Source organism: Acinetobacter sp. UBA3461 (assembly GCF_002381195.1).
GTDB lineage: Bacteria > Pseudomonadota > Gammaproteobacteria > Pseudomonadales > Moraxellaceae > Acinetobacter > Acinetobacter schindleri.
The window spans coordinates 57,672-99,433 of record NZ_DFRO01000048.1; the positions used below are offsets into that span (position 1 = coordinate 57,672).

Here is a 41,762-nt window from a genome sequence, read left to right on the forward strand (position 1 = left end):
GAAAAATTCCAATTAAAGGAGATTGCTGAATTATTGGAAATTGATCATCTATTGCAGCGTCGGGTTCAGCAATTATCGGGTGGGGAAGCACAGCGTATTTCGATCGGGCGGGCGCTGTTGTCCAGTCCTGAATTACTGCTCTTGGATGAGCCATTGACTGGCCTGGATACCAAACTGAAACAGCAGATCCTGCCATTTTTTACTCGCATCCGCGATGAAATACAGGTGCCGATGATTTATGTGACCCATCATCATGAAGAGCTGGAACAGCTGGATGCAGAAATTATTGAATTACAGGATCATCAGCTAAGCAATTCGCCGAGATAACTTTTTTTAAGAATACTTATAAAGAGAAAATAAAATAAATTTCAAGTAATTTGGCTTGGCGTATAATCTTCAGCCATTACCGGATACTACATGGATGAATATGACGGATATTGCACAGACCGAAGTAACGCGGTCTGCCTCAAAAATGGTTTTACCCATTGTCTTTGCTGTTGCCCTTGCACATTTCTTAAATGACCTGATTCAAGCCTGTTTACCAGCCATCTATCCCTTATTGAAAACTAATTATAACCTGAGTTTTGGTCAGATCGGCTTAATCTCTCTCGTGTATCAATTGACGGCGTCTTTATTACAACCTTGGGTGGGCTTCTATACTGACAAATATCCAAAGCCTTATCTTTTACCGATCGGTATGGGCTTTACCCTGTTTGGGATTCTGCTGTTAGCTCTATCTCAGAGTTTTGTAATGCTATTGGTTTCCGCTGCAATTATCGGGATCGGTTCTTCGACTTTTCATCCGGAAGCATCGCGCGTAGCGCGTATAGCTTCTGGTGGCAAGCTCGGTACTGCACAATCAGCCTTTCAGGTTGGTGGCAATAGTGGCTCTGCAGTAGGACCGTTACTGGCTGCACTGATTATTATTCCGAATGGGCAGGCGTCTTCAGCATGGCTGATGCTGTTTGCTGCTTTTGGTATATTTGTATTATTTAAGGTTAGCCGCTGGACCATCACGAATAGCCAGACACAACTGAAAAAGATGGGTACTACAGCAGCGTCCAAACTGCATGGAGTCACTTTAATCCGTGCACTTGGTGTCATTGGTATCCTGATGATCGCCAAATTTACTTATACCGTGAGCATCAGTAATTATTTTACTTTTTACCTGATTGATAAATTTGGTATCTCAATTCGAGATGCGCAGCTCTATCTATTTGCCTTTTTGGGCGCCGTCGCTTTGGGTACTTTCTTTGGCGGGCCGATCGGCGACCGGATCGGCCGTAATGCAGTGATCTGGTTTTCATTTTTAGGTATGGCACCATTTGCCTTACTCATGCCGTATGCCAATTTATTCTGGACTTGTATCTTTTCAATTTTCGCTGGCCTGATTTTATCATCAGCATTTTCAGCGATGGTGGTGTATGCTCAGGAAGCAGTACCAGGCCGTGTGGGTACGATTGCCGGTTTGATGTTTGGCGTAATGTTTGGCATCAGTGGGATCGCAGCAGCAGGATTAGGTTATGTGGCAGATCATACCAGCATTGCCTGGGTATTCCAGTTATGTTCATACCTGCCATTATTGGGCATACTGAGTTTCTTCCTGCCTAAAACTCAAAAATAAAAACAGGATCAAGACCTACGTTCAAAACAGAATATTGCCTATCTTAAAACCTCAAAGATGAAGCATTTTTGAGGTTTTCTTTATATTTCATCTGAACTTTATAAAGGGAAGATTAGGTAAAAATATGTGATTGATATTACATTGCTTTATTTAGTAAATATTATGTTAGATTATAATGAATAAAATATATCCAATTTAAGAATTGGAATAATAATTGCTTAATCTAAAACAAAGAAAAATCAATTCAGTAACTACAAATTTGGAGGGGAAGCGATGAAAGTAAGAATAATATTTACTCTCGCATTATTAGGCGGCATGTGTATGTTTACGACCATCACTATGGCAGGTGAGGGTGGTTTGCATTTTGCAGAAAAAAATATTGCTAAGGCAGCAGAATATCTTGAGAAAAAGAAAATAACGGTAGCAGATAGCGAAGTCTTACATGCCAAAACAGTCGAAGCTAAAATTCAAAAATAAGTATTTAAGCTATCCAGAATAAAGCTCACGCCATCATGAGATAGGTGAGCTGTTCTGCAAGTTATCAAGTTATATAGATCCACTACTGAAATATAATTTGCATAGATTCATAAACAGCATTTCTGTAGAGATAAATTTTTACTCCTACAAAAGATGCCTAAATTGCTGCTACTCCAGTTTCGCTGGTTCTGATTCGCACGACCTGCTCTAAGGGCGTGACAAAAATTTTGCCATCACCAATTTTATCGGTACATGCCGCTTTAATAATACCTTCAATGACCTGATCCACCTTTTCATCCGGGACGGCAACTTCTACTTTTACTTTCGGAAGGAATTCAGCACTATACTCAGCACCATGATACATTTCAGAGTGACCTTTCTGGCGCCCGGCACCTTTTACCTCAGTGACTGTCAAACCATGAACACCCTGATGAGAAAGTTCAGCACGTACATCATCGAGTCTGAATGGTTTAATAATTGCTGTTATTAATTTCATCTCGATCTCCTTGGCTTATCTTAATTCTTTAAAAATAGAAGCCATTGAAGAGAGATACAATTTAAATATGTATTTACTGTTTCAAATTCACTTCATAGACACGAAATCCGCCTGAATGATTTTTCAGATTGCTTTTGTATGAATAAAAGGGAGGATTAAGTTAGAAATGAGTACTGTTACTTTTTTTAATCTTATTTCTTTGCTTTAATTCTGCTTATCCTGATTTAACCTTAACCAATCCTCATTTTTAATATAAAAATAATTAATTCAGAAGCTTAGTTTAAAAAATTATTTTCTAAGTGATTAGCAATGAAATAGTGACCAAACATTTATTAAATACAGCTTCACAATTCAAAAGAATTCCGCTAAAACTACAATCAAATGTTAATAAAATGTAATTTTTTGTATGAAAAATTTATTTTCAGCACTCATTGCTGTTGGGGCTCTAACGGGTTGTATCAATACCACTCATATGGGACACGGAGCTGACCGTAAACAACTCATGTTGTTATCTCAAGATCAGGTCGTTGAACAGGCGAAGCGTAAATTTACCCAAAAAACGGGACTTATCGAAAAAGAATATTTAAGTGAAGCTGAAATACGTTGCGCTAAAATTATGAACAGGATAATTCCTTATACGGATCATTACATTTCAGCAGATCGAACAATTAAATGGGGCGTTCATCTTTATCATTCAGACAAATCCAATGCAGGTGCCTTGGCTAATGGGATGATTTTCATGAGCTACAAGATGGTAAATCGTGCGATGCTGGATGATGAAGCGCTGGCGTACATTCTGGCGCATGAAATGGCACATGTTATTCGTGAGCACCAGCGTGAAACACAGAGCTGGAAATATATTGTAAGTCCACTTTTAGTGGGAACTGCCTGGGCAACAGCAGGAACTTCAGCACTGATTACGGGCATATTACATGATGGGTATGGTAGTACCTATCAGCGCCGCATGGAGAAAGAAGCAGATTTGTTGGGACTCGAACTCATGGCAAGAGCAGGATATAACCCTAAACAGGGAATTGCAGTATTCGCTCAGTTCTATCCGACTTTTCTGAAAGAATACCCGATACAAAGCAAATTACCTGCATTTATGCAACGGCATCCATCTTTAAAGCAGCGTTTAAAATATGCTGAAGAAAATCTGGATAGCCCGATGGCGCTTTATGATAAAAGCACTACGGAACAGTTGAGCTCTAAAAATCTGATTGAAATCAAACAAGATCCGAATACGAGGTTACTGATTAATGGTCAACTGGTACGTAATATTGATATTGAGTCGATCACCAAGGATGCAGAAGGTAAGCTCCATTATGTACTCAAATCGAATGTGCAAACCAGCGTCACCAGTCAAAGTCCAGTGAGTCAACCCAAAGACGCCTTGAGCACAGTGAAAAGGGTGCTATAACTTGATAAACATGGATTTACCAGACTTCAACAGCATATGATTTATAGTGTTTTAAACTGAAATCAATTGTTTGATGATGCGTTGAAATGAATGAGAGTAAATACCAAGAAATTAACCGCTAAATTGCTCACGGCCCATTGGACACGTGAGCAGGACATTATACTGATTGAAAATAATAATTTACCTATTGAACAACTCAGTGAAATGCTGAAATGCAGTCAAGAAGATATTATGGCCCGCCGAAAAGTCTTAGGGCTGGTGACGCGCAATAAACAGTTAAGACGGCTTTTATAATGATTGAATTAACCTTGCATGATGCCATTTACGCCCGTGACAATCATATCAATCGCAATTGTCCCAATCAGCAGTGCAGCAACACGACCAACAATATCGACATATAAATCGATATAGTTGGAGTATTTATGCTGTAAATGATCATGTAAATATTTCATCAGAATTAACAGGCTACAGGTCAGAAACAGGGTAGAGAAAATCACCAGAATGGTTTGCCATAAACTGAGCTGAATGCCGGTAATCACGGATGCCGAAATGGTTCCTGGACCAATCATAAAGGGCATGGCAATGGTGCCCGCCAGATGACTGGGTGCACCACGCATGACCCCAATCGTATCGGCACCTTCAAATACATAACGATAGCCAATCACCAGAAAGATAATACCGCCAAAAATCTGAAAGGATTCAAAGCGGACATGCAGCACTTCCTGAAAGAAGGCTTCACCAGTTTTTGCAAAAATGATGAACACAATAAAGCTGATCAGACTGCCCTGAATCAATGCCATGTTGAATACTTTAGCCTCGGAATTACGGATAATTCCGAGCATGTAAATACTCATCAAAAAAGGATTGAGCAGGGAGAAAAATAGGGCAAAGGCATTTAAAGTTTCTGACATTATTCAATCCTTTTTAATGGGTCTTATCCTAAGATTCGCGATCCGGAAACAGTGGGCGTTTACCCGGACTAATCCGGTTGATATGCAGATACATCATATGACGTTCATATTTATCCAGAATGTCATTGATCACCTGTTCTTTGCTATAACCCACCAGATCATTGCCCTGAGAACCTTCAAATAGGTAACTTTCCAGACGGTAGTAATAGCGTTTGGTACGTTTCCCGCGGGCACTGAAGTTTGGCGTGTCATAACGTACTGGCCAAATGGCATAGACAAAGTTTTCTTCTTCATCCAGCTGAATGACTAAATCCAGATGATAAAGTTCAGGTTCATGATCAACCGGTTTTTCCTGTACATCAACGTGTATCCCTTTGCTGATTAGCTCGCTGGCTACAGCCTGAATTGCCGGTTTACACACGTCATCCAGCATGTTTCGGGTTTGGTTCAAGCTGGGATGCAGCATGACCCGACTCAGGCGTTTCTTCCAGTTAAAAATATCGACATTGCCGACCACAGGCGCTGCATTCAGACTGGTACTGGCTTGACGGAAATCTTCAAGTCGCAAAGATTTATATAAACCTGCCATCACAAAGAAGATCACGAAACTAAAGGGCAGGCCCATAATAATCGTGGTGTTCTGTAATGCTGTCACGCCATTGGCCATCAGCATCGCCAAGGTCAGCAAGCCAATCGCAATCGCCCAGAAAATACTGAGCCAGCGTGGAGAGTCATGCTCGATATTGCTAAATTTAGTGGTGAAATTGCCTAATACCAATGCTCCAGAATCTGCCGAGGTCACATAGAATAATAAACCGGTAATCGTGGCCACGCCTGCGGTAAACATAAAGCCGGGATATTGGGCTAACAGATCATAAAAACCGTGGGCCGGGTTATCGAGAACAGTCGCTGCTAACTGAGTATTACCATCAAAAATAACGCTATATAAGGCGCTGTTACCAAAAATAGATAACCAGGTCAGGGTAAATAACAATGGAATAACCAAAGTCCCAGTGACAAATTCACGAATGGTACGACCACGTGAAATCCGTGCCAAGAACAGCCCCACAAAAGGTGACCAGGCGATCCACCAGGCCCAGAAGAACAAGGTCCAGCTATTCATCCATTCTTTCGGCTGCTCAAAAGGAAAACTGGTCAAAGACAGTTGAGGAAACTGGCTGATGTAGTCGCCAAAGTTCTGGATCAAGGCACCCAGTAAAAACTCGGTATTGCCGACAAATAGAATGAACAGCAGTAATCCGATCGATACGTAAATATTGATCTCTGAAAGAATGCGAATACCTTTGTTGACCCCCGCAGCGACAGAAAAAATCGTAATAATCACGGCCACCAGAATTAAAGCGGTCTGGACCCAGAGATTTTCCGGTAAACCAAACAGCACATGCAGACCATAATTTAATTGTACGACGCCAATACCGCAGGTGGTGGCAATACCAAAAATCGTCCCGAGTACCGCAGCAGTATCTACTGTATGTCCAATTGGACCATTAATTTTTTTACCGAAGATGGGATAGAGTGCCGAACGGATGGTCAGTGGCAGGTTATAACGATAACTGAAATAGCCCAGTGCGACCCCAATCAGTGCGTACATACTCCAGCCGGTTAAACCATAGTGAAACAGCGTCCAGACCATGGACTGACGTGCAGCCTCAAAGGTTTCGCCTTCACCCACCGGTGGATGCATATAATGGGAAAGCGGTTCTGCCACCGAGAAAAACATCAGGTCAATCCCGATTCCGGCAGAAAATAGCATCGCCGACCAACTCAGTAGACTAAATTCTGGCTTGGAATGTTTAGGACCCAATTTAATTTCGCCATAACGTGAGCAGGCGATAAAAAGGATAAAGACCAGATACAGTGTTGCCGCCAACAGGTAGTACCAGCTAAAGGTCGCACTGACCCAGTTTAAAATATTGGTAATAACCTGATTGGCCTGTTCATTAAATAAAATGGTGATAATAGAAAACAGCAGAATAAGCGTTGCCGAAAAATAAAAGACCACTTTATTCAGACTATCTTGCACCTCTTCGTTTTTCTTTTGCATAAATCCATGACCATCGTTTTGTTGCCGGATGATCTACAGTGCAGTGTGATTTGAAAGCAAGAGCCTGCGGTAAAGCTGCCTTGTTTTTGTGAATTACAAACTTTTGCAAATCCAAAACAAACTGCGCTGTACATCAAGGGTGAGCTGGCACTATAATTTTTATTAATTGAACGTTCAATTAAAAAAGCGTTTATGAATTGTTACATCACTCTGCTATTGATCTAGCAGAATGGTTTTCTATTGTTATATTCGTTATTCAGGTTAGTCTTATGCCAAAAGTTGGTATGCAGCCGATCCGTCGCCAGCAATTAATCGATGCCACCTTAGCTGCCGTGAATGAATTGGGTTTTGCCGAAAGCTCAATCAGTCAGATTGCCCAGCGCGCCGGAGTATCAACCGGCATCATAAGTCATTATTTTGGCGGTAAAAATGGGCTCATTGAAGCAACGATGCGTTATTTATTGCAGCAGTTAGGTAAGTCTGTTGCAGAAATGCAGTCCCAAGTGGATAGCACACCTGAACAACGTTTACTGGCCATTGTGCGAGGCAACTTTGCTGCCCCACAAACAGATAAAGCGGCCATGAAAGTCTGGCTGGCATTTTGGGCCAGCAGTCTGCATCAACCTGATTTACACCGTTTACAGCAGGTCAACCATTACCGGCTGCATTCCAATATCAAGCATGAATTCATGAAAGTGCTGCCTAAGGCACAAGCTGAAAAAGCCGCTCAAGGACTGGCTGCGCTGATTGATGGCTTCTGGTTAAGGGGTGCACTGATTAATGAAGAACTTGACCCTGAAATGCCGATAGAACTTTGTAGTGACTATATCCGACAGCAACTCAAGAATGACTCAACTGCGAGGGAATCCCATTGACACACTTTAATCTGCAACGTCCTTATATCCACGGACAATTTGTCGATGCTATATCCAACAGCACATTTGAAACAATTAATCCGGCGACCGGCGAAGTTCTGGCGGAAGTCCAGATTTGCAGCAAAGACGATATCGACCGTGCAGTAAAATCTGCTCAGCAAGGGCAAAAAGTCTGGGCAGAAATGACGGCGATTCAACGTTCCCGTATTTTGAACAAGGCAGTTGCTATCCTCCGTGAACGTAATGACGAGCTGGCACGTTTAGAAAGCCTCGACAGTGGTAAAGCATTCAGTGAAACATCCACCGTCGATATTGCGACAGGTGCAGATGTACTCGAATACTATGCGGGCATTTTGCCAGCATTAGAAGGCCAGCAAATCCCGCTCAGAAGCAGTTCTTTTGTTTATACCCGCCGTGAACCTTTGGGTGTGGTTGCCGGAATTGGTGCGTGGAATTACCCGATTCAAATTGCCTTATGGAAATCTGCTCCTGCACTGGCAGCGGGCAATGCCATGATCTTTAAGGCGAGTGAAGTAACGCCTTTAACTGCATTAAAACTGGCAGAAATTTATACTGAAGCAGGTGTACCGCATGGTGTATTTAATGTGGTGACCGGTAGTGGTGAAATTGGTGGCTATCTGACTTCACATCCGGACATAGCCAAAGTTTCATTTACCGGTGGTGTCGCGACCGGCAAAAAAGTCATGGCCCAAGCTGCGAATTCCAGCCTGAAAGAAGTGACTATGGAGCTGGGCGGAAAATCCCCGCTGATTATCTGCGAAGATGCCGATCTGGATCTGGCAGCAGATATAGCCATGATGGCCAACTTCTACAGTTCCGGTCAGGTCTGTACCAATGGTACCCGCGTATTTGTACCTTTAGCCTTAAAAGCAGAATTCGAAGAAAAGATTCTGCAGCGCATTCCTTATATCTGTATGGGGGATCCACTTGATCCTGACACCAATTTTGGTCCAGTGTCCAGCTTCTCTCATATGGAAAAAGTGCTGGATTATATCGAACAGGGCAAAAAAGAAGGCGCTCGTTTACTTTGTGGTGGTGGCCGTGCCGAAGATGAGCAATTTGCCCAAGGCGCTTATGTGCTACCCACGGTATTTACCGATTGCCGTGACGACATGACAATTGTCCGTGATGAAATTTTTGGACCGGTCATGAGTATCCTCAGTTATGACTATGAAGAAGAAGTGATTCAACGTGCCAATGCCACAGAATATGGTCTGGCCGCTGGTGTAGTCACGCCTAATTTGTCGCGCGCCCATCGGATCATTCATCAGATCGAAGCCGGTATTTGCTGGATCAATACCTGGGGCGAATCACCGGCAGAAATGCCAGTGGGTGGCTATAAACATTCAGGTGTAGGTCGCGAAAACGGTATTGTCACACTACAGCAATATACCCAGACCAAATCAGTTCAGGTGGAATTGAGTCCTTTCCAATCCGTGTTTAACGCATAAGGGGAGGATGAATGAATTACGACTATATTATTATTGGTGCAGGTTCTGCGGGTAATGTACTGGCTGCGCGTTTAACGGAAGATCCAGAGATCAAAGTCTTGTTGCTGGAAGCGGGTGGTCCGGATCATCGGTTGGATTTTAGAACCCAGATGCCAGCCGCTTTAGCTTATCCCTTGCAGGGACGCCGTTATAACTGGGCCTACCTGACCGACCCCGAACCACATATGAATAACCGTCGGATGGAATGCGGTCGTGGTAAAGGCTTGGGTGGTTCTTCGTTAATTAACGGCATGTGCTACATTCGCGGTAATGCCATGGATCTGGAACAGTGGGCCAGCCTGAAGGGGCTTGAACACTGGAGCTATGCCGAATGTCTGCCATATTATAAAAAAGCGGAAAGCCGTGATATTGGTGGCAATGATTATCATGGCGATTCTGGACCGGTTTCGGTGGCAACGCCTAAACAGGGCAATAATGAACTGTTTCATGCCATGATCGAAGCGGGTGTACAGGCCGGTTATCCACGTACCGATGATCTGAACGGTTACCAGCAGGAAGGCTTCGGTCCTATGGATCGAACTGTGACGCCGCAAGGCCGTCGTTCCAGTACAGCACGTGGTTATCTCGATATGGCCAAAGGTCGCGACAACCTGACGATTATTACCCACGCCATGACCAACCGGATTCTGTTTAATCGTAATCAGGCAATTGGTGTGGAATATTTCGAAGGACAAAATACCTTACAGCCGATTCAGGTGTTTGCCGATCGTGAAGTGCTACTTTGTGCTGGTGCAATTGCCTCACCGCAAATCCTGCAACGCTCCGGTGTGGGTCCGGCTGAACTGTTAAAAATTCTGGATATTCCTGTGGTTCAGGATTTGCCAGGCGTGGGTGAAAACCTGCAAGACCATCTGGAAATGTACCTGCAATATAAGTGCAAAAAACCTGTCAGCTTATATCCAGCACTCAAGTGGTATAACCAGCCGATGATTGGCGCTGAATGGTTATTTTTAGGTAAAGGTATTGGGGCCAGTAACCAGTTTGAAGCCGGTGGTTTTATCCGCTCTTCAGACGAATTTGACTGGCCCAATATCCAGTATCATTTCCTGCCTGTAGCAATTAATTATAATGGTACCAATGCCATTCATGAACATGGTTTTCAGGCTCATGTGGGCTCTATGCGTTCACCGTCACGTGGCCGTGTTCGTCTGCAATCCAAAGACCCGTTTGAGCATCCAAGTATTCTGTTCAACTATATGAGTACCGAGCAGGACTGGCGTGAATTCCGCGATGCCATCCGCATTACCCGGGAAATCATGCATCAGCCGGCATTAGATCCCTATCGTGGTGAAGAAATCAGTCCAGGAAAACATCTACAAACAGATGCTGAAATTGATGAATTTGTTCGTAATCATGCAGAAACCGCGTATCATCCATCGTGTAGCTGTAAAATGGGTGAGGATGACATGGCGGTTGTCGATGGTTATGGACGCGTACATGAAATGCAGGGGCTGCGTGTGATTGACGCCTCCATTATGCCTTTGATCATTACCGGCAATCTCAATGCAACTACGATTATGATCGCTGAAAAACTGGCAGACCATATTCGTGGCAAACCTGCTCTTGCGCCTTCATCGGCACCTTTTTACAAGGCGCTTCGCGCTTAAATCATAGTTTTATTCCTGTCATCTGGCAAAGCAGGAGTAAAACGAATTTCAATTTTTTCCCAAAAACGGAGATAAAACCTCGACTGCTGTCGTTTTATCTCCGGCTTTGCTTAATACAATTTATATTTTATGAAAATATTCAATCAAACAGTGCTGTTTGGCTGTGCTGCTGTTTCAAGTTTTTACTGTTATGCCGATGATGCGGAAGTAAAACAAATAGAAGCAAGTGGAAACTTGAGTGTGGTATCCAAATATATCTCCCGCGGTTTGACCAATGTACCTGAAAATGATGACGTTGCTGTACAGGCTGCATTGAATCTGGCTTATGGCAATTTTTATGTTGGATATTGGGGATCTACGCTTGGATACTCTTATGCAGAAGTGCAGGGGCGTCCGGGACATCGTTCAGACAAATTCGAGCATGACTTTCTAGTGGGTTATACCCATAGCAGCGAAAATTATGACTGGGATTTATGGAACGCAACCTATTATTATCCGGGCGGCAAGCATACTACCGGAAATGAGCTGGGTTTAAATGTAAGTCGTGCGTTGAATGATCAGACCAGTATCGGGGCCAGCATATCGACCTATCTGTATGATGTGGCTTATGCCAATCAGGGCGATACTTTTTATACACTTAACCTGAGCCACCAGTTGAATGATCGCCTGAATGCCAGCGTTACGGCAGCAGGGAGCTATTTTAACGATGAAGGCAAATATGAGGGCGGTGAACTGGGCGATACCGAAAAGCAGTTTGCCTTTCGTTATGCTTCTGCCGGACTCAGTTATGCGCTTTTACCGCAGTTGAGTGTGTCGGGTGAATATATCTTTGGCGGTTATGACCGCTATGCTGACAAGCAGCGTAATCTTGCAGTATTTGCCCTAAGTTATGATTTCTAAGATTATCTCAGACTAGGCAGGTGAAAATCTGCCTCATCCGCAACCTTGATTGATCATATAATTCATGACTTGAAGTAGATTCATGCTCCTGTAGCTCAGGAAAGACTGAGGGCCTAGTTTAATCTGCCAGAATTTCAGACAAATATTATCAATTTCATAAAATAATTCTATAATAGCGGCCATTCTCGGCAGCGTTATCCAGACACTTCGTCAAATGGCATAACCTGACCATTTTCTATTTTTCATTCAAGTTCTCCTCCGTGAACCGGCTTGTATATTCAGATTCAGCATCTTATCTGTCTGTGACGGCACATAAGAATATTTAGGTATCCACATGGAAATTAAGGTCAATTATCTCGATAATCTACGCCAGGAAGCCAAGTTCGATGACTTCACGGTGATTGCCGATCAGCCGATCCGCTATAAAGGCGATGGTTCGGCACCTGGCCCATTCGATTATTTTCTGGCGTCGTCGGCACTTTGTGCGGCTTATTTTGTCAAAGTCTATTGCGCAGCACGTGACATTCCAACCGATAATATCCGCCTTTCGCAAAACAATATTGTTGATCCTGAAAACCGCTATAAACAGATTTTTAAAATCCAGGTTGAACTGCCGGCTGATATTTCTGAAAAAGATCGCCAAGGAATTTTACGTTCGATAGACCGTTGTACCGTCAAGAAAGTAATTCAAACCGGTCCTGAATTTGTCATTGAAGAAGTGGAAAGTATTGATGCGGATGCTCAAGCCTTGTTAATGCCAAGTCTAGCTTCTGAAAACAGTACGTTTATTCCAGGTAAAGACCTTCCGCTGGAAGAAACGATTGCCAATATGTCTGCCATTCTAGCAGGGCTTGGCATGAAAATTGAAATTGCCTCTTGGCGTAATATCGTGCCGAATGTGTGGTCGCTACATATCCGTGATGCGCAGTCGCCAATGTGTTTTACCAATGGTAAAGGTTCAACCAAAGAAAGTGCGCTGGCATCTGCCTTGGGTGAATTTATTGAACGCCTGAACTGCAACTTCTTCTATAATGATCAGTTCTGGGGTGAAGATATTGCCAATGCAGAATTTGTGCATTATCCAGATGAAAAATGGTTCCAGCCAGGTCCGAATGGCGAACTACCTGCAGAAGTTTTAGATGAACATACCCGTGAAATTTATGATCCTGAAGATGAGTTATTGGGTACCCATCTTTATGACACCAACTCGGGTAATAAGGCTCGTGGCATCTGTTCATTGCCATTTGTACGTCAATCTGATGGTGAAACCGTTTATTTTCCGTCGAATCTGATTGAAAACTTATACCTGAGCAATGGTATGAGCGCCGGGAATACGCTGGCTGAAGCGCAAGTACAATGTCTGTCTGAAATTTTTGAGCGTGCAGTTAAACGCGAAATTCTGGAAGGTGAACTGGCACTTCCGGATGTGCCTGAACATGTTCTGGCAAAATATCCAAAAATTGTTGAAGGCATTAAAGGTCTGGAAGAACAGGGCTTTCCGGTTCTGGTCAAAGATGCGTCATTAGGCGGCCAGTTCCCGGTGATGTGTGTCACCTTGATGAACCCGCGTACCGGCGGTGTATTTGCCTCATTCGGTGCCCATCCTAACTTTGAAGTGGCCTTAGAGCGTAGTTTGACTGAATTGCTGCAAGGTCGTAGTTTTGAAGGTCTGAATGATCTGCCAAAACCAACCTTTAGCAGCAATGCAGTGACTGAACCGAATAACTTTGTTGAGCACTTTATTGATTCTAGTGGTGTAGTGTCTTGGCGTTTCTTCAGCGCGAAATCAGATTATGATTTTGTCGAGTGGGATTTCACCAATAATGGTCAAAACTCGAATGCGGATGAAGCTCAGGAATTATTCACGATTCTTGAAGACATGGGCCATGAAGTTTATATGGCGGTGTATCAGCATTTGGGTGCCACCGCTTGCCGTATTCTGGTACCGGGCTATTCGGAAATCTATCTGGTAGAAGATCTGGTTTGGGACAATACCAACAAGGCTTTGTTATATCGTGAAGATATCCTGAATCTGCATCGACTGGATGATGAACAACTGCAAGCATTGGTTGAGCGTCTGGAAGAAGCAGATGAGGATGACTATACCGAGATCAAAACCTTGATCGGTATCGAGTTCGATGAAAATACTGAATGGGGCCAGCTCACTATTCTTGAACTGAAACTTCTGATTTATGTGGCTTTGCAGCAATTTGAAGAAGCTAAAGATCTGGTTGAGCAGTTCCTGCAGTTTAATACCAATACCGTTGAACGTGGCCTGTTCTACCAGTGCATGAATGTCGTTCTGGAAGTCATGCTGGATGATGACATGGAACTGGAAGATTATGAACACAACTTCCGCCGTATGTTTGGTGATGAACGTATGGATGCGGTGATGGGTTCAGTTGAGGGCACAGTTCGTTTCTATGGCTTGGCTGAAACCAGTATGAAGCTTGAAGGGCTGGATCGTCATTTGCGCCTGATTGAAAGTTACAAGAAACTGCATGCAGCGCGTGCCAAGTTTGTAGCCCAGCAGTAATCCATAGATAGCTGCATCAAAAAACCGCCTCAAGATAGGCGGTTTTTTATTGCTTTAAATATTTAAGATTTACAAATCAGACAAATTCCTGACAAAAAGCTACAGTATTTTGCGCCAATACTGGGCATAAATTAATTCATAAACAGTGATTTACATAATGAATAGTCAAATACTCATTTGCTATTCATATTTAAGAACCCGATAAAATAATCTTAATGATATTTAATGAGGAAGATGAATGTACCTCAAACAGCTGATCGAAGAATTAAAAGTAGAATTTAATTCTTCTTCGACTGATCCCGAGCAGCAGATTGATCACGCTTTACATCAGCTGATTCCACACAGTCTGGAGGTGCCATATCCGGGTGAAGGACAGACCTTAAAACGCTGGAAAATCCTGAGTCAGGTTGCTGCCATAGACTTGAGTCTGGCCAAGCTATATGAATCGCATCTAGATGTACTGGCGATACTGCATGAACTACATGCTGATCCTGAGCAGATTGTCGGATTGACTGCTATCTGGGCAGCAGAGGGTGGTCCTAAACCTTTACAGCTGGAAGATGATCTGCTTTCCGGAATTAAACCATGGTGTTCAGCCGCGGGTCAGGTACAGCAGGCTTTATTGACCTATCGGGATGAAGAAGAACACTCGCAACTGTTACTGGTAGATATGACCCAGCATGGGATTCAGATCAATACCAGTGCCTGGCATGCTGTAGGGATGCAATATACACGCACGGCTGAGGTCAGCTTCAATCAGGTCAAAGTCAAAACCATTAGCAAGCCAAACTATTATCTGGATCGTCATGGATTTTGGCATGGTGCGGCTGGCGTCGCTGCCTGCTGGTTTGGTGCAACACTCAAACTGGCTGGTTATTTAAAACATGCCATGCATCATAAAACTAATCCATTTAGAGAAATGTATCTGGGTGAGGTCAGTAGCAAGCTGTATGCAACTCGTGCACTATTTCATGAAACTGCAAAATTGATTGATGCCGACCCTAGATATAACCATGAATTGATAATTCGAGCTTTACGTGCCCAGGTCGAAGACACTGCACTAGCAGTACTGGAACTTTGTGGTAAAGCCTTGGGTGCAGCACCATATTGCCAGCAGGTGGATTTTGCCCGCTGTGTAGCAGATTTGCCCGTATTTATCCGGCAAAGCCATGCTGCATTTGATTTGCAGTGTATTGGTCAACTGACGATGGAGGATGAACAGACATGGGCACTTTAAAACATCCAATCGTTGAAGACCGTATTATTCAGGGTGAAGGAACAGCGCTAGAAGAATGGCAGCAGAGTCAGCAGCTCCATCATTTAAAAGCGCTTGAACTGAGTAAAATATTTCCCCTAAATAGTCGCATTTGTATTGTTGCTCCACATCCGGATGATGAAATTCTTGGCTGTGGCGGACTGATTCAGCAGCTGGATGCAGCGGGTTATGAGATTGTTCTGTTTGCAGTCACCAATGGCACAGCCAGTCATCCCGACTCGAGACTATATACACCAGAGCAGCTGGATCATATCCGACCTCAGGAAACAATAAACGCTTTAGGCGTTCTCGATCTGAAACAATCGATACCGCGTATTGCGCTGAATATCCAGGATGGTGAGGTAGCGCAACAACGTGACCAGTTGGCAGCTGCTTTAAAACCGTATTTGCAAGCAAATGATATTCTGGTAACCACTTTTGAACATGATGGCCATCCTGATCATGAGATTACAGGTCAGGTAAGCAAACAGCTTGCAGCAACGCATTCTTTAAAATGTTTACAGGTGCTGATCTGGACTTGGCATTGGGCCAGTCCTGGAGATAATCGTATTCCCTGGCATAAAGCCCTTAGACTTGAACTCAACGCAAAGCAGTTAGCGCGTAAAATACAAGCCATGCAATGTTTTAAAAGCCAGCTTGAACCGGACTCCAGTACAGGTAAAGCTGCTATCGTATCGGGCAGCGCATTAGCACGTCTTTTACAGCCATGGGAGGTCTATATTGATGACGAAGGCCATCTATAATCATGACTACTTCGCCGAGCTGTATCGCATAAATAATGGCGATCCCTGGCAGTATGAACAGCGCTGGTATGAGAAGCGCAAACGCGATATGACCTTGGCTGTACTACCTTATCCGAAATTTAAAAATGGTATTGAAATTGGCTGTAGTAATGGGGTACTGAGCGCCGAGCTGGCTGAACGATGCGAAGCTTTACTGTGTATGGATGCCAATTCGACCGCCATACAGCTAGCGAATCAGCGCCTGATCCATGATCATGTCAAAGTGGTGCAGGGGATTGTGCCACTGGATTTGCCAACACAGCAATTTGATCTGATTGTTGCCAGCGAAATGCTATATTACCTTGAAGAAAATATTCTGCTGCAACTGATTGAATGGATGAATACGCATCTCAGTCCACAAGGCTGTATTGTGGCTTGCCACTGGAGACATGCGATTGAAGGCTTCAGTCTAAATGGAGAACAGGTTCATCAGATTTTAAAACAGCGATTGCATTATTATCACCACACACAGTTACAGGATGCCGATTTTTTTCTGGATGTCTGGACACATGACGTAAATTCGATAGCCGTACAAGAAGGATTATTATGAAAAAAATTGGTGTTGTCATTCCGGCCTGTAACGAAGAAGAAGAAATCGAACATTGTCTACAGGCACTGGAACGGGCACGCCAAAAATTTTATCAAGACATGTCTCAAAGTCATGGCATACAAATTCAAATTCTAGTCGTGATGGATAGCTGTACTGATGCTACAGCAGAAAAGTTAAACACTTATAATGTTTTAGCTATAAGTTGTAATTATCGTTGTGTAGGAAAAACCCGTGATCTCGGTATACAGCATTTGATCCAACAAGGCTATGACTGGATTTGCTGTACGGATGCAGATTCCAGAGTACATCCAGACTGGTTTAAGACCATGCTGCTGCATCAGCCTACACATGTGATTTGCGGAGTCGTTGAAATTGCGCAATGGGATCACTTAAGTTTAGCTACCCAAAAAAAATATCTGCACCATTATCAGGATCATATGGGGCATCGGCATATTCATGGGGCCAACCTTTGTTTTAAAGCATCGAGTTATAAGGTTCTTGGCGGCTTCAAACCTATGCCATGTCATGAAGATGTAGATCTGGTTAAACGCGCAGAAAAAATGGGAATGCATATTACCTGGTCTAACCAGTTGAGAGTGGTGACCAGCAGTCGCCTGATTTCACGTGTCCGTGAAGGATTTTCACAATTTTTATGGAGCATTGAACGACAAAATCAGGATAACAAATCCAATACAAAATGCCTGAGAAAAATTATTTGAAAGTTTTTGAAACTATATTTTTCAATGAATCATAGGCTTAACAATTTGGCCGATTTTTTTGATTAAAACCTATTCCATTTAAAATAAAACTGCTTATAATTCATCCAAATTAAGCCCTGTGAACTAATACATTTCAAGTATAAGTTCATGGGGTTTTTCTATGGATCAACGGTTTGGGATACCGCACCGAAATTTTTACTGGTTCTTACTATGTACGCTCCGTTATTACCTGCTTCTCTTCGTGCGCTTCCACGTAGTCATTGGCAACGTATTGCCACTGCACTATGTTTTTTCGCTCTGGGTTTTAGTACTGCTGCCTGGGCACCGTTGATTCCACTGGTGCAGCAGCGCCTGAATTTAAGTCATTCAGATTTCGGTGTGTTATTGCTTGCCGCGGGCGTAGGTTCAATGATCGCCATGCCATTGGCAGGTCGTATGGCACATCGTTACGGCTGTCGTTCTGTTATCGCTACAGTATTGGCCGCATTTGTTTTAATTCTGCCTGCATTGGCATTTAGCCCGACTAAATTGCTATTGGCAGCCGCTTTATTTTGCTTCGGTGCTAGCGCTGGCGCACTCGGCGTATCGGTTAACCTTCAGGCAATTAAACTGGAAAGTCAGCAACGTAAAAGCATGATGTCACTGTTCCACGGCGTATGTAGCCTGGGTGGTTTGGCAGGTGTGTTAGGTATGACCAGTATGCTGGCATTTGGTCTTGCACTGCCTTTAAGTGTACTGGTGATCAGTATGAGCATTTTACTGATCATGGTATTTGCTGTGCCATTCTGTCTAAAAGCAGAAGCTGCAGCTGAAGCAACAGAATCTGAAGATACTACCCAGAAAGCTGCCCATAAACCACGTCCAACATTTGCAATTCTTTGCATGGGATTGATCTGTTTTATCGCTTTTCTGTCTGAAGGCGCAGCGATGGACTGGAGTGGAATTTACCTGAATACTCAATTTAAAGTTCAAGCATCTCAAGCTGGTCTAGCTTACAGTTGCTTTGCTGCTTTAATGGTTGCAGGACGTTTAAGTGGCCATCTGATTATTCGCTTCTTTGGTGAAAAGAACACGATTCTGTACAGTGCCACTTTGGCAGGTTTGGGTCTTCTGACTGTGGTATTTGCACCAGTGTGGTATGTGGCTTTGATTGGTTATGCGATCCTGGGGCTGGGTAGCGCCAATATCGTTCCGTTGATGTTCTCACGTGCAGGACGTCAAACTGAATTACCAAAACATATTGCTTTATCTTATGTTTCTGTATTTGCTTATACCGGTTCTTTGCTTGGGCCAGCATTGGTGGGATTCGGAAGCGAGATCATGGGTCTAAGCCAGGTATTCTTTATCATTGCAGTTGGCCTGATCAGCATTACTGTACTGAACCAGCTGACTTCTGCTCCAGCAACTGCGGCAGAAGCAGAAAAAACACAAACACCAGCATAAAGCTGGTGTTTTTTGTTTAAATCAAAGCAATTTAATGCTGTAAATAAAGATCGTGAGAGGGTGACTTGCTAAGTGGCTGGTAAATATACTGGCTACTTACATGTTTAAGATCTTTTAAGAAACAATCACGCCAATGCACAATGTCATAGTCTATCAGGCCTTGAAATAGCGCCTGATAACGTGCAATACGTTCAGACTTCGGCATTTTCACTGCCAGCTTTAAGGCTTTGATCATGCTGTTGTTATCATGAGGATCGACCAGTAAAGCTTCACGCATCTGTTCAGCAGCACCCGCATATTTGGACAGAATCAAAATGCCCGGATTTTCTGGATCCTGAGCAGCAATATATTCCTTCGCTACCAGATTCATGCCATCACGTACCGAATTGACCCAGCAGATTTCCGACTTGCGATATAAACGCATCAAAGCATGATGGCCTAAAGCATCATAATGACAGTCAAAGACCGGTTGATCTGCATGAGGGAAATCCTGATTCAGCTGATCGACACCTAGTTTTAAATCCCGATACAGATTGGCATAGGTCGGAACTTCCAGTCGGCAAGGACAGGCAATCTGAAACTGGCGTATCTTCGACAACATTTCAGGAGTTTCCTGGAAACATTGACGCAGCGCATCCACCTTCTGTAATAAGCCTTTGCTATAGTCAATTCGGTCTACTGAAATGATATGTTTAACATCAGGTGATGAACTGAAATCAAATGGCAGTTCAGTATGAGTGAGTTGTCCCGCACGACGCTGGATTGCAGTAGGATGCACACTGATCGGATAAGCTTTTACTTCTACCTGACGCTGTCCATTACGCAGAATATTGTTGGTATGTGCAGTTAGAGACAGGGTAGTTTTCAGGAAATCATAACAGTTTCTCTGATCCTGCTGCGTTTGCATGCCAAGCAGGTCATATTGTGCCAAATGTGCTGCAAGATGCTGGCTGCAGGCTAGATCTTGCCATTTTTGTGTCGCTGGAAATGGAATATGCAGGAAGAAACCGATACGATTGCGCATGCCCAACTGACGGCAGTAATGTGCAACACTTAAGAAATGATAGTCATGCACCCAGATCATGTCACCCGGTTCAATAATTTTCTGCAACTGGCGGGCAAATTTGAAATTGACATCCTGATAGATCCGGTAATCCTGATCTGAGTAATCAATATATTGATTCTGGTCATGCATTAGCGGCCATAGTGCACCATTTGCAAAACCGCAGTAAAAACCCTGATATTCAGCTTCAGAGAAACTACAGGTATGATATTCAATCTGCTGATCTTTCAGGACGTCAAAGGAATTCTGCCTATACGCCGTCTTTTTGCCATTCCATCCCATCCAGATGCCACCTATACCATTTAGGGCATCTTCCAGAGCAACCGCAAGACCACCTGCCTGAGTAGCATTCGGGTTCGGTAATGTTACACGGTTGGATAATACAATGAGTCGGGACACGTTTTTTCTCCTTTCATTTCTTGTTTTAACGCTTTTAGTGATGTTAAAAATTCATGTAAGAAAAAACCGACATCTGCCACGTCGTCTAAACGAGCTTTGGCTGCGCTTTCTCCTGGGCCAACTTTGATTGACATACCTCCATAGTCATTAATGATGTGAAAACCAGCTTCATCCGTTAAATCATCCCCAATGAAAATGGGGTAAAACTGCTCAGCTTCAAGATCCTCTAAAATATGCTGGATTGCCGCACCTTTATTGCAACCGTGGGGAACCAGTTCATAGACACATTTGCCGCTTTTTAATTCAAAACTTGAAAATTGTTTAAGATAATTATCAATAATGGCTTTTGCCTGATCTGCATATTCAGGATGTTCACGGAAATGCAGAGCAACTGAATGGGTTTTGTGTTCTACCCGAATCGGCTGCCATTTATGCTGCTGCTCAAGCACACTAGATTTGAGTTGTTCGAGTTCTTTGTGATTGATATAAACAAGTTTTTGACCTATACCATCTTGCTGTAGCAGCTCTATGCCATGTGATCCGATAATATTCCAGCGATAAGGCTGAATCAGTCGTTGTGCTTGCTCGATAGAACGTCCGGTAACCAGATATAAAGGTAAAAATTGCTGGATTTGTGCAATATTATTTAGGGTGGAAGAGGGGATAAAACTCTGTTCAGGATCTGGATGAAATTCTGAAAGTGTACCGTCAATGTCTAAAAATAAAATACAGGGTAAGGAATTATATTTAGCTCTCCGATCCAGCTTTTTCGCTATCTCGGTATAAATAGAATCTAGAACAGCATTTGTAGTTTTCATTGTTAGTGTGTAATAAATTACAGTCTCTTGATGCATTGATTATTTTTATAACATGTCAAGATCTGTGATCTGCTTATTCCTATAATGAATAATACATTTCACCTATCTACTGTAACGTTGCAATATCTTGTAAAAATGTCTTGAAAATCACATTTCTATAAAATTTTCTCTCAATCAGAAATTTCAAAAATCTATCAAGATATGAATAAGCATAGTTTTGTATAAGAATTTTTATGACAAACAAGGAGCATTGTCAGTTTATAAATGCAGTGTTAAGAAGTGATCTAAAAAGAAAAACAGAGAGAAGAAGATCATTTTGTCAAAGCAAACTTAATAAAAACTATGAATATAGATAAAAATGCACGGTTCATTGATCGAGGAATGCATCATCATAATAATTAGGATATAAGCAATGAAGCTGCTCAATAAACTTTATGCTGTTATGGCAGCGACGGTCACTGTGGTTGCAGTGACCGTGGGTGTGGTCAATAAAACTTTCACACCCCTCAGCAAGTCACTTCAGATTTAAGTTACCTAGAACCACAATCTTTTACTAACTCTACAGGCATGACACAATCTGCCATTACATTAAAAAATACTAAATTAGGAACACGACAGTTCGAAAGTCAAGTTTAACCCCCATTACTCAAAAATGCAGATGCAAAATGGAGCAATTACACTCGCGATTATGATTATCCCAATATGGTCACTTTGCCTGTACAGTGGATTAAAATGCGTGATGGTACCAAAATCGCAATTCGTGTTACCTTGCCAGCTGATCAGAATAAACAACCTGATTTTACTAAACCTCATCCAGTGATTTTAATCCAGACAGCCTACAATACAGGCTTTGCAGGCCAGATTGCGGATATGGCAGGCGGCCCGAATCCTGAATTTGTACGCCGTGCTTATGCCACAGTAGTTGCCGATGTACGTGGTACCGGTTCTTCAGAAGGGGGATGGCAGGCATTTGATGGCATTGAACAGCAGGACAGTTTTGAAATTATTGACTGGGCCGGCAAACAGTCATGGTCAAATGGTAATATTGGTCTCTATAGTGTTTCTTATCTAGGTATTACCAGCCTGCTAGGGGCGTCTACCCAGCATCCAGCCGTAAAAGCCGCATTTCCAATGGTATCAATTGGTGATGGTTGGCGTGATATTTTATTCAATGGCGGGCAGCTTAATACCAATTTTATCCCATTATGGATGAGTCTGGTTGGCTTGCTTGGTGCATTACCAGTTGATGCGATTCAAAATGATCCGGTGAATGGTATTACTCTAAGGCTGGATAAAATTCAGAATTTGCTGAAGGCAAAGCCTCACCATCAAATCATTCTTGTTTTCAAAATTAGCTTTTAAAATATAAGTCGGATTATCTCTTGGGAATGTTAGTAGCTATAAATACAAATTGAATAAATATCATTATTATTATTTAAAACTGAAAAAAACTAACAGATAAAAATTTTATGCTTTATGATCAGCATATTGAAAATGCTTTATGAAAATTCTGCAGGAAGACATGTTAGAACTTCGTCATTTAAAAACTTTAGTTGCTTTACGAGAACATGGTTCATTGGTCGCCGCTGCAGGAGATTTGTGTCTTACACCTTCAGCCTTATCTCATCAATTGCGTGAAATTGATCAATGGTTTGGCGTAGAAGTCGTAAATCGCCGTAGTCGGCCTGTGAGCTTTTCCAATGTTGGACAGCGATTACTTAAACTGGCAGATGAAATATTGCCTCAGGTACAGATCGCCCAAAGTGATATTACTCGCATTGTCCACGGACAGACGGGACGTATCATTTTCTCATCTGAATGCCATAGTTGCTTTGACTGGCTGATGCCTTTACTCAATCAGTATCGCATCCAATATCCAGATGTAGATTTAGACTTTGCCTCAGGTTTTGAAGCCAATCCGCATGAGCTGTTACAAACTGGTGAGTTTGACTTGCTGATTACTGCAGATCCGATCGCATTAAAAGGGATAGAGTATTTTCCGATTTTTGAATATGAGTCACGTTTGGTACTTTCCAATACTCATCCACTGGTACGTGCCAAAGAGATTAGCGTACAGCAACTGGCAGAAGAAACACTGGTGACTTACCCGGTGGATAAACATCGCCTGGACATCATGTCACGCCTGTTTATTCCCGCAAATATCTTACCAAAGCAAATCCGGACGACTGATTTAACCCAGATGCTGATTCAGCTGGTGGCAAGTGGACGCGGCATTGCCGCATTACCGGACTGGGTGGTGAATGAATATGAACAGAAAGGCTGGGTAAGCTCACGCCGTCTGGATTGCGTCGCACCTGAAGGATTACGCCGTACTTTATTTGCAGGCTATCGCACTGAAGAAAAACAGAAAGATTATTTTGAAGGATTCCTGAAGCAGCTAGAACGGTTCTCCAAGAAAAGAGAGGCATATTATGATTAACGCTTGTTACCATTTCTTTGAAAGTATGTGTTATTCAAGAAAGACTCTGATCCACTGTTCAAACTGAAAGCTTGAAAATAATCCAGCCAAGACCAGAGCCTTTCATTTCAACTCAAGCCGCAAATAAAGGACTGAATCCATGCTTACGCAGCAATTTCCGGTACATGCTGGAACTGCGATCTGCCGGGAAATGTGCTTCTAAAGACAAGTCCAAAGGCAGATATTCAGGTTTCTGGTTTTCGACGATTAACCGGTCTTCTTCAAAAATTTTCAGGTTAAAGTCATAGGCATCTTCAACTGGCAGGTCTTTGTCATAATTCCGGCAGATGGGTGCAAACAGCCGCGTAGTACGTGCTGTCATAGGCGAAGCTGCATTCATAATGACTTGTTTGGCATCATTGGGAAAATGAATGGTCAAGGTCGCGGTAAAGGGTACACTGATCTCAAAATGGCGTAGCCATTTAAAGTCTTTTGCACCGCGCTGATCCAGCCCGATCGGATAGCGTCCAACTGTACTGATATAGTCAGCAGCAAAACCATCATCGGTTTCATAGGTTTGATAATCGGGTACTTCTGAATTATCTGGATCGCCAAAAGTATCTGGATGTACCCATGCAAAGTGTGCGACATCAATAAAACCTTCTAGCTGCCGACCGGCAAAACACTGAATATCAACTTTCGGGCAAACCAGTTGCTGGTAATCTGCTTCATCCCAGTAAGGCATTTGCGGAATATTTGCTTCAGCCTGTTTATCTGCCAGCAGTGAGCACCAGATCAGACCATATTTTTCTACGGCGGCATAGGTTTTTAGATTGAAACGCTCAGAGATTTTTTGCTGCGGATGGGCCGGGATACGATTACATTTTCCACCTGATCCAAAGCGTAGACCGTGATAAGGACAAACCACACCTTGTCCATCATTTTTTCCCAGACTTAAAGCAACCCCTCGATGTGGACAGGTATCTCGCGCCACAATAATTTCATCCCCGATTTTATAAATTACCAAGGGCATATCCAGCAACATGGTCCCGATTGGCTGTTCAGAGACTTCGCGTGCCAAGGCTACCGGATACCAGTATTGCGCTAACAGATGCCAGTCATGTTCTGAAAATGTCATATGAACAGGTAAGTCAGGCTGATACGTGAGGATGGTTTTACTATTCATGATTGCCTCAAATCGGTGTTATTCGATTGAATATAGATCAACAGCCTATTCACCGAAATTAGAGAAATCTGTATGAGGTATTGAGAAAATTAGAACACTCTTTACCATTTGAAGATCATTCTCTTTTATATGTGAGCATATTTTGAGAATTAACGCGTCTTTACGGAAAAGGTAGACATCACAAATCATTTATTAGGGTATCAGCTGAGAAATCTGACTTTTTAATTGTTCCATCTGTTCAATAATATGTTTGATCATCAGCTGGGAGGCTCGTGATATCTGACGTTTTGGCGCCACGCAAAGGGCAATGGTCAAAGGACGTACACCTTTTTCCGTAATCAGTTTAAAGATCAGTTCATCGCGTTGCAGTTCCGGGAAGACATCCAGATAACTCAAGATGCCAATACCGGTATTAGCCTTGATCATGCTGTTCATCAGGCGGATATCATTAGATTCCGTTTTGCGTGCCGGAATGAATTTGTGATGTTTGTACATGGCCTGTACATAGTCATGAATGATCAGCGGCTCTGCTGCAATAAAATGATTGTCATCCAAGGTATCTGAAAAATAGATTCGTTCAGCCTCAGCTAGGGGATGCTGTTTGGACATGACAAAGCCCAAAGGCAATTCCAGAAAATGCAGTACTTCCAGCTGATGATGGGCTTTGGGATTAAGAATCAGCCCGAAATCCAGTTCGGTATCGATAATTTTTCGGGCAATTACTTCACTGTCTGCCACCCGTATATTGAAATTAATCCAAGGATACTGCGCGTACATATGCTGTAGTGACTGCATTACAAAGCCTTCGCTCAAGGCAGAAATTAATCCAAATTCAATACTGCCACGTTTGAGTCCCTGAATTTCATCAAAGCGGATACAGGTCTGCTGAAACTCCTTTTGCCATTTTAGAATATCGGCATATAACATTTCACCTGCTAAAGTTAACTTCAGTCCGTTGGGCAAACGTTCAAACAGCTCAATACCTAGCTCTTCTTCAGCCAGGGCAATCTGCCGGTGAACCGCAGATACCGAAATAAACAACTGATCTGCAGCCTTACGTAAACTGCCGCTTTTCGCCACCGCAATAAAGTAATCAGAAAAGCGCGAAAACGGGGTATTTATCAATTTACTCAAGCCTGTTTCACCTGTACTCAAAATTCAATAAAAGCTTTATGCGAGTTTTATGCCAAAGCAGGCAGCTAAGGCTCAAGCCAATCAAGCATTACAAGGTGATGTTCTAATTTTTAGAATGATTTATACGAAACATTCTAATAGACGAAAAAGTAAAAAAACGAGTAATTTCAATTGTAAATAACCGGAACGCTAGCCAGCACAAGCCACGTTTCAGGGGATTAAAAATATTCAGGATTTTGCAGAAAAAAGGTTTGATATGAACGCTATTCCAATGATCAATGTATTTAGCAAGCCATGCTACAGCCAGTTTGATGATCAGGATTGGGAGATTCTGGCGCATCATTGGTATCCGGTTGCACGTATTCAGGACGTGAACGAAAAGCCACAGCAAGTGACTTTGCTGGATGTCAAACTGGCAATTTATAAAACTGAAAGCGGCGTCATTCATCTGGTACGCGATATCTGTCCGCATCGTGGTGTACCACTGAGCAAGGGCTGGGTTTCTGGGGAAAATATTGTCTGTCCCTATCACGGTCTGCAATACAACGAACAGGGAAAATGTATCAAAATCCCAGCGCAACCCGAGTTGACTAAAATCTCAGACCGTTTCTCGCTCAGCAAATTTCCAGTCGTAGAAAAATACGGTCTGATCTGGACCAGCCTGTTTAGTCGGAATGAAAGTGCTGCCAATTTCCCGGTACTAGATACCTGGGATACCGCAGAACATCAATCTATTTTACCGCCATTTGTGGATATTGCCGGTTCGAGTGGTCGTCAGTTAGAAGGCTTTATTGATGTCGCACATTTTGCCTGGGTACATCACAATGCTTTTGCCGATCGTGATAATCCGGTGGTGCCGAAATACAATACCGAACGTACGCCTTATGGTCTGCATACTGAATATGTCAGTAATGTCAGCAATTATCCTCATGGCATGCAGCATCTGGCACCTGAAGGCTTTTTATGGAAACGCGTGTTTGATGTCTATCCACCATTTTCTGCCATATTAACTGTGCATTTTCCAAATGAAGGCATTCTTAAAATCCTGAATGCCTGTTGCCCGGTGTCACACAACCAAACCAGACTGTTTGTACCATTAACCCGAAATTTTGATACCACTGGCGATTTACAGGCAGTTTATGATTTTAATGCACAGATCTTTGCTGAAGACCAGGAACTGGTAGAAAGTCAAAAACCGGAAGAGCTGCCACTGGATATTTCCATGGAAGCACATTTTGAAGCAGATCGCTCATCAACAACTTATCGACGTATATTGGCAGAATGGGGATTAAGTAAACGTTATATTGTTTAAAATAAACCAGTATATTTTTATTTAACAAGCAAGGGTTATATTTAAATAAATCATATTTCCTTAAAATATAAATTCTCCATTTAAAATTTATTATGGTATAAATAAATGAGCCGTCCAAATCATCAGTAGATATTAAAGTTTTTAAGACTTTCCAATGACGTGGGACGGCGTGCTACCCAGCTGGGACATCATCCCTTTGGAGCAGTACTGGTGGCGCCAGATCATGAAACGGTGCTGCTCACCCAATGTAATATTGATACGGTCAATCATGCAGAATCAACATTAGCCCGTATTGCTGCGACCAATTATCCAGCAGTTTATTTATGGCAATGTACGCTTTATACGGCAGTAGAACCTTGCTGTATGTGTGCTGGAACCATCTATTGGGCCAATATAGGCCGTGTAGTTTATGGTATTTCGGAAGGACATTTAGTTGAATGTACCGGTAATCATCAGGAAAACCCAACGATGAGTGTCAGCTCACACTATATCTTTAGCCATGGACAAAAGGAGATTGAGTTGATTGGACCAGTACCTGAGATTGAAACTGAAACGGTCAGTTTACAACAGCAATTCTGGCAAAGCAGATAAGCCTTTTTAGAAGAAAATCCCATTTTAAGAATGGGATTTTTTATTTTTACAGAAATTATTTTAAATATAAATGCCCATTTTAATAGCATTTAATTATATCAAGCGCACTTATTTAATTCATTTTGTTTAATATTAAAAAATTATTTATTAATAAAAATTAAAATATTAAAAAATTACCTTTATTTTAAAAGAAATAAATTAAATAAATCATTTTTTAATTAAGTTGGAATAGTTATTGCTAATTATAAAAAGAACCGATTTTACTCATCTGAGTAAAGTTATTGATTAGTGTGCATGGGGCACAAGTACAAAAAGAGCGGAAGAGAATGAAAGAAAAAAAGACCTTTAAAACCGGATTCAAAACACTGATGGGGATGCTGTGTGCGGGTGGCCTGATGGCGGCATCAATGACTCAAGCACAGGATAAAGCAGCATTTGTATATATTGGCCCAACCAGTGACCATGGCTGGACCTATTCACATGATCAGGGCCGGATCAAGACTGAAAAAGCGCTGGCCGGCAAATATAAAACCTCCTATATCGAAAATGTTCCAGAAACTGCCGACGCAGAGCGTGTTATCCGTAATCTGGCGCAGCAGGGGAATAAAGTCGTTTTTGCCACCTCATTTGGCTATATGAATGCCATGGAGAAAGTCTCCAAGCAGTTCCCGAATACGGTATTTATGCACGCCACTGGTTATAAGCAGGGCAAAAACCTGGGCGTATATGACGTTCGTACCTATGAGGGTGCCTATATGCTCGGTGTAGTTGCTGGACAGAAAACCAAAAACAATGTTTTAGGTGTCGTGGCATCCTTCCCGATTCCTGAAGTGGTGCGCAACATCAATGCTTATACTCTGGGTGCACAAAGCGTGAATCCAAAAGTGAAAACCAAAGTGATCTGGGTCAATTCATGGTTTAACCCGGGCAAGGAACGTGATGCTGCATTGGCATTGATTGCTCAAGGTGCCGATGTGTTGATGCAAAATACTGATTCTCCAGCAGTCGTTCAGGCAGCTGAACAGAAAGGGGTCTATGCCTTTGGCTGGGACTCGGACATGAGCAAATTTGGTCCTAAAGCCCATCTGGCGGCTTCGGTACTCCATTGGGAAAAAATCTACACCCCAGTGATGACTCAGGTCAGCAATAAAACATGGAAGCCAAGTGCACTGTGGTATGGGGTAAAACAGAAAGCAGTCGATATTGAGAGCTTCGGACCAATGGTAACTGCGGGTGAGAAAAAGAAAGCACTTGCTGTTCGAGATGCGATCCTGAAAGGTACCTTGCACCCATTTACTGGCCCGCTCTATAAACAGGATGGTTCAATGGTCATTGCTAAAGGTAAAACACTGGATGATGCCACCTTGAGCAAAATGAACTACTACGTAAAAGGTGTAGAAGGTTCACTTCCGAAATAAGAAAGAAAATAACAGACATCACATCATTCTAAAAACAGGCTCATGATTCATCTGGTCTTTAGCAAAAGGCAGATGAATCAACCAGCCGCATAAATCAGGGCACTTATGATGAATCCAACACATGATCTGTCTACACCTATGCCCAAGATGAATACAGGTTCAGGCAAGGATATTCCGCGACTGGAGCTGGTCAATATCTGCAAAAGCTATAATTCACTCAAGGCAAATGACCAGATTCATTTGACTGTATATCCTGGACAGATTCACGCTATTTTGGGTGAAAATGGTGCTGGGAAAAGCACCCTGATGAAAATTATTTATGGTGCACTCAAAGCCAATCAGGGACAAATTCTGTGGAATGGTAAAGAAGTCCGAATAGACAGTCCATCAATGGCGAGAAAACTCGGGATCGGCATGGTCTATCAGCATTTTTCCCTGTTTGAGACCCTGACTGTTGCTGAAAATATTTTATTGGGACTGGATGAAAAAGTAGATTTACCGAACCTGAGCAAGAAAATTATTGCCGTTTCTGAACAGTATGGTTTACCTGTCGATCCGCGAAGGGAAGTTCATTCCTTATCGGTAGGTGAGCGGCAGCGTGTAGAAATTATTCGTTGCCTGTTACAACATCCAGCGCTGATTATCCTGGATGAGCCGACTTCAGTTTTGACACCCCAAGCGGTACGGCAGTTATTTAAAACTCTGCGCATGCTGGCATCTCAGGGAGTTTCTATTTTATATATCAGTCATAAACTGCATGAAATTAAAGAACTCTGTGATGAAGCCACGATTTTGCGTAATGGAAAAGTCACCGGAAACGTCGATCCACGAGAAAAATCGACCAGTGATTTGGCCCGCCTGATGATTGGCCGTGATTTACCCACTTATATACGCGCAGAATATCAGGGCATACCAGAAACCTGTTTTCAGGTTGAAAATCTTGGCTATCAGTCTGATGATCCTTTTGGTGTGTCCTTACAAAATATCAATCTTAGCGTTCAGGCAGGTGAAATTGTCGGTATTGCCGGTATTTCCGGAAATGGACAGGCCGAACTGCTGTCTTTATTGTCCGGCGAAGCGCTGACCAAAACCGGCAGGCTTTATCTGGAACAACAGGAGATTACTACATTAACTGCTGGCCAGCGGCGTAATGTGGGACTTGGGTTTGTACCGGAAGAACGTTTAGGTCGTGGTGCCGTCCCCAATATGACATTGGCTCAAAATGTGCTATTGACCGCCTATCGTCAGAAATTCACCCGTTGGGGGTTAATTAAATTCTCAGATATCCAGACTTTTGCTGAAAAAATTATCAAAAAATTTGGGGTTAAGGCCAGTGGTGCGAACGCAGAAGCCCGTTCTTTATCGGGTGGGAATTTGCAAAAATTTATTGTCGGCCGTGAAATTCTGCAGAATCCAAAATTCCTGATCGTGGCTCAGCCCACATGGGGCGTAGATGTAGGTGCTTCCATGTTTATCCGCCAGACGCTGATCGATCTGTCACGTCAAGGGGTCGGTATTTTGGTGATTTCCGAAGAACTCGAAGAACTGTTTGAGATGAGCGATCTCATTTGTGTACTCGCCAATGGCGAGCTGTCGAATCCAGTTCCAACCCAGCAAACCAATGCAGAAAGTATTGGCTTACTCATGTCTGGCATTCAACGCCATGAAGCGACCTCGACCACGGCAGAGGAGCAACACGCTCATGCTTAAGACTTTATTAGAACAACAAATGATCTGGGGAGGATGAGCACATGCATTTACTCGAACCACGTGAACATCCGTCAAAACTGATGAAATGGCTGTCACCAGTCATTGCTCTGGCAGCCATGCTGGTCGTTGGCAGTATTTTATTTTTGATGCTGGGGATTAGCCCTGCACAGGCCATGTATGTATTTTTTATTGAACCGCTGATGACTTCCTATGGCTGGAGCGAGTTGGCCGTTAAAGCAGGTCCTTTGATTCTGATTGCCCTGGGTTTAGCTGTTGGGTTTCGGGCCAAACTGTTCAATATCGGTGCCGAAGGTCAGCTGATCATGGGGGCCATTTTTGGCGGTGGTATCGCACTGCTGTTCCATGAACAGGCAGGTTGGTGGATTTTACCTCTTATGATTTTTATGGGTGCAATTGGTGGTGCCTTATGGGGCGCAATTCCTGCATTACTGAAAACCCATTTTAATGCCGAAGAAACCCTGACCACCTTGATGATGAACTATGTCGCACTGTTTGTATTGCTCTATCTGGTCAATGGTCCTTGGCGTGATTCAGAGGGCATGAATTTTCCGCAAACTGTCATGTTTAGTGAAAGTGCAACCTTACCGATGATTCTGGAAGGAACACGGGTTAATGCTTCAATCTTTATTATCGCTGTGGCTGTGCTTCTGTTCTGGCTCTTTATGCGTAAAAGCATGACTGCTTTTAAACTGGAAGTCAGCGGACAGGCACCTTTAGCTGCTAAATATGCTGGTTTCTCATCTTCAAAAGCGATCTGGCTGAGTCTGGTGATTTCCGGAATGATGGCGGGGATTGCCGGGATATGTGAAGTAGCAGGCCCAATCGGTCAGCTGAATCCGAGCCTGTCACCAGGTTATGGCTATGCTGCAATTATTGTTGCTTATCTGGGTCGTCTGAATCCGATTGGTATCGTACTTTCCGGATCGTTAATGGCATTGATTTATCTCGGTGGGGAAATGGCACAAATGCAATTACAGCTTCCGGTCGCAATTACCGGGATATTCCAAGGCTTGCTGCTGTTTTTCCTGTTGGGATCGGATGCCTTGATTGAAAACCGTTACCGCTTTGCCAAAAAACGTGTAGTGCCTGCAGCTGAACCTGCTTCGGCAAATGCTTAACAAGATCGGAGGAAGAACAATATGGCTATAGAAATGACCGCAATTCTAGCCGGCACAATCGCCGCAGCAACGCCTCTAATCTTTGCAGGTTTAGGTGAGTTGGTGTCACAACGCACTGGGGTAATTAATTTAGGCGTAGAAGGCATGATGCTGGTCGGTGCCATTGCCGGTTTTGCCTTTGCTGCCCAATATGAAGCCAGTGTATTTAGTGCCTTATTGATCGGTGGGCTGGCAGGTATGCTGATGGCATTGATCTTTGCTTTCTTCACCTTATCACTTAGTACTAATCAGTCGGCCTGTGGTTTGGCTTTAACTATTTTTGGGCTGGGTATTTCTGCATTTTTAGGTCAGAACTATGTCAGCATGGCTTTACCGGGTTTAAGTAGCTGGAATATACCTGTACTGGCAGATATTCCCTTCATTGGTCCAATCCTGTTTCAGCAAAACTATGTGGTCTATCTGTCCATACTGGCATTTTTTGCTGTGTGGTTTGTATTGGCAAAAACCCGTCTGGGCTTGCTGTTAAAAGCAGTAGGAGAGTCACCTGAAAGTGCACATGCCATGGGTTACCACGTACTGGCTATTCGCTACGGCGCCGTCCTGTTTGGCGGCTTGATGGCAGGTATTGGGGGAGCATTCTTATCTACTGTATATACCCCAATGTGGATTGAAAATATGGTCGCAGGTCGGGGCTGGATTGCAATTGCTCTGGTGGTCTTTGCTGTCTGGAAACCATCCCGACTGATGCTGGGTGCTTATCTGTTTGGTGGTGTGACCATCCTGCAGTTTCATGCGCAGGCATTGGGGATCAAAGTACCCAATGAGTTTTTAGCAGCTCTGCCTTATCTGGCGACGATTGTAGTACTAGTCGTGATTTCCCGAGACAAGAAACTTTTGAAGATGAATCTGCCAGCGTCATTAGGCAAAACGTTTGTGCCTTAAACCTATCAATTAAAAAGATGATATAGAACAAAATGAAAATATTAGCAGCAGCCTATGTGCTGACCATGAATAGTCAAAATGAATGCATCAAAAATGGGGCGATATTGATTGAGGGAGACCGAATCAAGGCCATAGGAACCAAGACCGAACTTATCCAAAAATATCCCAATGTCATCGTGCGTGATTATCCTGAAGCCCTATTAATGCCAGGCTTAATCAATACTCACTGTCATTCCGGACTATTAAGAGGCACTGCTGAAGGACTGCCAGTATGGGATTGGCTGGAACAGTTTATTGATCCCATGCATCGTGTGCTTCAACCTGAAGATGCCAAGGCTGCCTCGTACTTGTGTTATGCAGAAGCGTTATTATCCGGTACCACGACCATTGTCGATATGTGGCGCTACATGGATGGTAGTGCAGAAGCCGCACAACAGCTTGGTATCCGTGCTATCTTGGTACCTTATGTCGCCGAGCACCCTGACCATGACTATTTTGAAACCTTAAAAACGAATGAAGCCCTGATTAATCGTTGGCATCAGCAAAGTCATGGCCAAATTCAGGTCTGGGTGGGCTTAGAACATCTGTTTTATGCTGAACCTCATGCACTCAAACGTATTCAAAGCTTATGCCAGGATTATCAGACCGGTTTTCACACCCATAGCAATGAAAGCCAGTTTGATGTCCAGGAAAACTTGCGCCGTCATGGTGTACGTCCAATCCAGACACTGGAACAGCTGGGTCTTTTAGATTTTCCACATACCTTACTTGCACATTGTGTGTGGGCAGATTCTAATGAAATTCGAATTTTGAAAGAACACAATGTTGGAGTTGCCCATAATCCAGTTTCAAACATGAAACTGGCCTCAGGTGCTGCGCCTGTACTGGATCTGCTCAAACAGGGGATTGCTGTCGGTTTAGGCACAGATGGAGAAAAAGAAAATAACAATCTGGATATGTTTGAGGAAATGAAGACGGCTTCTTTATTGGCCAAGTTTTCTTCTTTGAATGCAGCAGCCCTAGATGCATGGTCTGTTTGCCAGATGGCCACCTGCTTAGGTGCAAAGGCATTGGGCATGCAGGATCAGATTGGTAGCCTGCAAGTGGGGAAACTAGCTGACATTATTGCTGTAGATATCGCTATCCCACGTATGACGCCGTTGGTGGATGAAGGCCGATTATTTAATTTATATACTAATCTTGTACATGCTGTTCAGGGACAGGATGTCATTATGACCATGGTTGGCGGTAAAATTGTCACTGAAGGTGGGCAATTGCTGAATGCAGATCTACAAAGCTTAATCGATGAAGTCAATCGGGTTACACCTTTACTCTTTAAACGACGTGATGCATGGATGGCACACAGAGGTAAAGCTATCAATGAATTAAATCGAAATTCAGCTGAGGAAACTGAATAAATACGATCTTAGCAATGAGGTATATTGCAGGCTGTATAAACCAGTAACCCAAATTTAAACCTGTATGCCTATCCTGGTCGCATTGTCCTATTTTAGTGATTTCAAAGATTCCACATATCATGACGACGCTAAGCAGAAATATTCGAGGAGCAGATTATGCTGCCATTTATGTGGTCGGAGATCTGCATGGTTGCTATCGCCTTCTGATGCAAGAATTGGAAAAAATACGGTTTAATTTTGAGCAAGACTTGCTGATATGTACCGGCGATCTGGTGGATCGAGGCAGTGAAAATCTGGAATGTATTTCTTTATTAGATCAGCCATGGTTCTTGAGCGTCCGCGGCAATCACGAAGAAATGTGCATCAAAGGGCGTGATGATGTATGGATTCAGGATATGCATGCACGAAATGGTGGCGAATGGTTCTATCTGTTGTCCACCGAAAAACAGGATAAACTCAGCGAAATCTTATCTAAGCTTCCATTGGTCATTGAAATTCAACTTGAAGATAAAAAGATTGGCATTTTGCATGCGGATATTGATATCCATGACTGGAATCAGTTTAAGACAAACATTGCCAAAGGCGAACGAAAAATACCGGGTTTAACTTCAGCTTATACCAATGCGTTATGGGGAAGAGGCCGTATCCGGCATCATTCCAAGCACTATGGAACCGTTAAAAACATTGATGAGATCTATTTAGGGCATACCATTGTGAAAAGGCATACCCAGATTGATAACTGTCACTATATCGATGTCGGTTCCTCTTATACCCAGAAGCTGTGTATCGTCAAAATTAAATGAGGATAAGGGCGGTGGTATAAAAGATCTCCTTACGAAGAAATAAAAAGCCATCAATATGATGGCTTGATCAAACGGTTAATTAATAGGTTTTATAAGGTAAAAACTTGCCAGACAATACGACATTTACCCGGTCACCGTTTGGATTTTCCTCACGCTGAATATCCATGCTAAAGTCAATTGCGCTCATAATGCCATCACCAAATTCTTCATGGATCAGCTCTTTAATAGTCGAACCATATACATTTACAACTTCATACCAGCGGTAAATTAAAGGATCAGTAGGAACACTGGTTGGCAAAGAGCCTTTGTAAGGTACAATTTGCAGCCATGCCACTGCCTCATCACTAAGGTCAAAAATCTGACCAACTTTCTCTGCCTGCTGTTTATTAAATGCCATTTGTCCCAGGCAGGCAGCCGTTACCCATTCTTTAGAAAGACCAATTTCCTTGGCGACATCTGCCCATTTAATTGACTTTAAAACTTTCGCTGAAATGATCATGTCAGTTACTTGTTGACGATGGGTAATCATAAAAATCTCCAGATTATTTTTGAAATACATTTATATGAATTTTCATTAATGCAGTTCTCATGCCAACTAGAGGACCAAATTAGTTTTAAATAGAGCGTAAAAAATTGAATGATTTTTAAATAATTTATGGCACAGCTTTTGCTTTATTTATAACAATCATGGCAATGGCGCCATAACAAAATTACCTGTTCTGATATTTAAGGCAATGACGCCTAAGGTTTTAAAGACCTTAGGCGTCTTTTTGTTTAAAAACAGGTCCAGATATTAAAAATGAGGACGATGACATGGCATATCTTGCTCCTGCAGAGTTTGCAAAAAAAGTGGTAGATGCGGGTGAATCCAAATTACATATGGCAACCCGTGATGTATTGATTCGTGCCTTTATGGCAGGTGCGATTTTGGCACTGGCAGCGGTATTTGCCATTACCATAGCCGTGCAAACAGGATCAGCACTAATTGGTGCGCTCCTGTTTCCAGTTGGTTTTTGTATGTTGTATTTATTGGGCTATGACCTGTTAACTGGGGTATTTGTACTTACGCCGTTGGCATGGCTAGATAAACGCCCAGGGGTCACATGGGGACGTATTCTAAAAAACTGGGGCTTGGTGTTTGTAGGGAACTTTACAGGTTGTTTGGTTGTTGCGGTGCTCATGGCAGCGGTTTATACCATGGGTTTTGCAGCGGATCCAAACCCAGTCGGTGTGAAAATTGCGCATATTGGCGAGGAGCGGACATTAGGTTATGCCGAATACGGATTCGCCGGCTGGATGACTATTTTTATCCGTGGCATGCTGTGTAACTGGATGGTGTCATTAGGTGTCATTGGCGCGATGATGTCTACTACGGTGAGTGGCAAATTCATTGCCATGTGGATGCCAATTATGCTGTTCTTTGCCATGGGCTTTGAGCATTCTGTAGTGAACATGTTCCTGTTTCCATTTGCCATGATGATGGGCGGTGACTTCTCGATTGCTGACTACTTCCTATGGAATGAATTGCCGGTTGCTTTGGGTAATCTGGTGGGTGGTTTGGCATTAACAGGTCTGGCACTTTATACCACCCATGTCCGTACTGGTGTTAAAAAAGAATTTTAATATTCACCATTTTATAAAGGGATCGTATAGATCCCTTTTGAGCTTTCAGCATGAAAAAAACATTAAAAGTCAGTATTGGGCAATATTCTACTGCCGGAATTAAACAACAGAACCAGGATTTCCATGGAGTATATCTGCCCGAAGGACATGTGCTGAAACAGAAAGGTATTGCCTGTGTTATAGCGGATGGAATCGGTAGCAGTAATGTCAGTCATCTTGCAGCAGAAACCGCCGTTGGCAGTTTTTTATCTGACTATTATTCTACTTCAGATGCCTGGAGTACACAGACTTCAGCAGAACGGGTGATCCGCGCGACCAATTCATGGCTTTATGCACAGACTCAACAAAGTCAAGGACGTTTTGATAAAGACCGAGGTTATGTCTGTACCTTATCTGCACTGATTTTAAAACAGCAACAAGCCCATATTTTTCATGTTGGTGATAGTCGTATTTACCGCATTCGCGATCATGAAATTGAATTACTGACCCATGATCATCGTGTCTGGTTGTCATCCAGAGAGCATTATCTCAGCCGAGCCTTAGGTGCAGATTATCGTATTGAAATTGATTATCGAAATATTGAGCTCAAAGAAAAAGATATTTTTTTACTGATGACCGATGGGGTCTATGAATTTGTCACAGATCAACAATTATTAGATTTAACTTTAATAGATGCAGATTTAAATCAACTTGCCAAAGCATTAGTTGAAAAAGCCTTAGAACAGGGCAGTGATGATAACTTAAGTCTCCAGGTAATCCGTGTAGAACAGCTGCCTGAACTGAATCAGTTTCATATTCAGCAGGATTATGTATTTCCACAACAGCTCAGTAAAGGTGAAGTTTTTGAAGGTTATGTGATTGATAAGATTTTGCACCAAAATCATCGCAGTTGCCTGTATTTGGCACACGATACTCAGCAGCAGCCTTTGGTCATAAAAACTTTGGGGGTAGATTTACAGCAAGATAAAAATGCCGTAGAGCAGTTTCAACTCGAAGATTGGGTATCAAAACGTCTGAAGCATGACAACCTGATGCAGTGTTATCCACATAACACTGAGAAAAAATATTTATTCCAATGTTATGAATATTTGCAGGGTGAAACCTTGGCTCAATGGCTGCATCGCCAGGAAAAGCCTTTAAAGCTCGATGATATTTTACCAATTTTGCAACAAACGGCCTTGGCTTTAAATGCAATGCATCGGCTGGAGATGCTGCATCAGGATATACGGCCAAAGAACATCATGGTTTTAAATGCAGAAAATGCCATGAAAATTAAACTGATTGATTATGGTTCAACAGCAGTAAGAGGTCTGGTCGAAATTAATCCTAAAAATGCGAATCGAGCACTCGGAACCTTGGCATTTATGGCACCAGAGTATTTTATTGATCATTCGCCATCTGTACATTCAGACCAATTTTCTTTGGCGGTTATGGCCTATTATTTACTGACCAAACAATTACCTTATGGCACAGATTTAGCTCGCTGTAACAGTTTAAAGCAGCTTAAAAAAGTTCAATATCATTCCATCAGGAAATATCGGCCTGATTTACCTATATGGTTAGATAAAATTTTAAGCCAAGCGCTGAGTATTGAACCGACACATCGTTTTGAGGCCTTGTCTGAACTCATTCATAATCTAACGCATCCTTCCAAAGAATTATTAAACTCTAAACCACCAGCAATCATTGAACGTGATCCTTTACGTTTTTGGCAAATGAGTTGTGCCGTATTAGGGCTATTATTTTTACTGAGTATTGCATGGCCATTTATTTGAAAAGACAGGATCAAACTATGCTTAAAATTAGCGGTATATAGATAAGTTTTTATTCAAACTAGACCATGAGATTGAATGTCAAAAGCGCAGCAATCAATCAACAACCAGATAAAACAAGAACCCTATAGTTGTCATTTGAATAGACTTCTAAGATAAGCAGATAACAACAAAAAAGCAGGGAACCAAAATGTCTGCTCAAATTTTATCGTCTATCCTGAGTACTGCCATAATATTGACATTCGCTGGATGTACATCGTCATCCAAGTCTCCGATTACAGACAGTTATGGTCCTCAACCTGAGCTGCCTGAACCTAAATCCAGTTTGTTCCCTGTCGTTAATATCGCACCAGCCAAAGGCTGGCCGGTAAATACTATGCCTACACCGGCTGCGGGTTTAAAAGTGCAGGCTTTTGCCAAAGGTCTTCAGCATCCACGTTGGCTCTATGTTCTGCCGAATGGAGATGTATTGGTGGCGGAAACTGATGCGCCGCCCAAGCCTGAAGATAGTCAGGGGATTAAGGGTAAAATCATGAAAATGGTCATGAAAAGGGCAGGATCTTCTCATCCAAGTCCTAACCGTATTAGTCTACTTCGTGATAATAACCATGACGGCGTTGCTGATCAGAAAACAGTATTTTTGCAGAATTTAAACTCACCATTTGGCATGACCCTAGTTGGAAATACACTATATGTAGCGAATACAGATGCTTTAGTAGGTTTTCCTTATCAGCAAGGTATGACTCAAATCAAAGAAAGTGGTCGCAAAGTATTGGCTTTACCGGCAGGTCCCTTAAACCATCATTGGACCAAAAACGTGATTGCCAATTCTGAAGGAACCAAACTCTACATTACAGTTGGCTCCAACAGCAATGTAGCTGAAAATGACCTAGACCAAGAAAAAGGACGAGCTCTGATCATGGAATTTGATATGGCCAGTTCTAAGGCACGTCCATTTGCAACTGGCTTACGTAATCCTAATGGCATGGATTGGCAGCCTCAAAGTGGAGCATTATGGACTGTAGTCAATGAGCGGGATGAAATCGGGAATGATTTGGTACCTGACTATATGACCTCAGTGAAAGATGGTGCTTTTTATGGCTGGCCTTATAGTTATTATGGTCAGCATGTAGATAAACGGGTAAAGCCGCAAAATCCCGGACTGGTAGCACGGGCGATTAAACCGGATTATGCATTGGGCAACCACACGGCATCATTAGGTTTGAGTTTTTATAAAGCTGAGTTAATGCCTCAATATCGCGGTGGTGCACTAATTGGTCAGCATGGTTCTTGGAACAGAAAACCACATAGTGGCTATAAAGTAATTTTTGTACCATTTAGTAATGGTCAGCCTTCAGGTACCCCACAAGATGTCCTGACAGGCTTTTTAAGCAAAAATGGAGAGGCATTAGGAAGGCCAGTGGGTGTAACAGTAGATTTATCAGGCGCAATATTGGTTGCTGATGATGTAGGAGATACGATTTGGCGTGTGTCACCAGATGAACAGGTCCGTTAACCAGCAAGAAAAGGGATAAGGATATTGATGTTTACATTCCAAAACTAAATATTAGTATGCTATAGTTTTACTTAGGAAAATATTCAGAAAAATAAAAGCCTTATAGTCTCTCCCAAAACTATAAGGCTTAGCGGCTGTAGTCTCTTCTTTTATCACTTACTATCCCGGTAAGTTCGCTGTCTTGGCGACTTATTATCGTTATAATGCGATTATTATCAGCTTTCCTTGCTGACTCTTTATGTGAAATATAATGTCAAAAATTTTGACGATAGAAAATAGGGTAATTACTCTAATTTGTGTAAGCAATTTCCTACAAAAAATAACACTTTTATACAAAATAAAACATTATATGAAAATTCTTGTAAATATATTCACTTCTAATGCACTTAAACCAAATTATCTTGATGATTTTTATTAAAAAATAATTAATACGTTATATAACCTTTAGGTATCATTGCTTGACCAAATAACTATAATTAACCTCTCCTAAGAAGCTAATTTAACAAATTAATAGCAATCTATATTCTCCATCATTTTCAACAGGAGCTCTATGCACACAGGGTAAAACTTGCTGTGCTGGATGATCAACAGCAAGTCGCCAAAGATTTCCCGTGCCTAAATTGACAGGCTTTGCATCAGCTTTAGCCCGATAATGCAGATCGAAGAAATATTTTTCCAGAAACGCCTTAAACTCAGTTTCTGGTCCGTCATGTAACTGCTTGAGTTGTTCCCTGATTTCAGGAATCAAGATTTTTTGCTCAACCTGGTCATTGGGCAAAATCTCACTTGCAGCACCGTGATAGGTGCATAAAAATGTATCCGTTTCGATAGGGGAGCGATCCACATGGTAGGAATAGACATCGGTCGAAATAAAATCAAACTCATCATCCCGTTCATAGCATTTCAGCAAATTCAGGCAAGGAGAAGCGCCGTAGTCAGTCAATAGCTGCATATCTTTTAATATGATTTCTCTAGCCACATGACCTTGTTCAGAAAGCTGAAGCGCCAAAAGATCTTTAACAGAAACTTCAGTCATATTTTCTTTTAAATCAAGTTTAGCAACGATTTCATTAAAATCACCAGACAAATTTCTAGACCAGCAGATGGCATTCACCTCGCCCAGAAAATCCGAATATACGAGTTCAGAAAAAGTCGAAACCACTCGAATTTGAGGATTGCCAGAAAAGATATTGGTCATTTCAAAATGAAGTCGCTATTTATAAACCGTGCTCAATAATACACTTTGATGTTTAGAAATAAATAATAGATCTCTTTCATAAATCAAA

General features: G+C 42.5%; 36 protein-coding genes (1 of these 36 only partly in view). 27 read left to right on the forward strand and 9 right to left on the reverse strand.

Annotated features, from left to right (window positions below):
* The 3 genes from B3D47_RS14215 to B3D47_RS14225 form a co-directional block, all read left to right on the forward strand.
* On the forward strand, nucleotides 1–327 hold the 3' portion of the coding sequence (locus B3D47_RS14215; protein ID WP_286862669.1) for an ATP-binding cassette domain-containing protein. 321 nt of this gene lie to the left of the window's left edge; the window shows 327 of its 648 coding nt (coding positions 322–648); its start codon lies off the left edge, out of view; the stop codon is at nucleotides 325–327.
* A gap of 94 nt (nucleotides 328–421) precedes the next feature.
* Complete coding sequence (locus tag B3D47_RS14220) at nucleotides 422–1,624, forward strand: MFS transporter (protein WP_286862707.1); 1,203 nt, start codon at nucleotides 422–424, stop codon at nucleotides 1,622–1,624.
* 321 nt (nucleotides 1,625–1,945) lie between these two features.
* Nucleotides 1,946–2,101, forward strand: coding sequence for a hypothetical protein (locus B3D47_RS14225; protein ID WP_286862670.1), 156 nt, complete (start codon nucleotides 1,946–1,948; stop codon nucleotides 2,099–2,101).
* A 157-nt stretch (nucleotides 2,102–2,258) separates the two neighbouring features.
* On the opposite strand, the gene B3D47_RS14230 is transcribed toward B3D47_RS14225, so the two are convergent.
* Nucleotides 2,259–2,597 (reverse strand): P-II family nitrogen regulator, encoded by a 339-nt coding sequence (locus B3D47_RS14230; protein ID WP_008303518.1) that lies wholly within the window; start codon nucleotides 2,595–2,597, stop codon nucleotides 2,259–2,261.
* A gap of 406 nt (nucleotides 2,598–3,003) precedes the next feature.
* Between B3D47_RS14230 and B3D47_RS14235 the strand changes: the two genes are divergently transcribed.
* A complete protein-coding gene (locus tag B3D47_RS14235) occupies nucleotides 3,004–4,017 on the forward strand; it encodes a M48 family metallopeptidase (RefSeq protein ID WP_004809385.1) in 1,014 nt (337 codons plus the stop codon).
* Between the two features lie 302 nt (nucleotides 4,018–4,319).
* Here the strand turns inward: B3D47_RS14235 and B3D47_RS14240 are convergent, their stop codons facing one another.
* Both B3D47_RS14240 and B3D47_RS14245 read right to left on the reverse strand, forming a co-directional pair.
* Nucleotides 4,320–4,928 carry a MarC family protein gene (locus tag B3D47_RS14240; protein ID WP_103800003.1) on the reverse strand — a complete coding sequence of 203 codons (609 nt, stop codon included), beginning with the start codon at nucleotides 4,926–4,928 and terminating at the stop codon, nucleotides 4,320–4,322.
* A 28-nt stretch (nucleotides 4,929–4,956) separates the two neighbouring features.
* On the reverse strand, nucleotides 4,957–6,993 hold the full coding sequence (locus B3D47_RS14245) for a choline transporter (protein WP_004809379.1): 2,037 nt from the start codon (nucleotides 6,991–6,993) through the stop codon (nucleotides 4,957–4,959).
* A 269-nt stretch (nucleotides 6,994–7,262) separates the two neighbouring features.
* On the opposite strand from B3D47_RS14245, the gene betI reads away from it, so the two are divergent.
* From betI to B3D47_RS14295, 10 genes are all read left to right on the forward strand, one after another.
* Nucleotides 7,263–7,868 carry a transcriptional regulator BetI gene (gene betI, locus B3D47_RS14250; protein WP_005222098.1) on the forward strand — a complete coding sequence of 202 codons (606 nt, stop codon included), beginning with the start codon at nucleotides 7,263–7,265 and terminating at the stop codon, nucleotides 7,866–7,868.
* Nucleotides 7,865–9,340 (forward strand): betaine-aldehyde dehydrogenase, encoded by a 1,476-nt coding sequence (gene betB / locus B3D47_RS14255; RefSeq protein WP_286862675.1) that lies wholly within the window; start codon nucleotides 7,865–7,867, stop codon nucleotides 9,338–9,340. Before betI ends, betB begins: the two co-directional genes overlap by 4 nt.
* Before the next feature lie 11 nt (nucleotides 9,341–9,351).
* Nucleotides 9,352–11,007, forward strand: a complete 1,656-nt coding sequence (gene betA, locus B3D47_RS14260) for a choline dehydrogenase (protein WP_286862676.1) — start codon at nucleotides 9,352–9,354, stop codon at nucleotides 11,005–11,007.
* A gap of 129 nt (nucleotides 11,008–11,136) precedes the next feature.
* Entirely contained in the window at nucleotides 11,137–11,907 is a 771-nt protein-coding gene (locus B3D47_RS14265; RefSeq protein WP_005222093.1) for a hypothetical protein, read from the forward strand.
* A 334-nt stretch (nucleotides 11,908–12,241) separates the two neighbouring features.
* On the forward strand, nucleotides 12,242–14,443 hold the full coding sequence (locus B3D47_RS14270) for an OsmC domain/YcaO domain-containing protein (RefSeq protein WP_286862678.1): 2,202 nt from the start codon (nucleotides 12,242–12,244) through the stop codon (nucleotides 14,441–14,443).
* Between the two features lie 238 nt (nucleotides 14,444–14,681).
* Nucleotides 14,682–15,680, forward strand: coding sequence for an acyl-CoA dehydrogenase (locus tag B3D47_RS14275; protein WP_286862680.1), 999 nt, complete (start codon nucleotides 14,682–14,684; stop codon nucleotides 15,678–15,680).
* A complete protein-coding gene (locus B3D47_RS14280; protein WP_286862682.1) occupies nucleotides 15,668–16,462 on the forward strand; it encodes a PIG-L deacetylase family protein in 795 nt (264 codons plus the stop codon). Before B3D47_RS14275 ends, B3D47_RS14280 begins: the two co-directional genes overlap by 13 nt.
* Entirely contained in the window at nucleotides 16,443–17,051 is a 609-nt protein-coding gene (locus B3D47_RS14285) for a class I SAM-dependent DNA methyltransferase (RefSeq protein ID WP_005222089.1), read from the forward strand. Before B3D47_RS14280 ends, B3D47_RS14285 begins: the two co-directional genes overlap by 20 nt.
* Nucleotides 17,048–17,770 carry a glycosyltransferase gene (locus B3D47_RS14290; protein WP_004894797.1) on the forward strand — a complete coding sequence of 241 codons (723 nt, stop codon included), beginning with the start codon at nucleotides 17,048–17,050 and terminating at the stop codon, nucleotides 17,768–17,770. The genes B3D47_RS14285 and B3D47_RS14290 overlap by 4 nt, the downstream gene beginning before the upstream one ends.
* Before the next feature lie 210 nt (nucleotides 17,771–17,980).
* A complete protein-coding gene (locus B3D47_RS14295) occupies nucleotides 17,981–19,213 on the forward strand; it encodes an MFS transporter (protein WP_034434010.1) in 1,233 nt (410 codons plus the stop codon).
* A 31-nt stretch (nucleotides 19,214–19,244) separates the two neighbouring features.
* Here B3D47_RS14295 and B3D47_RS14300 read toward each other — a convergent pair whose 3' ends face one another.
* A complete protein-coding gene (locus B3D47_RS14300; protein WP_286862685.1) occupies nucleotides 19,245–20,675 on the reverse strand; it encodes a trehalose-6-phosphate synthase in 1,431 nt (476 codons plus the stop codon).
* A complete protein-coding gene (gene otsB, locus B3D47_RS14305) occupies nucleotides 20,642–21,493 on the reverse strand; it encodes a trehalose-phosphatase (protein ID WP_228127687.1) in 852 nt (283 codons plus the stop codon). Before otsB ends, B3D47_RS14300 begins: the two co-directional genes overlap by 34 nt.
* Nucleotides 21,494–22,195: 702 nt before the next feature.
* On the opposite strand from otsB, the gene B3D47_RS14310 reads away from it, so the two are divergent.
* Nucleotides 22,196–22,855 (forward strand): CocE/NonD family hydrolase, encoded by a 660-nt coding sequence (locus tag B3D47_RS14310; protein ID WP_286862687.1) that lies wholly within the window; start codon nucleotides 22,196–22,198, stop codon nucleotides 22,853–22,855.
* Between the two features lie 160 nt (nucleotides 22,856–23,015).
* Complete coding sequence (locus tag B3D47_RS14315; protein WP_004894786.1) at nucleotides 23,016–23,933, forward strand: LysR family transcriptional regulator; 918 nt, start codon at nucleotides 23,016–23,018, stop codon at nucleotides 23,931–23,933.
* Between the two features lie 112 nt (nucleotides 23,934–24,045).
* Here B3D47_RS14315 and B3D47_RS14320 read toward each other — a convergent pair whose 3' ends face one another.
* Together B3D47_RS14320 and B3D47_RS14325 are read right to left on the reverse strand one after the other, a co-directional pair.
* The gene (locus B3D47_RS14320) at nucleotides 24,046–25,098 is read right to left on the reverse strand and encodes an aromatic ring-hydroxylating oxygenase subunit alpha (protein WP_004894784.1); all 1,053 of its coding nucleotides are present in this window, start codon (nucleotides 25,096–25,098) and stop codon (nucleotides 24,046–24,048) included.
* A 192-nt stretch (nucleotides 25,099–25,290) separates the two neighbouring features.
* On the reverse strand, nucleotides 25,291–26,220 hold the full coding sequence (locus B3D47_RS14325) for a LysR family transcriptional regulator (protein ID WP_253170584.1): 930 nt from the start codon (nucleotides 26,218–26,220) through the stop codon (nucleotides 25,291–25,293).
* A gap of 268 nt (nucleotides 26,221–26,488) precedes the next feature.
* On the opposite strand from B3D47_RS14325, the gene B3D47_RS14330 reads away from it, so the two are divergent.
* From B3D47_RS14330 to B3D47_RS14365, 8 genes are all read left to right on the forward strand, one after another.
* Nucleotides 26,489–27,544 carry an aromatic ring-hydroxylating oxygenase subunit alpha gene (locus B3D47_RS14330; RefSeq protein WP_004894780.1) on the forward strand — a complete coding sequence of 352 codons (1,056 nt, stop codon included), beginning with the start codon at nucleotides 26,489–26,491 and terminating at the stop codon, nucleotides 27,542–27,544.
* A gap of 129 nt (nucleotides 27,545–27,673) precedes the next feature.
* A complete protein-coding gene (locus B3D47_RS14335; RefSeq protein WP_286862711.1) occupies nucleotides 27,674–28,135 on the forward strand; it encodes a nucleoside deaminase in 462 nt (153 codons plus the stop codon).
* Nucleotides 28,136–28,461: 326 nt separating this feature from the next.
* A complete protein-coding gene (locus B3D47_RS14340) occupies nucleotides 28,462–29,553 on the forward strand; it encodes a BMP family ABC transporter substrate-binding protein (protein WP_286832621.1) in 1,092 nt (363 codons plus the stop codon).
* A 105-nt stretch (nucleotides 29,554–29,658) separates the two neighbouring features.
* Entirely contained in the window at nucleotides 29,659–31,263 is a 1,605-nt protein-coding gene (locus tag B3D47_RS14345) for an ABC transporter ATP-binding protein (RefSeq protein WP_376747601.1), read from the forward strand.
* A gap of 41 nt (nucleotides 31,264–31,304) precedes the next feature.
* Nucleotides 31,305–32,402 carry an ABC transporter permease gene (locus B3D47_RS14350; RefSeq protein WP_286862690.1) on the forward strand — a complete coding sequence of 366 codons (1,098 nt, stop codon included), beginning with the start codon at nucleotides 31,305–31,307 and terminating at the stop codon, nucleotides 32,400–32,402.
* A 21-nt stretch (nucleotides 32,403–32,423) separates the two neighbouring features.
* Nucleotides 32,424–33,344, forward strand: coding sequence for an ABC transporter permease (locus B3D47_RS14355; RefSeq protein ID WP_004809345.1), 921 nt, complete (start codon nucleotides 32,424–32,426; stop codon nucleotides 33,342–33,344).
* Between the two features lie 32 nt (nucleotides 33,345–33,376).
* Nucleotides 33,377–34,762, forward strand: a complete 1,386-nt coding sequence (locus tag B3D47_RS14360) for an amidohydrolase family protein (protein WP_286862692.1) — start codon at nucleotides 33,377–33,379, stop codon at nucleotides 34,760–34,762.
* A gap of 119 nt (nucleotides 34,763–34,881) precedes the next feature.
* The gene (locus tag B3D47_RS14365; RefSeq protein ID WP_286862694.1) at nucleotides 34,882–35,565 is read left to right on the forward strand and encodes a metallophosphoesterase; all 684 of its coding nucleotides are present in this window, start codon (nucleotides 34,882–34,884) and stop codon (nucleotides 35,563–35,565) included.
* Between the two features lie 79 nt (nucleotides 35,566–35,644).
* On the opposite strand, the gene cynS is transcribed toward B3D47_RS14365, so the two are convergent.
* A complete protein-coding gene (gene cynS / locus B3D47_RS14370; protein WP_004894766.1) occupies nucleotides 35,645–36,094 on the reverse strand; it encodes a cyanase in 450 nt (149 codons plus the stop codon).
* A 284-nt stretch (nucleotides 36,095–36,378) separates the two neighbouring features.
* On the opposite strand from cynS, the gene B3D47_RS14375 reads away from it, so the two are divergent.
* The 3 genes from B3D47_RS14375 (at nucleotide 36,379) to B3D47_RS14385 (ending at nucleotide 40,476) form a co-directional block, all read left to right on the forward strand.
* Entirely contained in the window at nucleotides 36,379–37,188 is an 810-nt protein-coding gene (locus tag B3D47_RS14375; protein ID WP_000323725.1) for a formate/nitrite transporter family protein, read from the forward strand.
* Nucleotides 37,189–37,238: 50 nt separating this feature from the next.
* A complete protein-coding gene (locus B3D47_RS14380) occupies nucleotides 37,239–38,963 on the forward strand; it encodes a bifunctional protein-serine/threonine kinase/phosphatase (protein ID WP_286862699.1) in 1,725 nt (574 codons plus the stop codon).
* 187 nt (nucleotides 38,964–39,150) lie between these two features.
* On the forward strand, nucleotides 39,151–40,476 hold the full coding sequence (locus B3D47_RS14385) for a PQQ-dependent sugar dehydrogenase (protein ID WP_286862701.1): 1,326 nt from the start codon (nucleotides 39,151–39,153) through the stop codon (nucleotides 40,474–40,476).
* A 499-nt stretch (nucleotides 40,477–40,975) separates the two neighbouring features.
* Here the strand turns inward: B3D47_RS14385 and B3D47_RS14390 are convergent, their stop codons facing one another.
* Nucleotides 40,976–41,674, reverse strand: coding sequence for a DUF1826 domain-containing protein (locus B3D47_RS14390; protein WP_286862703.1), 699 nt, complete (start codon nucleotides 41,672–41,674; stop codon nucleotides 40,976–40,978).
* Between the last annotated feature and the right edge of the window lie 88 nt (nucleotides 41,675–41,762).

What these genes read in the sequence shown, in the direction of transcription:
- B3D47_RS14220 (WP_286862707.1), top strand. Translation starts at nt 422, where the DNA reads ATGAATATGACGGATATTGCACAGACCGAAGTAACGCGGTCTGCCTCA.
- B3D47_RS14225 (WP_286862670.1), top strand. Translation starts at nt 1,946, where the DNA reads ATGTTTACGACCATCACTATGGCAGGTGAGGGTGGTTTGCATTTTGCA.
- B3D47_RS14230 (WP_008303518.1), bottom strand. Translation starts at nt 2,597, where the DNA reads ATGAAATTAATAACAGCAATTATTAAACCATTCAGACTCGATGATGTA.
- B3D47_RS14235 (WP_004809385.1), top strand. Translation starts at nt 3,004, where the DNA reads ATGAAAAATTTATTTTCAGCACTCATTGCTGTTGGGGCTCTAACGGGT.
- B3D47_RS14240 (WP_103800003.1), bottom strand. Translation starts at nt 4,928, where the DNA reads ATGTCAGAAACTTTAAATGCCTTTGCCCTATTTTTCTCCCTGCTCAAT.
- B3D47_RS14245 (WP_004809379.1), bottom strand. Translation starts at nt 6,993, where the DNA reads ATGCAAAAGAAAAACGAAGAGGTGCAAGATAGTCTGAATAAAGTGGTC.
- betI (WP_005222098.1), top strand. Translation starts at nt 7,263, where the DNA reads ATGCCAAAAGTTGGTATGCAGCCGATCCGTCGCCAGCAATTAATCGAT.
- betA (WP_286862676.1), top strand. Translation starts at nt 9,352, where the DNA reads ATGAATTACGACTATATTATTATTGGTGCAGGTTCTGCGGGTAATGTA.
- B3D47_RS14265 (WP_005222093.1), top strand. Translation starts at nt 11,137, where the DNA reads ATGAAAATATTCAATCAAACAGTGCTGTTTGGCTGTGCTGCTGTTTCA.
- B3D47_RS14270 (WP_286862678.1), top strand. Translation starts at nt 12,242, where the DNA reads ATGGAAATTAAGGTCAATTATCTCGATAATCTACGCCAGGAAGCCAAG.
- B3D47_RS14275 (WP_286862680.1), top strand. Translation starts at nt 14,682, where the DNA reads ATGTACCTCAAACAGCTGATCGAAGAATTAAAAGTAGAATTTAATTCT.
- B3D47_RS14280 (WP_286862682.1), top strand. Translation starts at nt 15,668, where the DNA reads ATGGGCACTTTAAAACATCCAATCGTTGAAGACCGTATTATTCAGGGT.
- B3D47_RS14285 (WP_005222089.1), top strand. Translation starts at nt 16,443, where the DNA reads ATGACGAAGGCCATCTATAATCATGACTACTTCGCCGAGCTGTATCGC.
- B3D47_RS14290 (WP_004894797.1), top strand. Translation starts at nt 17,048, where the DNA reads ATGAAAAAAATTGGTGTTGTCATTCCGGCCTGTAACGAAGAAGAAGAA.
- B3D47_RS14295 (WP_034434010.1), top strand. Translation starts at nt 17,981, where the DNA reads ATGTACGCTCCGTTATTACCTGCTTCTCTTCGTGCGCTTCCACGTAGT.
- otsB (WP_228127687.1), bottom strand. Translation starts at nt 21,493, where the DNA reads ATGAAAACTACAAATGCTGTTCTAGATTCTATTTATACCGAGATAGCG.
- B3D47_RS14310 (WP_286862687.1), top strand. Translation starts at nt 22,196, where the DNA reads ATGGTCACTTTGCCTGTACAGTGGATTAAAATGCGTGATGGTACCAAA.
- B3D47_RS14315 (WP_004894786.1), top strand. Translation starts at nt 23,016, where the DNA reads ATGTTAGAACTTCGTCATTTAAAAACTTTAGTTGCTTTACGAGAACAT.
- B3D47_RS14320 (WP_004894784.1), bottom strand. Translation starts at nt 25,098, where the DNA reads ATGAATAGTAAAACCATCCTCACGTATCAGCCTGACTTACCTGTTCAT.
- B3D47_RS14330 (WP_004894780.1), top strand. Translation starts at nt 26,489, where the DNA reads ATGAACGCTATTCCAATGATCAATGTATTTAGCAAGCCATGCTACAGC.
- B3D47_RS14340 (WP_286832621.1), top strand. Translation starts at nt 28,462, where the DNA reads ATGAAAGAAAAAAAGACCTTTAAAACCGGATTCAAAACACTGATGGGG.
- B3D47_RS14345 (WP_376747601.1), top strand. Translation starts at nt 29,659, where the DNA reads ATGATGAATCCAACACATGATCTGTCTACACCTATGCCCAAGATGAAT.
- B3D47_RS14350 (WP_286862690.1), top strand. Translation starts at nt 31,305, where the DNA reads ATGCATTTACTCGAACCACGTGAACATCCGTCAAAACTGATGAAATGG.
- B3D47_RS14355 (WP_004809345.1), top strand. Translation starts at nt 32,424, where the DNA reads ATGGCTATAGAAATGACCGCAATTCTAGCCGGCACAATCGCCGCAGCA.
- B3D47_RS14360 (WP_286862692.1), top strand. Translation starts at nt 33,377, where the DNA reads ATGAAAATATTAGCAGCAGCCTATGTGCTGACCATGAATAGTCAAAAT.
- B3D47_RS14365 (WP_286862694.1), top strand. Translation starts at nt 34,882, where the DNA reads ATGACGACGCTAAGCAGAAATATTCGAGGAGCAGATTATGCTGCCATT.
- cynS (WP_004894766.1), bottom strand. Translation starts at nt 36,094, where the DNA reads ATGATTACCCATCGTCAACAAGTAACTGACATGATCATTTCAGCGAAA.
- B3D47_RS14375 (WP_000323725.1), top strand. Translation starts at nt 36,379, where the DNA reads ATGGCATATCTTGCTCCTGCAGAGTTTGCAAAAAAAGTGGTAGATGCG.
- B3D47_RS14380 (WP_286862699.1), top strand. Translation starts at nt 37,239, where the DNA reads ATGAAAAAAACATTAAAAGTCAGTATTGGGCAATATTCTACTGCCGGA.
- B3D47_RS14385 (WP_286862701.1), top strand. Translation starts at nt 39,151, where the DNA reads ATGTCTGCTCAAATTTTATCGTCTATCCTGAGTACTGCCATAATATTG.
- B3D47_RS14390 (WP_286862703.1), bottom strand. Translation starts at nt 41,674, where the DNA reads ATGACCAATATCTTTTCTGGCAATCCTCAAATTCGAGTGGTTTCGACT.